Origin of the sequence: Tepidiforma sp. (genome assembly GCF_026419595.1) — a bacterium.
In the GTDB taxonomy this organism is placed as follows: domain Bacteria; phylum Chloroflexota; class Dehalococcoidia; order Tepidiformales; family Tepidiformaceae; genus Tepidiforma.
In genome coordinates, this window is sequence record NZ_JANZZD010000001.1 from 167528 (window position 1) to 223337 (window position 55810).

General features: G+C 70.4%; 56 protein-coding genes and 1 tRNA gene (2 of these 57 cut by a window edge). 11 read left to right on the forward strand and 46 right to left on the reverse strand.

Translation table 11 applies throughout. The features are described 5' to 3' along the window. The 10 genes from N2041_RS00820 to N2041_RS00865 all read right to left on the reverse strand — a co-directional run. Window positions 1–484, reverse strand: the 5' portion of a protein-coding gene (locus N2041_RS00820; protein WP_297674865.1) for an ATP-dependent Clp protease proteolytic subunit. The gene continues 149 nt to the left of window position 1, outside the view; 484 of the gene's 633 nt are visible here — the first part of the coding sequence; its start codon is at window positions 482–484; the stop codon falls past the left edge of the window. Continuing rightward, a complete protein-coding gene (tig, locus tag N2041_RS00825; protein WP_297674866.1) occupies window positions 481–1773 on the reverse strand; it encodes a trigger factor in 1293 nt (430 codons plus the stop codon). Before tig ends, N2041_RS00820 begins: the two co-directional genes overlap by 4 nt. A 72-nt stretch (window positions 1774–1845) precedes the next feature. Next, window positions 1846–2826: an ABC transporter permease gene (locus tag N2041_RS00830; RefSeq protein WP_297674867.1), complete on the reverse strand. Its 981-nt coding sequence runs from the start codon at window positions 2824–2826 to the stop codon at window positions 1846–1848. Further along, on the reverse strand, window positions 2823–3773 hold the full coding sequence (locus N2041_RS00835; RefSeq protein WP_297674868.1) for an ABC transporter permease: 951 nt from the start codon (window positions 3771–3773) through the stop codon (window positions 2823–2825). Before N2041_RS00835 ends, N2041_RS00830 begins: the two co-directional genes overlap by 4 nt. Window positions 3774–3776: 3 nt before the next feature. Beyond that, complete coding sequence (locus N2041_RS00840; RefSeq protein WP_297674869.1) at window positions 3777–5444, reverse strand: ABC transporter substrate-binding protein; 1668 nt, start codon at window positions 5442–5444, stop codon at window positions 3777–3779. Window positions 5445–5585: 141 nt separating this feature from the next. Continuing rightward, entirely contained in the window at window positions 5586–7349 is a 1764-nt protein-coding gene (aspS, locus tag N2041_RS00845; protein WP_297674870.1) for an aspartate--tRNA ligase, read from the reverse strand. Between the two features lie 26 nt (window positions 7350–7375). Then, window positions 7376–7744, reverse strand: coding sequence for a LysR family transcriptional regulator (locus N2041_RS00850; protein WP_297674871.1), 369 nt, complete (start codon window positions 7742–7744; stop codon window positions 7376–7378). 9 nt (window positions 7745–7753) lie between these two features. After that, window positions 7754–8494, reverse strand: coding sequence for a hypothetical protein (locus N2041_RS00855; RefSeq protein ID WP_297674872.1), 741 nt, complete (start codon window positions 8492–8494; stop codon window positions 7754–7756). Next, a complete protein-coding gene (locus tag N2041_RS00860) occupies window positions 8491–9201 on the reverse strand; it encodes a histidine phosphatase family protein (protein WP_297674873.1) in 711 nt (236 codons plus the stop codon). Before N2041_RS00860 ends, N2041_RS00855 begins: the two co-directional genes overlap by 4 nt. Next, window positions 9198–9698 carry a MarR family winged helix-turn-helix transcriptional regulator gene (locus N2041_RS00865; protein ID WP_297674874.1) on the reverse strand — a complete coding sequence of 167 codons (501 nt, stop codon included), beginning with the start codon at window positions 9696–9698 and terminating at the stop codon, window positions 9198–9200. The genes N2041_RS00860 and N2041_RS00865 overlap by 4 nt, the downstream gene beginning before the upstream one ends. A gap of 93 nt (window positions 9699–9791) precedes the next feature. On the opposite strand from N2041_RS00865, the gene N2041_RS00870 reads away from it, so the two are divergent. Together N2041_RS00870 and N2041_RS00875 are read left to right on the forward strand one after the other, a co-directional pair. Beyond that, window positions 9792–10868, forward strand: a complete 1077-nt coding sequence (locus N2041_RS00870; RefSeq protein ID WP_297674875.1) for an SAM-dependent methyltransferase — start codon at window positions 9792–9794, stop codon at window positions 10866–10868. Then, complete coding sequence (locus N2041_RS00875; protein WP_297674876.1) at window positions 10865–11377, forward strand: redoxin domain-containing protein; 513 nt, start codon at window positions 10865–10867, stop codon at window positions 11375–11377. The genes N2041_RS00870 and N2041_RS00875 overlap by 4 nt, the downstream gene beginning before the upstream one ends. Here the strand turns inward: N2041_RS00875 and N2041_RS00880 are convergent, their stop codons facing one another. From N2041_RS00880 to N2041_RS00900, 5 genes are all read right to left on the reverse strand, one after another. After that, window positions 11378–11761, reverse strand: a complete 384-nt coding sequence (locus N2041_RS00880) for a DUF4157 domain-containing protein (RefSeq protein ID WP_297674877.1) — start codon at window positions 11759–11761, stop codon at window positions 11378–11380. Then, entirely contained in the window at window positions 11751–16295 is a 4545-nt protein-coding gene (locus N2041_RS00885; RefSeq protein WP_297674879.1) for a DUF2298 domain-containing protein, read from the reverse strand. The genes N2041_RS00880 and N2041_RS00885 overlap by 11 nt, the downstream gene beginning before the upstream one ends. Before the next feature lie 60 nt (window positions 16296–16355). After that, window positions 16356–17648 carry a CaiB/BaiF CoA-transferase family protein gene (locus N2041_RS00890; protein ID WP_297674881.1) on the reverse strand — a complete coding sequence of 431 codons (1293 nt, stop codon included), beginning with the start codon at window positions 17646–17648 and terminating at the stop codon, window positions 16356–16358. A gap of 108 nt (window positions 17649–17756) precedes the next feature. Further along, window positions 17757–18773, reverse strand: a complete 1017-nt coding sequence (gene gap / locus N2041_RS00895; RefSeq protein WP_297674882.1) for a type I glyceraldehyde-3-phosphate dehydrogenase — start codon at window positions 18771–18773, stop codon at window positions 17757–17759. A 79-nt stretch (window positions 18774–18852) separates the two neighbouring features. Then, entirely contained in the window at window positions 18853–19167 is a 315-nt protein-coding gene (locus N2041_RS00900; RefSeq protein ID WP_297675057.1) for a YbjQ family protein, read from the reverse strand. A gap of 200 nt (window positions 19168–19367) precedes the next feature. Here N2041_RS00900 and N2041_RS00905 point away from each other — a divergent pair, with 200 nt between their 5' ends. After that, window positions 19368–19493 (forward strand): hypothetical protein, encoded by a 126-nt coding sequence (locus N2041_RS00905; protein ID WP_297674884.1) that lies wholly within the window; start codon window positions 19368–19370, stop codon window positions 19491–19493. On the opposite strand, the gene N2041_RS00910 is transcribed toward N2041_RS00905, so the two are convergent. The 12 genes from N2041_RS00910 to sodN all read right to left on the reverse strand — a co-directional run bounded on the left by N2041_RS00910 (window position 19490) and on the right by sodN (window position 26019). Next, window positions 19490–20164 (reverse strand): HAD family hydrolase, encoded by a 675-nt coding sequence (locus tag N2041_RS00910; RefSeq protein WP_297674886.1) that lies wholly within the window; start codon window positions 20162–20164, stop codon window positions 19490–19492. The two genes, N2041_RS00905 and N2041_RS00910, sit on opposite strands and share 4 nt — an antisense overlap. Beyond that, window positions 20164–20757 carry a nucleotidyltransferase family protein gene (locus N2041_RS00915; protein ID WP_297674887.1) on the reverse strand — a complete coding sequence of 198 codons (594 nt, stop codon included), beginning with the start codon at window positions 20755–20757 and terminating at the stop codon, window positions 20164–20166. Before N2041_RS00915 ends, N2041_RS00910 begins: the two co-directional genes overlap by 1 nt. A 42-nt stretch (window positions 20758–20799) precedes the next feature. Beyond that, a complete protein-coding gene (locus tag N2041_RS00920) occupies window positions 20800–21726 on the reverse strand; it encodes a LysR family transcriptional regulator (protein WP_297674889.1) in 927 nt (308 codons plus the stop codon). 44 nt (window positions 21727–21770) lie between these two features. Beyond that, a complete protein-coding gene (locus N2041_RS00925; RefSeq protein WP_158067588.1) occupies window positions 21771–22013 on the reverse strand; it encodes a ferredoxin family protein in 243 nt (80 codons plus the stop codon). A 3-nt stretch (window positions 22014–22016) separates the two neighbouring features. Then, a complete protein-coding gene (locus N2041_RS00930) occupies window positions 22017–22352 on the reverse strand; it encodes a 2Fe-2S iron-sulfur cluster binding domain-containing protein (RefSeq protein ID WP_297674891.1) in 336 nt (111 codons plus the stop codon). Window positions 22353–22399: 47 nt separating this feature from the next. Next, window positions 22400–22475, reverse strand: a tRNA-Ala gene (locus N2041_RS00935). Window positions 22476–22539: 64 nt separating this feature from the next. Then, complete coding sequence (locus N2041_RS00940) at window positions 22540–22710, reverse strand: hypothetical protein (RefSeq protein ID WP_270057026.1); 171 nt, start codon at window positions 22708–22710, stop codon at window positions 22540–22542. A 105-nt stretch (window positions 22711–22815) separates the two neighbouring features. Further along, window positions 22816–23394, reverse strand: a complete 579-nt coding sequence (gene rimM / locus N2041_RS00945; protein ID WP_308445338.1) for a ribosome maturation factor RimM — start codon at window positions 23392–23394, stop codon at window positions 22816–22818. Continuing rightward, window positions 23391–23636, reverse strand: coding sequence for a KH domain-containing protein (locus N2041_RS00950; protein ID WP_270057027.1), 246 nt, complete (start codon window positions 23634–23636; stop codon window positions 23391–23393). The genes rimM and N2041_RS00950 overlap by 4 nt, the downstream gene beginning before the upstream one ends. 3 nt (window positions 23637–23639) lie before the next feature. After that, the gene (gene rpsP / locus N2041_RS00955; protein WP_297674896.1) at window positions 23640–24044 is read right to left on the reverse strand and encodes a 30S ribosomal protein S16; all 405 of its coding nucleotides are present in this window, start codon (window positions 24042–24044) and stop codon (window positions 23640–23642) included. Between the two features lie 112 nt (window positions 24045–24156). Beyond that, window positions 24157–25473, reverse strand: coding sequence for a signal recognition particle protein (ffh, locus tag N2041_RS00960; protein ID WP_297674898.1), 1317 nt, complete (start codon window positions 25471–25473; stop codon window positions 24157–24159). Window positions 25474–25572: 99 nt separating this feature from the next. Then, on the reverse strand, window positions 25573–26019 hold the full coding sequence (sodN, locus tag N2041_RS00965) for a superoxide dismutase, Ni (RefSeq protein ID WP_297674899.1): 447 nt from the start codon (window positions 26017–26019) through the stop codon (window positions 25573–25575). A gap of 151 nt (window positions 26020–26170) precedes the next feature. Here sodN and N2041_RS00970 point away from each other — a divergent pair, with 151 nt between their 5' ends. Further along, the gene (locus N2041_RS00970; RefSeq protein ID WP_297674901.1) at window positions 26171–26644 is read left to right on the forward strand and encodes a redoxin domain-containing protein; all 474 of its coding nucleotides are present in this window, start codon (window positions 26171–26173) and stop codon (window positions 26642–26644) included. An 86-nt stretch (window positions 26645–26730) separates the two neighbouring features. Here the strand turns inward: N2041_RS00970 and N2041_RS00975 are convergent, their stop codons facing one another. The 5 genes from N2041_RS00975 to N2041_RS00995 form a co-directional block, all read right to left on the reverse strand. Continuing rightward, window positions 26731–27822: a Zn-dependent alcohol dehydrogenase gene (locus tag N2041_RS00975; RefSeq protein ID WP_297674902.1), complete on the reverse strand. Its 1092-nt coding sequence runs from the start codon at window positions 27820–27822 to the stop codon at window positions 26731–26733. Window positions 27823–27906: 84 nt separating this feature from the next. Further along, window positions 27907–29013 (reverse strand): ABC transporter ATP-binding protein, encoded by a 1107-nt coding sequence (locus N2041_RS00980; RefSeq protein ID WP_297674904.1) that lies wholly within the window; start codon window positions 29011–29013, stop codon window positions 27907–27909. Window positions 29014–29087: 74 nt separating this feature from the next. After that, the gene (locus tag N2041_RS00985; RefSeq protein ID WP_297674906.1) at window positions 29088–30464 is read right to left on the reverse strand and encodes an ABC transporter substrate-binding protein; all 1377 of its coding nucleotides are present in this window, start codon (window positions 30462–30464) and stop codon (window positions 29088–29090) included. Window positions 30465–30549: 85 nt separating this feature from the next. Further along, a complete protein-coding gene (locus N2041_RS00990) occupies window positions 30550–31431 on the reverse strand; it encodes a carbohydrate ABC transporter permease (protein WP_297674908.1) in 882 nt (293 codons plus the stop codon). A 7-nt stretch (window positions 31432–31438) separates the two neighbouring features. After that, window positions 31439–32353 (reverse strand): carbohydrate ABC transporter permease, encoded by a 915-nt coding sequence (locus N2041_RS00995; RefSeq protein WP_297674910.1) that lies wholly within the window; start codon window positions 32351–32353, stop codon window positions 31439–31441. 139 nt (window positions 32354–32492) lie between these two features. On the opposite strand from N2041_RS00995, the gene N2041_RS01000 reads away from it, so the two are divergent. Beyond that, a complete protein-coding gene (locus N2041_RS01000; protein WP_297674912.1) occupies window positions 32493–34397 on the forward strand; it encodes a hypothetical protein in 1905 nt (634 codons plus the stop codon). After that, complete coding sequence (locus N2041_RS01005) at window positions 34394–35335, forward strand: hypothetical protein (RefSeq protein ID WP_297674915.1); 942 nt, start codon at window positions 34394–34396, stop codon at window positions 35333–35335. The genes N2041_RS01000 and N2041_RS01005 overlap by 4 nt, the downstream gene beginning before the upstream one ends. On the opposite strand, the gene N2041_RS01010 is transcribed toward N2041_RS01005, so the two are convergent. Then, window positions 35260–36321, reverse strand: coding sequence for a glycosyltransferase family 4 protein (locus tag N2041_RS01010; RefSeq protein ID WP_297674917.1), 1062 nt, complete (start codon window positions 36319–36321; stop codon window positions 35260–35262). The genes N2041_RS01005 and N2041_RS01010 overlap by 76 nt on opposite strands. A 131-nt stretch (window positions 36322–36452) precedes the next feature. On the opposite strand from N2041_RS01010, the gene N2041_RS01015 reads away from it, so the two are divergent. Both N2041_RS01015 and N2041_RS01020 read left to right on the forward strand, forming a co-directional pair. After that, on the forward strand, window positions 36453–37763 hold the full coding sequence (locus N2041_RS01015) for a nucleotide sugar dehydrogenase (protein ID WP_297674918.1): 1311 nt from the start codon (window positions 36453–36455) through the stop codon (window positions 37761–37763). Next, entirely contained in the window at window positions 37760–38899 is a 1140-nt protein-coding gene (locus tag N2041_RS01020) for a glycosyltransferase family 1 protein (RefSeq protein ID WP_297674920.1), read from the forward strand. Before N2041_RS01015 ends, N2041_RS01020 begins: the two co-directional genes overlap by 4 nt. A 131-nt stretch (window positions 38900–39030) precedes the next feature. Here the strand turns inward: N2041_RS01020 and N2041_RS01025 are convergent, their stop codons facing one another. Together N2041_RS01025 and N2041_RS01030 are read right to left on the reverse strand one after the other, a co-directional pair. Beyond that, window positions 39031–40524 carry a pyruvate kinase gene (locus N2041_RS01025; RefSeq protein ID WP_297674923.1) on the reverse strand — a complete coding sequence of 498 codons (1494 nt, stop codon included), beginning with the start codon at window positions 40522–40524 and terminating at the stop codon, window positions 39031–39033. Between the two features lie 53 nt (window positions 40525–40577). Further along, on the reverse strand, window positions 40578–41567 hold the full coding sequence (locus N2041_RS01030; RefSeq protein WP_297674925.1) for an acryloyl-CoA reductase: 990 nt from the start codon (window positions 41565–41567) through the stop codon (window positions 40578–40580). A 320-nt stretch (window positions 41568–41887) separates the two neighbouring features. Between N2041_RS01030 and N2041_RS01035 the strand changes: the two genes are divergently transcribed. Further along, on the forward strand, window positions 41888–42817 hold the full coding sequence (locus N2041_RS01035) for an alpha/beta fold hydrolase (RefSeq protein ID WP_297674927.1): 930 nt from the start codon (window positions 41888–41890) through the stop codon (window positions 42815–42817). Here N2041_RS01035 and N2041_RS01040 read toward each other — a convergent pair. From N2041_RS01040 to uvrA, 5 genes are all read right to left on the reverse strand, one after another. Further along, window positions 42811–43464, reverse strand: coding sequence for a hypothetical protein (locus N2041_RS01040; protein WP_270057048.1), 654 nt, complete (start codon window positions 43462–43464; stop codon window positions 42811–42813). The genes N2041_RS01035 and N2041_RS01040 overlap by 7 nt on opposite strands. Continuing rightward, complete coding sequence (locus N2041_RS01045) at window positions 43461–44267, reverse strand: hypothetical protein (protein WP_297674932.1); 807 nt, start codon at window positions 44265–44267, stop codon at window positions 43461–43463. Before N2041_RS01045 ends, N2041_RS01040 begins: the two co-directional genes overlap by 4 nt. A 195-nt stretch (window positions 44268–44462) precedes the next feature. After that, the gene (locus N2041_RS01050) at window positions 44463–45146 is read right to left on the reverse strand and encodes a hypothetical protein (protein WP_297674934.1); all 684 of its coding nucleotides are present in this window, start codon (window positions 45144–45146) and stop codon (window positions 44463–44465) included. Continuing rightward, window positions 45143–45961 (reverse strand): hypothetical protein, encoded by an 819-nt coding sequence (locus N2041_RS01055; protein ID WP_297674936.1) that lies wholly within the window; start codon window positions 45959–45961, stop codon window positions 45143–45145. Before N2041_RS01055 ends, N2041_RS01050 begins: the two co-directional genes overlap by 4 nt. Before the next feature lie 70 nt (window positions 45962–46031). Beyond that, window positions 46032–49172 carry an excinuclease ABC subunit UvrA gene (gene uvrA / locus N2041_RS01060; RefSeq protein ID WP_297674938.1) on the reverse strand — a complete coding sequence of 1047 codons (3141 nt, stop codon included), beginning with the start codon at window positions 49170–49172 and terminating at the stop codon, window positions 46032–46034. 142 nt (window positions 49173–49314) lie between these two features. Between uvrA and N2041_RS01065 the strand changes: the two genes are divergently transcribed. Beyond that, on the forward strand, window positions 49315–50577 hold the full coding sequence (locus tag N2041_RS01065; protein ID WP_297674940.1) for an SLC13 family permease: 1263 nt from the start codon (window positions 49315–49317) through the stop codon (window positions 50575–50577). Here N2041_RS01065 and N2041_RS01070 read toward each other — a convergent pair. The 6 genes from N2041_RS01070 to hisH form a co-directional block, all read right to left on the reverse strand. Beyond that, window positions 50574–51305, reverse strand: coding sequence for a dihydrofolate reductase family protein (locus N2041_RS01070; RefSeq protein WP_297674942.1), 732 nt, complete (start codon window positions 51303–51305; stop codon window positions 50574–50576). The genes N2041_RS01065 and N2041_RS01070 overlap by 4 nt on opposite strands. A gap of 9 nt (window positions 51306–51314) precedes the next feature. Continuing rightward, window positions 51315–51536: a DUF2905 domain-containing protein gene (locus N2041_RS01075; protein ID WP_297674944.1), complete on the reverse strand. Its 222-nt coding sequence runs from the start codon at window positions 51534–51536 to the stop codon at window positions 51315–51317. An 11-nt stretch (window positions 51537–51547) separates the two neighbouring features. After that, window positions 51548–51895, reverse strand: coding sequence for a phosphoribosyl-AMP cyclohydrolase (gene hisI, locus N2041_RS01080; protein WP_297674946.1), 348 nt, complete (start codon window positions 51893–51895; stop codon window positions 51548–51550). Further along, complete coding sequence (hisF, locus tag N2041_RS01085) at window positions 51892–52680, reverse strand: imidazole glycerol phosphate synthase subunit HisF (RefSeq protein WP_297674948.1); 789 nt, start codon at window positions 52678–52680, stop codon at window positions 51892–51894. The genes hisI and hisF overlap by 4 nt, the downstream gene beginning before the upstream one ends. Before the next feature lie 62 nt (window positions 52681–52742). Next, window positions 52743–53468: a 1-(5-phosphoribosyl)-5-[(5-phosphoribosylamino)methylideneamino]imidazole-4-carboxamide isomerase gene (gene hisA / locus N2041_RS01090; RefSeq protein WP_297674950.1), complete on the reverse strand. Its 726-nt coding sequence runs from the start codon at window positions 53466–53468 to the stop codon at window positions 52743–52745. Continuing rightward, entirely contained in the window at window positions 53465–54118 is a 654-nt protein-coding gene (gene hisH, locus N2041_RS01095) for an imidazole glycerol phosphate synthase subunit HisH (protein ID WP_297674952.1), read from the reverse strand. Before hisH ends, hisA begins: the two co-directional genes overlap by 4 nt. 52 nt (window positions 54119–54170) lie before the next feature. Between hisH and ligA the strand changes: the two genes are divergently transcribed. Then, a protein-coding gene (gene ligA / locus N2041_RS01100) for an NAD-dependent DNA ligase LigA (RefSeq protein WP_297674954.1) crosses the window boundary here: on the forward strand, window positions 54171–55810 show its 5' portion. It continues 430 nt past the right edge of the window; the window shows 1640 of its 2070 coding nt (coding positions 1–1640); it begins with the start codon at window positions 54171–54173; the stop codon falls past the right edge of the window.

Consider the following 55810-nt stretch of genomic DNA (forward strand, 5'->3'; position numbering starts at 1 on the left):
TTTCGTTGTTGCGGAGGATTTCCTTCGCAGCGATTTCGATATCGGCCGCCTGGCCGCGCGCACCGCCGAGCGCCTGGTGCATGTGGACGGTGGCGTTGGGGAGGGCGTAGCGCTTCCCCTTCGCGCCCGCGCAGAGGAGGACGGTGGCCATGGAGGCCGTCTGGCCGACGGCGATGGTGGAAACGTCGGGCTCGATGAGCTGCATCGTGTCGTAGATGGCGAGGCCGGCGGTGATGACGCCGCCGGGAGAGTGGATGTAGAGCGAGATGTCGCGCTCGGGATCTTCGCGCTGGAGGTAGAGGAGCTGGGCGACGATGAGGTTGGCGATCTGATCGTCGATGGGGGTGCCGAGGAAGACGATCCGCTCTTTGAGGAGGAGCGAGAAGATATCGAAGGCGCGCTCGGAGCGGGGGCCGGATTCGATGACGGTGGGGATGACGTCGTAGATGAGCGGGTGGACGCGCGGGGGCTGCTGCTGGCTCATGCCTGTTCCTCCTGGAGTTCGCCCCGGGCAAGGGCGCTGAGGCGTTCGAGGGTCTTCCGCGAAAGCAAGTTCCGGCGGATGGTGGCGACCCCCTCTTCGGTGGCGAACATCTGGCGGAACCGTTCGGCATCGTCGCCCATGGGCGCGACCAGCGAATCGAGCTCCTGTTCTATCTCTTCGGCCGAAACGTCGATGCCTTCAGCCTCTGCGAGCGCTTCGAGCACGAGCGAGCGCTTGACGCGGGTCTCGGCGGCCTCCCGCCAGGTCTCGCGGAACTCCTGCTCGGTGCGGCCGATGGTCTGGAGGTAGGCGAGGTACTGCTGGCGGTCGTTGCCCATCGCATCGCGGATGAGGTGGTCGATTTCGTGCTCGACGAGGATGCGCGGGTATTCGATGGTGGCGGTTTCGACGAGCTTATCGACGGCAGCGGCGCGGAAGCGGTTCTCGGCGGCTTCCTCGAGGCTGCGGCGGAGGTCGGCCTCGATGCGGTCGCGGAGCGCCTGCAGCGTCGGGAACTCGTCGGCGTTGATGGACTGGGCGAACTCGTCATCGAGCGGGGGGACCTGCTCTTCCTTCACCTCGTGGACGGTGATGGTGAAGGTCGCGGTCTTGCCCTGGAAGCGCTCGATGCGGAAGTCGGCCGGGAATTCGATGTCGAAGGTGCGGGACTTCCCTTTTTCGAGGCCGAGGAACGCCTCGGCGAGGCCTTCGACGAAGAGGGTTTCGCCTTCGCGCAGCTGGAATTCGGCGCGGTCGTCGCGGAGGACTTCTTCGCCGTCGATGGTGGCGGAGACATCGGCGATGAGGATGTCGTTCCACTGGACGGGCCGGTCGACGGGGACGTGGGTGGCGTGCCGCTTGCGGAGCGTCTCGAGCTGCTCGTCGACCATTTCGGGGGTGACTTCGACGGTCTCGCGCTCGACGCGGATGCTGCGGTAGTCGTTCAGTTCGACCGAGGGACGGACGGGGACGATAGCCTTGAAGCGGAGCGGCTCGAGGGAGTCGATCTCGAGCTCGGGCTGGCCGATGGCGGGGACGTCCTCGGCTTCGATGGCTTCGTTGTAGACGTCGGGGACGAGGGTATCGAGGGCTTCGCGGATGAGGCCCTGGCGGCCGTAGGCGCGCTCGACGATGGCGCGGGGGGCTTTGCCCGGGCGGAAGCCGGGGAAGCGGTTGCGCCGGGCGATGCGGCGGTAGGCGGCATCGAGCGACCGTTCGAGTCGCTCGTCATCGACTTCGATTTCGAGTTTGACGCGGCTTTCGGGCAGCCGCTCGAGCGTTACCTTCACGGGCTGAAACGTTCCTCCGGGTTCGAGTATAGCAAACGGGTCCGCTGGGGCTTTCGGGCGGGCCGCCGGCCTTCAGCGGAGGGCCTGGGTGCGCGGCTCGAGGAGGTCGACGAGGGCGTCGCCGAGGAGGTTCCAGGCGAAGAAGAAGAGGGTGACGGGGATGGCGGGCGCGAGGAGCAGGTGGGGGTAGCGCTCGAACGTCTGGGGACCGGCGCCGGCGGCGATGAGCGAGCCGAAGCTGGCAGTGGGCGGGTCGATGCCGAGGCCGAGGAAGCTCAGCGTGACCTCGGCGCCGGCGGTGCCGGCCATGCCGGCGGAGACGCCGACGACGAAGAGCGGGAGCACGCCGGGGAGGATGTGGCGGAAGATGATGCGCCACGACGATGCGCCCATGGCTTCGGCGGCGAGGACGTAGGTCTCTTCGCGGATGGCGAGGGCCTGGCTGCGGACGATGCGGCTCGTGCCGATCCAGGCGAAGGGGACGGTGGCGAAGACGATGATGCTGAACTTCACGAAGGTGCGGGCGTCGTTGCCGAGGAAGGTGTTGTCCTGGAGCCAGAAGGCGACGTCGTTGATGCGGGTGCGGAAAGCGGCGGTGATGGCGAGCATCAGGAGGAGCGTCGGGAGCCCGGCGAGCACTTCGCCGACGCGCATGATGAGGGTATCGACCCAGCCGCCGCGGTAGCCGGCGAGGAGGCCGAGCCCGAGCCCGAGGACGAGGCTGCCGCTGATGAGGACGACGACGGTGAAGACGACCGTGGTGCGGGCGGCGTAGATGACGCGGCTGGCGAGGTCGCGGCCGAGGGCGTCGGTGCCGAGCCAGTGCTCCGCGGAAGGCCCCTGCCGGGTCGCGCCGGGCGTGAGGTTCTGCTGGTAGGGGTCGTGGGGAGCGATGAGGGGGGCGAAGATGCCGCAAGCGTAGAAGATGGCGAGGTAGACGATCGCGAGCACGGCGAGCTTCTTCCGCAGGAGCTGGCGGATGAAGCGGCGCCGGGGCGCGGCCGCGGCGGTTTCGAAGGCGAGCGGGTCGGAGGCGGCGACGGCGGTGCTCATCCGCGCTGGGCCCCGAGGCGGATTCGCGGGTCGATGACCGCGTAGAGGATGTCGATCAGGATGTTGGCGAGGACGAAGAGGATGGAGCCGAAGAGGACGAGGGCGAGGATGACATCGAAATCGGGCGCGAGGACGGCCTCGAAGCTCTCGGCGCCGATGCCGGGGATGCCGAAGAGCTGCTCGACGATGAGGGAGCCGCCGGCGACGCCGGGGAGGGAGAGGCCGATGATGGTGATGAGCGGGAGGAGCGCGTTCCGGGCGATGTGGCGGACCACGACGATGCGCTCGGGGAGGCCCTTGGCGCGGGCGGTGCGGATATAGTCCTCGCGGAGGACGCCGAGGACGGAGGCGCGGACGAAGCGGGCGATGCCGGCCGTGCCGGGCAGGGCGAGGATGAGGATGGGGAGGATGATGTTGGGGCTGGTGAAGCCCTGCCAGCTCAGGCCGACGAGGTCGAGCTTGACGGCGAAGAGCCACTGCAGGAATGGGACGGCGACGAAGATCGGGACGGCATCGATGGCGAGCCAGAACGAGATGGTGAGGGGGTCGAGGAAGGTGCCGCGGGCGAGGGCGGCGTAGATGCCGGCGGAGATGCCGAGGAAGAAGCTGATGGCGAGGGCGAGGAGGCCGAGCCGGGTGGAGACCCAGATCTTCGGGATGATGATCTCGGAGACGGTGAAGGACTGGTGGCGGGTGGAGACGCCGAGGTCGCCCTGCAGGAGGTGCTGCATGTACTTCACGTACTGGACGTGGATCGGCTGGTCGTAGCCGTACTTCTTGCGGATGAGGGCGGCCTCCTCCTCGCGGTAGCGCTGGCCGAGGAGAGAATCGACCGGGTCGCCGGGGGCGAGGCGGAGCATGTAGAAGACGATGACGGAGATGGCGAAGAGGACCGGTATCGCCCAGAGCAGCCGACGAACGATGTAGCCGGCGAGGCCCGGTGCCACGGTCTACGGCTCCTTGATTTCGACGTACCGGAACTTCGGGATGGTCATCGGGGCATCGGGCAGGCCTTTGACGCAGGGTTTGACGAGCATGTGTTCGACGGACCAGAAGGTCGGGATGATGGAGGCGTCGTCGATGATCTTCTGCTCGGCCTGTCCGTAGAGCTGGTAGCGGCGCTCGCGGTTGGTTTCGACGCGGGCCTGCTTGAGGAGGGCATCGACCTCGGGGTTGCTGTACTTGGTGTAGTTGAGCGGGCTATCGCTGGCGAAGAGCTTGCCGAGGAAGTTTTCGGGATCCGGGTAGTCGGCGGACCAGCCTTCGCTCTGGATCTGGAAGTTGCCCTGGCGCTGTTCGCGGAGGAAGGCGGCGGTATCGATGGCCTGCAGTTCGACGGTGACGCCGAGGACCTGCTGCCAGTTCTCCTGGATGGCGACGAGGAGGTCGCCGGGGGCGGCACCCGTGCCGGCGTAGGTGAGGACGATGCGGGGCATGCTGTTCGCGTACTTCGATTCGGCGATGAGCTGCTTCGCGCGCTGGGGGTCGTAGGCGTAGGTCTTGACGCTGCTGGAGCGGCCGGGCATGGCGCCGGGCACGATGCCGCCGGCGACTTCGTAGTAGTCGAAGAGCAGGACGGTGTTGATGGTCTCGCGGTCGATGGACATGGCGAAGGCCTGGCGGACCTTCGGGTCATCGAACGGGGCTTTGTTGGGGTTGAGGGTGAAGTAGAAGGTCGCGAGCCCGGGGTAGGAGCGGTAGTCCTTCGAGAGCGGGTTGGAGCCGTCGACGATGGAGTCGAGGAGCGAGGCCGGGAGCGGCGTCATGTGGATTTCATCGTTCTGGTACTGGGTGAGAAGGGAGCCGCCGCCGAGCTGGAAGATGACCTCATCGACCTTGGGGGCGCCGAGGTGGTAGCGGGGGTTCTTGACGAGGCGGATGCGCTCGGCGGGCTTGAATTCAGCGAGCCGGAAGGGGCCGGTGCCGTTCGGGTTGCGGGTCCAGTTGCGCGGGTCGGATTCGATTTGCTGGCGGTCGACGACGAAGGAGACGGGGTAGGTGAGTTCGAAGATGAAGTAGTCGGAGGGTTCGATGAGGTCGATCTGGAGCGTGCGCTCATCGATGACTTTGACGCCTGAGACGGAGGGGGCGCGGCCCTGGAAGCGGTCTTTGAGGCCGACGATGTTGCCGAGGTAGGCGACGACGGTGGGGGAGGCGTTGGCAGGGTCGGCGGCGCGCTCGATGGAATACTTCACGTCTTCTGCGGTGACGCGGCGCTGGTTGCCGGTATGGAAGACGACGTTGTCGCGGAGGCGGAAGGTGTAGGTGCGGCCGCCGTTGGTGACCTCCCAGTTCTCGGCGATGTCACCGACGACCTCGAGGTCGGGGTCGAGGGTGACGAGGCCGCCGAAGATTTCGACGACGTATTCGCTGGTGGAGACATCGACGACCTGGATGGGGTCGAGGACGGTGTTGGGCTGGGAACCCGGGATGATGAGGGAGTTGCCCTTGCAGATGCCGCCGGCGGATGCGCCGGGGCGGTTTTCGGAGCCGCCGCTGGGCGGTGCGGTGCCGTCATCGCCGCCGCCGCCGGCGAGGGCGATGACGAAGACGACGCCGACGGCGAGGATGAGGAAAGCGACGACGCCCATCATGAGGGCGAGCATGCGGTTCGACATCGGGCAGACTCCCAGCGTCAGCGGTTTGCGCAGGCGGGCACCCGGGGAGGCGGCGGTCGCGGGCCCCGGATGGCCTACAAGCGTACACGCCGCGGCGGGCTCAGGGGATGCATCCGCTCACCACGGCGGGAAAAGAACGCTTTACGCCGGGGCGATGACCCGGATGCCGAGCTCTTCGAGCTGTTTGGGGTCGACGGGCGAGGGCGCGCCCATGAGCGGGTCGGTGCCGGAGGAGGCCTTGGGGAAGGCGATAACGTCGCGGATGTTGTCGGTGCCGACGAGGGACATCATGAGGCGGTCGATGCCCATGCCGACGCCGCCTTCGGGCGGGACGCCGTAATCGAGGGCATCGAGGATGACGCCGAAGCGCTCCTGCTGCTCCTCGGGGGTGTAGCCCATGAGGCTGAAGACTTTCTCCTGGTGGCGGCGGTTGTTGATGCGGATGGAGCCGCCGCCGATCTCGGCGCCGTTGAGGATGAGGTCGTACTGGCGGGCGATGACCGCGCCGGGGTCGGTATCGAGCAGGGGTTCGTGCTCGGGGAGGAAGCCGCTGAAGGGGTTATGGGTGGCATCCCAGCGCTGGTCTTCGGGCCGCCATTCGAGGAGCGGGAAGCCGGTGACCCAGGCCATCCGGTAGATGGACGGGTCTTTGAGGCCGAGGCGGGTGCCGAGCTCGTCGCGGACCTCGTGGAGGGAGCGGGCGACGACGGCGGGCTGGTCGGCGACGATGAAGAGCATGTCGCCGTCGCGGGCGCCGGTGCGGGCGCGGATGGCGGCGAGCTCGTCTGCGGTGAGGAACTTGGCGATGGGGGAGCGGAGTTCGCCGGGGATGAAGCCGATGTAGGCGAGGCCTTTCGCGCCGCCGCCGCGGGCGATGGCGGTCAATTCGTCGATGTCGCGGCGGGTCATGCCGGCCTGGCCTTCGACGCGGATGGCTTTGACCTGGCCGCCGGCGGCGAGGGCGCCGGCGAAGACCTGGAAGGCGGTGCCGCGGAGCGGTTCGGAGATGTCGACGAACTCGAGGCCGTAGCGAAGATCCGGCCGGTCGATGCCGTACTTCTCGATGCACTCGGCGTAGGAGAGGCGTGGGATGGTGCGGGAGGGAAGTTTCGCGGCGCCGAAGCGGGAGAGGATTTCGACGTAGAGGTCTTCGACGAGGCCCATGACGTCGTTTTCGTCGACGAAGGCCATTTCGAGGTCGAGCTGGGTGTGCTCGGCGACGCGGTTGGCGCGGAAGTCTTCGTCGCGGTAGCAGCGGGCGAGCTGGAAGTATTTTTCGAAGCCGGCCGCCATGAGGAGCTGCTTGAGGATTTGCGGCGACTGGGGGAGGGCGAAGAAGGTGCCGGGCCGGATGCGGGCGGGGACAAGGAAGTCGCGGGCGCCCTCGGGGGTGCTCTTGATGAGGGTGGGGGTTTCGATTTCGCAGAAGCCGCGGCTGCTGAGGTAGTCGCGGATGAAGCGGACGACCTCGTGGCGCAGCTTGATGACGCGGGCGACTTCGGGCCGGCGGAGGTCGAGGTAGCGGTACTTCAGGCGGAGGTGCTCGTCGACGTCGGCGGGTTCGTTGATGTAGAACGGCGGCGTCTGAGCCTCGGCGAGAACGGTGCAGGCGGAGGGGATGACTTCGACTTCGCCAGTCGGGAGGTTGGGGTTGACGGTCGCGGGGCTGCGCAGCGCGACGGTGCCCTCGACCTGGAGAACCCATTCGGTGCGGGCGCGGTGGGCGACGGCGTGGGCTTCGGGGGTATCGGGATTGAAGACGACCTGGACGATGCCGGAGGTATCGCGGAGGTCGATGAAGATGAGGCCGCCGTGGTCGCGGCGGCGGTGGACCCAGCCCGCGAGGGTGACGCGGCGGCCTTCGTCGGCGCGGCGGAGTTCGCCGCAGTAGGCATCCTTGAGCATGGGCTACAGGGTAGCCGAGGGCGTGCTTACGCGGTGGGACGGGGTTCGCCGGCGAGCGGGCCGAGCTCCTCGGCGAAGGCGGCCTGGACGGCGGCCTCGACGCGGCGGCGGAAGCGGTCGTAGGCCTCGACGAGGCGGGCGCCCTCCGGGGTGAGGGCGGTGTGGCCGCCGCCGGCACCGCCGACTTCGGAGCGGACGAGCGGGTGGCCGAGGTTCGCCTCGAGCTCTTTGACTTTGCCCCAGGCGCGACGGTAGGAGAGGCCCATGGCTGCGGCGGCCGCGGCGAGGGAGCCGGTCTCGGCGATGAGGGCGAGCAGGCGGAGCCGGTAATCGGACATGACGAGGCCGTCGGCCGACTCGAGCCAGAGCTTGTAACGGGGGACGAACTCGCCCATGGCCCCAGCCTACTGCGGGGCGGGGGCGTCAGCTACCGGCTGCGGGTGGAAGGCGAGGGATGCCGTGACGATCATGGCGGAGGGGACGCGGAAGCGCTGCTCCCAGCTGAGGCCGGGGAGGCGGTCGATGTCGGTTCGATACCGCTCGGAGCCAGCGATCTCTTCGAAGGCGTCGAGGGCGAAGCCGGCATCGGCGAGGGCGGTGAGGAGGTCGGCGAGGGTCCACGGGTTGTCGCCGTCGCGGAAGCGGAAGTAGGCGCGCGAGATGACGAGGAGGCCTTTGTGGAGGCCGACGACGCGGGCGAAAGGGTGACGGTCGTAGAGGGAGAGCCGGCCGCCGGGGCGGAGGAGGGCGGCGGCATGGCCGGCCCAGGCATCGAAGTCGTCGACGGCATCGAGGCCGCCCCAGGCGTGGTAGAGGAGGTCGAACGCGGCCGGGGCGCGGGCCGCGATGGCCTCGAGGGTGCCGAATTCCCAGGCGAGGTCGATGCCAGCCTCGGCGGCGAGGCGCTGGCCGGGCGCGGCGGCCGCTTCATCGGGAGCCCAGGCGGTCACGCGGGCGCCGAGGTTGGCGAGCGAGAGCGCCTCTTCGGCGCGGTTCTCCGGGGTGACCGGGCCGACGAGGACGCGGAGACCGTCGACCTCGCCGAGGTACTCCGCTTCGAGGTCGGAGAAACAGGAGCCGCCGTGGGCGTAGAAGGCCGGGTCGATCTCGAACCAGGAGGGGGACGGTTCGAGCGTGCGGCTCATGCGTTGAGGTCGCCGCGGGACGACTGGATCGGCATGACGTGGGAGTAGTCGTTGATAGTGAGGATGACGCGCCGGGTATCGGCGGCGCGCATGACGGAGATGGAGGTGTGGTGGACCGGCACGAGGTGGTCGAAGGGGGAGCCGAAGACCTGGCTGAGGATGGCGTTGATGACGCCGCCATGGCAGACGACGGCGACGCGCATGCCGATGGACTCCTCGATGATGCGGTCCATGGCGCGGAAGACGCGGGTGCGGAAAGCATCGACGTCTTCGCAGAAGGGGTAGGCGCTGTGCTTGCGGGTGCGGGTAACCTCGCGGTAGACGTCCGCGAGCTGTTCGCGGGTGTAGATATCGAGAAGGCCCTTGTCCTGCGGGGCGCGCTGCCAGAGGTCGATTTCGCGGAGGTCGGGGATGACGACGGGTTCGAGGCCATGGTGGACGGCGATCGCCTTCGCGGTGTCGTAGGCGCGGCGCATGTCGGAGGAGTAGACGCGGCCGAGGCGGGCGGGCGCGAGGCGCTGGCCGACGGCTTCGGCCTGCTTCTGGCCGAGTTCGGAAAGCGGCGCGTCGTAGGCCTGCCCGAGGGGGATGTTTTCGAAGAACTTCTGCTCGCCGTGGCGGATGAGCAGGATTTCGACCATGCCTTCGAACGAATCGACGAACGGGTTTTCGAGGTCAATGGTGCGGACGCGGCGGACGGAGGTCATGCGAGGTTCACCCCGGGCATGGCGACGGCGGCGAGGTTGGGCTCGACCTTTTGCACGTATTCGCTGGCGGCGACGAAGGCGGCGAGGCCGCGGACGAGGGCTTCGAGGTCTTCGTGGTGCATTTCGATGAGGATGCGGCGGGTGTAGACCTCGCTGCCGGTTTCGAGGCGGGAGCAGGTAGCTTCGCCCTGTTCGGTGAGAAAGTTGCGGACGAGGCGGCGGTCGGATTCGTCGTCTTCGCGGCGGATGAGGCCGGATTTGACGAGGCGGTCGACGATGCCGGAGATGGTCGGCGGGGTGACGCCGAGGCGGGTGGCGAGTTCGCCGGCGGTGACCCCGGGGGCTTCGCGGACGAGGAAGAGGACGCGGAGCTGGGCGGTGGTGAGGCCCATCTCGGCCCACGCGCGGAAGCGGAGGGGGTCGAAGAGGTTGACGGTTTCGCCGAAGAGCCGGATGGCCGCGTCGACGGCGCTTTCGGAGGTGGGCGGAGACTGCACGGCACGCCTCGAATGTGGTTCGTCGTACGAAGGGGACTTTAGCACCGATTGCGGCTTGCCTCCTCCCCGTTGGCGGCGCGCATACTGGAAGCGATGACGCTCGACCTCGACCCGGGCACGGCGGCGCTGGGGAACCCGCGGCTGATCGCGGCGATCATCGCCGAGATGGATGGCGGGGCGATCCCGTTCCAGCGGTTCATGGAGCTGGCGCTCTACCACCCGGAGCACGGCTACTACCGGAAGCGGGGGCGCATCGGCCGGCAGGGCGACTTCCTGACGAGCCCGGCGGTGCACCCGATGTTCGGCTGGGCAGTGGCCGGCTGGGCGCGGGAGGTGTGGCAGCGGCTGGGCGAGCCGGCGGAGTTCACCATCTTCGAGCCGGGCGCGGGCGAAGGGCTCCTCGCGAGGGCGGTGCTCGACTGGGCGGAGGGGCGCGACCCGGCGTTCGCCCACGCACTTCGTTATGTCGCTATCGAACCGAACAGCCCGGGCGACGACCCGCGGGTCGACTGGCGGGTGCCGCCGGTGGCGCCAGCGGAGGCAGGGGTCGTCGTGGCGAACGAGCTGTTCGACGCCTTCCCGGTGCGGGTGTTCGAAGGCTCGCCGCGGGGGCCGGTGGAGGTGTACGTGCGCTGGGACGGCGAGCAGTTCGTCGAGGAGCGCGGGCCGATTGCGACGATCGACGATGCGCCGGCCGAGGGGCGGTTCGAAGTGAACCCGGCGGCCTACCCGGCGATGGTCAGCCTCTGCGGGCTGGTCGAGCGCGGGGCGGTGCTGGTGTTCGACTACGGCTATCCGCAGGAGGACCTGTGGGCGCCGTGGCGGCGGCAGGGGACGCTGCTCTGCTTCTACCGGCATACGGCGCACGAGAATCCGTACATCCACGTCGGCGAGCAGGACCTGACGTCGCACGTGAACCTGTCGGAGCTGCTGACGGCGCTGGAGGACGCGGGGATGCAGCCGTGGGGGCCGGTCTCGCAGCAGGAGTTCCTGTACAGCGTCGGGCTGGGCGGGCTGGTGGAAGCGGCGCGGGGCGACCTGCAGGAGTACTTCACGCGGCGGCGCGCGCTCGAGCAGCTGACGGACGGGGCGGGGCTCGGGCGGATCCGGGTCATCGCCGGGACGCGCGGCATCGAGGGCACGCCGCCGGGGTTCGAGCCGCTGCCGTGAGCGGGCACGCGAACGGGCAGGAGCCGCCGCTGCGGGGGCCGGTGCAGCCGGGCGAGCCGGCGCCGGATTTCGAGCTGCCGGCGGTGCCGGACGGCGGCGAGCCGTTCACGGTCCGGCTCCGGGAGCTGCTGCCAAAGGGGCGGGTGCTGCTGATCTTCTACCAGGACGACGGGATGCCGATCTGCACGAGCGAGCTGAAGGCCTTCGCGCAGGAGTACGAGACGCTGCGGCAGGCCGGCGTGCAGGTGTTCGGCATCAACACGAACGGGATCGGCTCGCACGCGAAGTTCCACGAGCGCGACCATTTCCCGTTTCCGCTCATCAGCGACTTCTACGGGGAGGCGGTGAAGGCGTACGGCTTCTGGGACCCGGAGGAGCGGAAGTCGCGCCGCGGCGTGGTCGTGATCGGGCAGGACGGGCGGGTGGCGTACGTGCTGCCGCACTTCAACCCGGGCAGCCTGTCGGCCTTCGAAGGGGTGTTCCGGGCGCTGGGGCTGTTCGACGGCTGATCAGCCGGGGAGGCCGCGGGCGCGGAGCGCGGCGCGGATGTCCCGCTGGCGTTCGATGCAGGGAACTTCGAGCGGGTGGCGGCTGTGGCGGAAGCCAGACTGGAGCTGGCCGAGCAGGTAGCGGGCGTAGAACCGGGGCCGGCCCATCTCGCGGACCTGGGTGAGGTGGAGCGCTTCGTGGGCGATGAGGGCGAGGCCGGCGGCCGTATCCGGCCGGTAGCCGCCAGCGCGGAAGAAGACGAACGGCGCGAAGGTGATGGCCGTCTTGCCGAGCAGGGCGGGAATCCAGCGCCAGGGCCAGCCGGTGACGATGCGCATCGCCTCGAGGTCGCGGCGAGGCACCCACTCGGCCAGGAGGTCGATGGCCGGGGCCTCAAGGCGCACGGCCGAGGTCCCGGGCGAGGATGTCGGCGGCGAGGCGGTCCTGGTCGACGCGGTAGATGACGTTCGGGCCGTCGCGGAAGACCTCGGTGAGGGCCGGCATGGCGGCGAACTTCGCGAGGCCCGCTTCGGTGCCGTGGACGCGCTCTTCGGTGCCGACGACGACGTAGCGGACGCCGTGCTTGCGGAGGAAGCGCTCGGCGCGGTCGGTCGAGGGGTCGGTGTAGAAGAGATGGACGTCGGTGCGGCGCTCCTGGACGAGGTGGGCGTAGTCGGTCCGCTGCTGGACCTGGTGCCAGTCCCAACCGATGACGGCCGGGAGGCCGGTGTACTCAGAAATGCGGCCGGTCCAGCGGTAGAGGGGACCGACGGCTTCGACGATGACCGGGGAGCCTTCGACGTTCTGGCGGAGCCACTCGATGAGCGGGAGGTCTTCGTCGAGGCGGAAGGTGACGTCGTCAGCAGGGGTCGCGTCGCTGCGGGGTTCGGTGAAGACGCCGTGTTCGAAGAAGGCGAAGCCGTTGAGGGTGAGCGGCGTCTCGCCGAAACGGGCTTCCTGGCGGGCCCGGGTGCCGGAGACGAGGAAGAGGCTGGAGGCGAGGACGACGGCGGCGAGCGAGGCGAGGGCGAGCCCGGCGGCCGCGCGCCCCGGCATCGCCGCGCCGCGCGCGCGTTCGAGGACGCCGCGGACGACGTACCAGGCGGCGTACCCGCCGCCGAGCGCGAAGAGGTGCCACGCCTGGAGGCTGAATTTGAAGACGGTGTTCATGCGGACGATGTCGTTCTTCAGGGTGACGACATCGACACCGGCGGCGATGGCGACCGCGAGGGCGAAGAAGAGGGTGGCGACGAGGCGCGGGACGTTGCGCCCGGGGTCGCGCAGCTCGAGCCAGGCGAGATTCAGCAGGAAGGCGAGCGCGACGAGGGCCGTGGCGACGGTCGCCAGGCCGAAGGGCCAGGTGAAGGCGATGAGGCCGGCGAGGAAGACGGCGAGGGAGGCGAGCTCGAGGCGGCCGGCGACGATGGCGAGCACCGGATTGCGCCCGGGGTCGAAGCCGCGAGGTTCGAGCTCTTCGCGGCAGCGCAGGGCGATGAAGGCCGCGGCGAGGGCGAGGAACACGCCGTACTGGACGACGAACTGGTGGAGCGGCGTCGTGGCCGGAGCGCGGGTGATGCCGGGGTCGAAGGTTTCGAAGCGGGCGTTGTAGGGGGCGAAGGCGACGACAGCAACGAGGCCGGCGAGGGCGAGCTGGCCAAGGGCGGTCCAGGCGCGGCGTTCGGCAGAACCCGGCGCGAGCAACCCGCCGAGGGCGATGGCGCCCGCGGCGATGAGCGCGGCGGTCGGGAAGTCCCAGGTGTGGACGGTGCGGATGAGGCCGACGAAAAGGCCGGCGAGGGCGGCGAGCACCCACGGGCGAAGCCGCTCGCCGCGGGCGGCGGAGAGCGCGAGCGCCGCGCCGGTGCCGGCGAGACTGACGAAGAAGGGGATGCCCATCAGGTGGGGATGGAGGTCGGCGAAGAGGAAGGACCAGTAGGGGAACTCGGTGATATCGAAGCTGCCGAAGTGGACGCGCGAGCTGCGCCACCAGTCGAAGGGCGGGAGCTGAGCGCCGCCGAAGAGCCAGCGCCAGAGCCCGCCGGCGATGCCGACCGCACCGCCGACGACCGGCGTGCCGGAGGCGAACGACCACTGGTTGAGCGCCTGGAGGCGTTCGATCCACTGGTGGGCGGCGTCGAGGTTGCCGATGGCGACGAGGAGGAAGGCGGCGAACGCGCCGGCGAGGAGCGGTTCGGCGGCGCGCCGGCGGACGGCGGCGACGGACGGGGCCGCGGCGCCGACGAGGCCGCTGACGATCGCGAAGGCCGCGGCGGCGGCCGTGGCAGCGAACGTCGGCACGCCCAGGTTGAAGGCGTATTCGGGGAGGATGCCGAAGGCGCGCACCGGCACGGCGAGGTAGAACCAGCCCATGTAGTAGTAGTTGAGGCTGCCGCCGGCGAACCACGGGTCGTAGGGCGGGAGGATGGTAGAGCGGACGACGGCGGTCAGGTAGGCGATCTCCATCGGCTTCTCGCCGCCCTGGGGGTGGTGCCAGAGGTCGGGGTTGGCGGCGCGGAGGAGCAGGAACGCGAAGAACGCGGCGAGGAAGACGGCCTCGGCAGCGAGCCAGTTCCGCCACTGGCTGCGGAGGTCGTCGCGCAGGGCCTGGCGGCGGAGGATGCCGACGGCGAGCCCGGCCCCGATGGTGACGGCGAAGGCGCCCCAGGCGAGGCCTTTCGAGAAATGGAGCGGCCCCCAGGCGACGGCCATCCAGGTGAGGAGAACGACGGCGAGCGGGCCGAAGAGCTTCGCGAGGCCATAGCCGCGGCCGCCGAAGGGGCGGAAGAGCCAGGTGACCCACGGCACGGCGGCGAGGCTGGCAGCCTGGAGCCAGAGCAGCCACCAGAGCCACGCGGTCCGGTTCAGCCAGCCGGGGGCATCGAAGACGTCGGTGAAGGTGCCGCCAGACTGCTGGATTTCGGCCTCGGCGGAGGTGAACTGGAGGCCGTTGGAGCGGCCCTGCCGCGGGAGCAGGTTCACAGCGGCCTCGGGACGCGCCTCGCTGAGGAGGGTGTAGGCGCGGTCGGGGTCGAAGGCGGCCGTCTTCCGGTAGATGCGGACCTCGGGGTGGTCGTAGACGGTGAACGACTCCTCGGCGCCGGAATCGTCGACGGAGATGCCGAGGAAGGATGGGCGAACCGTGAACGTGGCGACCCGTTCGAAGCCGAGGTCGCCCGATTCGAGGAGCTGGTAGTAGCGGATGGTGGCCGGGTATTCGCGCTCGAGCTTCGTCACCGAGTCGCGGATGCGGTTGGAGGTGACGGCGACGTAGTCGGCGCCGGCGAGGCCGGCCTTTGCGGGGTCGCCGGGGACGCCGAAGACGAGGTCGCGGATCTTTTCCGGCGAGTCCGTGCGGTACATATCGAGCTCGACGAGGCGGTACTCGCGGGCGCGGCCGGGGAGGTCCCACGGCACGGGGTCGTCCCAGATTTCGGTGGTGATGGCGCGGCCGGGCGGGACGTTGGCGTAGACCCAGCGGGTGGCGGCGATGCGCGGGTGCTCTTCGACGTAGACGCGCTGGAAGGCGAGCGCCCACCAGGCCGAGGCCGCGAGGACGATGCCGAGCACGGCGAACGCGAGGGCGCGGGCGCGCGGCGGGGGCAGGGCCGCGCGGACGCGGCCGGGGGCGAGCCGGAAGCCGGCGCGGCTGCGTTCGAGGAGCCGGAGGAGGCCCCACGCTGCGAAGAGGCAGAGCACCGGGTACATCGGGAGGAAGTAGCGCATGAAGGCGACGAAGCGCGGCCCCCAGAAGCCGAGGACGAGCAGGGCGAAGGCGAGCGGCAGCAGGAGAGCGAGGTCGCGGGTGCGGGCCGTTCGGATAGCTGCGGAGAGAAGGCCGGCGAACGCGGCGGCGGCGAGGACGGGCCCGAGGCCCCAGAGCGTGATGTTGCGGAGAGCGGTGAGGAAGGGGGTCGTGCCGGCGAACTGGACGAAGGGGGGATAGTCGACGTTGCCCTGCTGGAAGTCGCGCTCGCGCTGGATGTCGTCCCACCACCGCTGGTTGAGGGCGAAATCCCACACGTTTGGGCCGGCGAAGGCGTACGGCTGCGCGATGCGGAAGACGAGGAGCGAGACGGCGCCGGCGAGGCAGAGCATGGAGAGGTCGGTGAGCCAGGCCGAGCCGTGCCGGGGCGGGGCCTCGCCGCCGCTCCAGCGGGCGCCGAGCCGGCGGATGTCGTGGAGGGCGATGCGGACGGCGAAGGCGAGGACCGGGATGGCGGCGAAGATGGCGCCGTTCACCTTGCAGGCCGTGGCGAGGCCGATGCTGGCGCCGATGCCGACGGCGAGGAGCCATGCTCGTCCGCCGTCAGCACGCACCCAGTGGACGGAGAGGAGCAAGGTGAGGAGGGCGAAGACATTGAGGAAGGGGTCCATCGCCCAGAAGTGCGCGAGCTGGGTGGGGAGGACGGCGAGCGCGTAGAGGAGCGCAGCGAGCAGGCCGAGCCGCCGGCTGCCGAGCGCGCTGCCGAGGAGGAAGACGAGGAGGATGGCGAGGGCATCGAAGGCGGCGGTGACCTGCCGGCCGGAGACGACGGTGGCGGCGTACGAGTTGCCCGGCCCGGGCGGGTCGTCGCCGCGGAGGGTGGCGACGGCTTTGACGAGGAAGAGCGGGAAAGTGCCGTAGACGTAGGAGTTGGTTTCGCCGTCGTTGTAGGGGTTGAGGGGCGAGCGGGCGGTATCGAAGTAGCCGGCGAGGCTGCCGGGCCAGTCGATGCGGTTCGCGACGAGGGAGAGGAACCGCTCATCGGGGTGCATCTGGAGGGGATAAGCGGCCTCCGCCGGCCGGTCCCAGCCGAGGCCGTGGAAGCGGAGGACAGCCCCAAGGAGCAGGACGGCCGCGAGCCCTGCCTGCCACGTGAGGAGGCGCGCGATGGGGCCGGACCGCAGGGCGGCGAGGCGGCCGCGGGCGGGCGTGACGGCGGGGGAGGTCTCGGCCACGCGCTCCTCCAGTGGTGGGCTACAGGATACGGCCGGCGGACGTTCGGGACAGGAAACGGGTCAGGCGCCGGGCGGGGCGGCGCCGGCGACCCCGGCGGCGCGGAGCCGGGCGACCTCGGCCCCGTCGAAACCCAGCTCAGCGAGCACCTCGTCGGTGTGCTCGTCGAGGAGAGGCGGATGGCGCCCGGCGGGCGCGGCGCTGCCCTCGACGCGGACGGCAGGGCCGAACGTGCGGTAGGCGCCGAAGAGCGGGTGTTCGAGCTCGACGACGAAGCCGTTGTCCACGAGCTGGGGGTGGAACATCGCCTCTGGCGGGAAGTTGAGCGGGCCGCAGGGGACGCCGCCGGCGCGGAGGCGCTCGAGCCAGCTTGCGGTCGTATCGGCGGCGAAGCGAGCTTCGGCGTCGGCGACGAGCGCGGCGAGGCGGTCAGCGGCGCCGGGGGCGTCGAAATCCCAGCCGGGCTCGGTCCGCGGGTCGTGGAGGCCGGTGACGGCGCGGAAGCGGGCGTTGAGGGCGGGGCTCAGGCAGCCGACGGCGACGAAGCCGTCGCTCGTGCGGTAGACGCGGAAGTAGATGTTGGCGGCGCTGCCGCGGAGGTAGGTCTGCTCGTAGATGCGGCGCTGGGCTTCGAAATCAGCGCCGGCTGCGCGGGCGGCGGCGAGCGCAGCGCGGAAGGCCTCGTCGCGGGGCGGGTCGGTGGCGGCGAACCAGCTGAGGAGCTGGTTGCCGAGGGCCATGGCGGTGCCGAGCAGCGAAGTTTCGAGGCGGAGCGGCTCGCCGGTGCGCTCGCGGTGGAGGAGGGCGGCAACGACGCCGAGGGCGCTGAAGGCGCCGGTCGCCATGTCGTTGAATGCCGGGCGGATGTTCATCGGCACGCCGCCGCGTTCGCGGGCCGTGGTGACGGAGAGGCCGGAGATGGCCTGGACGACCACGTCGTAGCCGGGGTCGCCGCCGAAGGGGCCGGCATGGCCGAGGGGCACGTGTTCGAGGACGACGATGCGGGGGTTCCAGGCGCGGAGGTCGTCGCAGGTGAGGCCGTAGCGGGGGAGGTCGGCCGGCTTGAGCGAGACGAGGACGGCATCGGCCCAGGCGACGAGGCGCTGGAGGACCGGGCGCGCGTCTTCGCGGGTGATATCGAGGCAGACGGCGCGCTTGCCGCGGTTGACGAGGGTGTAGCCCTTGCTTTCGCCGGGGAGGATCGGCTCCATCGTGTGGCGGATGCCGTCGCCCTCCGGGGGCTCGACTTTGATGACGTCGGCGCCGAGGTCGGCGAGGAGGAGGCCGGCGAACGGGACAGCGAGCGCCTGGGCGATTTCGAGGATGCGGTAGCCGGCGAGCGGTCCCCCGGGCATGGCGCGGGATGATACGGGAGCCGGCGGCACCCCGCGAGGGCGGGGAAACGGCCGCGCCCCCGGGGGTGCGGGGGCGCGACGTGCCGTCCGGGAGCGCGGCGTGCCGGTTTAGAGGCCTTTTTCGGCGACGAAGGCGGCGAGGTCGCTGAGGCGGCAGGCGTAGCCCCATTCGTTGTCGTACCAGGCGGCGACCTTCACGAGATTGCCGCCGACGACGTTGGTCGAGAGCCCGTCGACGATGGAGGAGCGCTCGTCGCCCTTCATGTCCATGGAGACGACGGGGTCCATGGTGATGCCGAGGATGCCCTTCATCTTCTCGGCGGCGGTTTCGCGGATGAGGTCGTTGAGGGCGTCCTTCGTGATGTCCTTTTCGGTGAGGGCGACGACTTCGACGATGGAGACGGTCGGGGTCGGGACGCGGTAGGCGAGGCCATCGAGCTTGCCTTCGACTTCGGGGATGACGAGCTTGAGGGCGCGGGCCGCGCCGGTCGAGGTGGGGACGATGTTGAGGGCGCCGGCGCGCATTTCGCGGAGGTCGCTGCCGGCGGCCTTGTCGAGGATCTGCTGGGAGTTGGTGTAGGAATGGATGGTGGTCATCTGGCCTTTGACGAGGCCGAGGTTGTCGACGATGACCTTGACGACGGGCGCGAGGCCGTTGGTGGTGCAGGAGGCGTTGGAGATGACGTGGTGCTTCGCCGGGTCGTAGGCCTCGGGGTTGACGCCGAGGACGATGGTGACGTCCTCGTTCTTGGCGGGGGCGGAGATGATGACCTTCTTCACCGAATCGCGGCGGTGGGCGGCGGCCTTCGTGGCGTCGGTGAAGAGGCCGGTGGACTCGATGACGATGTCGGCGCCGACGGAGCCCCACGGGATGGCGCCGGGGTCGCGCTCCGCGAAGACGCGGACGGCGCGGCCGTCGACGACGAGGGCGTCTTGCTCGGCGCGGACGTCGCGGTTCCAGCGGCCGTAGTTCGAGTCGTACTTCAGCAGGTTGGCATTGACGTCGGTGGCGACGAGGTCGTTGATGGCGACGACTTCGAGGGTGCCGGCGTAGCGGTCGGTGATGGCTTTGAAGACCTGGCGGCCGATGCGGCCGAAGCCGTTGATGCCGATCCTGGTGACCAAGGGAGTCCCTCCGGGTGGGTGGTTCGTGTTCGTAGCCTAGCGGGCAGGCACTAACGTTCCACCCGCCGAACGACCGGGTTCAGGAGAGCTTCACGGCCGTGCCGGAGGCGGTGATCATGAGCATCTGGCCGCCGACGGTTTCGTAATCGATTTTCACGCCGACGACGGCATCGGCGCCGAGCTGCTGAGCGTACTGGAGCATCTCGGCGACGGCGTGGTCGCGGCCTTTGCGGAGCTCTTCTTCGTACTTGCCGGAGCGGCCGCCGACGATGTTGCGGAAGCCGGCAGCGATGTCTTTGAAGACGTTGACGCCGAGGATGACTTCACCGGCGACGAGGCCGAGGTACTGCTGGATGGGGCGGCCTTCGACGGTGTTGGTGGTGGTGAGGATGATGGCCATGCGGAACCTCCGGGCGGGGATTGGGGCAGGGCGTATCCCCAGTCTAGCGGAGCGCGGCGTTTCCCGGGTGTTCACCTGACCTATCGATCGATAGTCCCGGCGTATGGATTTTCGGGAATCGATGCCGAATTGCGCCTACCTCGCGCAGCGCGGCCGGCCGATGCTGGGGGTGAACCCCGCGAAGGAGAACGACGATGAAGCGGAAGCTGGTGACCTGCCCGAAGTGCGAGCTGGAATTCACCTCGAGCCGGGAGCAGACCTACTGCCCGGGCTGCCACGCGCTGGTGGAGCCGCGGGCGCGGGCGGCGGCCGGGCGCTAACCGGCCGGGGCGCGGCCTTCCCAGCGGCGGAGGATTGCCTCGCGCAGCGCGGCTGGCGAGGCGACTTCGATGCCGCCGGGGTCGGGTTCGACGGACCAGGCGGCGGTGAAGGCGATGGCGCCGGCGCGCTCGGCCGCCGATCGTTCGAAGCGGCCGGGGGCCACGACGGCGGTTTCGGTGGCATGCGTTTCGAGCAGGGCGAGGCACTGCTCGAGCTGACCGGCCGGGTCGAAACGGCCCTCCGGCGGCGGGACGATGAGGGAGAGGAAGCGGTCGAGGCCGGTGGACTCGGCGTGTTTCCGGGCGAGGCCGTAGGTCAGCCGGGTGAACGCCGCCATGTCGATCAGTTCGCCGCGGAGTTCATCGAGCGCCATGCCGATGCCGTCGAAGACGAGGAGGCGCTTGAGGGCGCTGCGGGCTGCGTACTGTTCGCAGAGCGCTTCGGCGGCGTCGCGCTCGCGCGGGTCATCGAGGAGGATCCGGAGCGCCTCGCGCCAGGGCCGCGTGTGGTAGGCGTCGGCGAGGTCGCGGGCAGAGAGCCGGCGGCCGGTGACGGCGGCGACGGCTTCTTCGATGGCGTAGGCGAAGGCGGGGCGGCTATCGACGAGGGCGCGGTCCAGGTCGAAGACGACGAGGCGCGGGCGCGGGCGGCCGCTGCCGACGAGGGGCATCAGCGGACGGCGGCGAAGAAGCGGTCGCGCGCGGCCTGGTACTCCTCGGGGGTGTTGAAGGTGAGGTCGAGGAGGTCGCTGGCGTCGACTTCGGCGTGGCGGCTTTCGTGGGCGCGGAGGATGCCGCGGAGGCCTTCCGTGGCGTCGTCGGCGTGCATGAGCTCTTCGCGGAGGCGGCCGGCGACGACGACAGGGTGGCCGTGTTTGCCGGCGTGGACGGGGACGGTGTAGTCGGCCTCGGCGGGATGGCCTTCGTAGAGCGCGCGGAGGAATGCAGCGGGCCGGGGCTGGTCGACGTCCTCGATGAGGATGCGGTCGGCGTCGCGGTTGGCGGCCTTGGCGCCGATGCGGAGCGAGCCGGCGCGGCCGAGCTGGAAGCGGGGGTTGAACATGATGCGGCAGGGGATGCCGCGGAGCTGGCGGGAGACGTCGTCGGCGCGGTAGCCGAGGACGACGATGACCTCATCGGCGCCGGCTTCCCAGAGCTGTTCGAGTTCGTAGCGGATGAGGGGCTGGCCGCCCCAATCGAGGAGGGGCTTGAGGGTGCCCATGCGCTGGGAGATGCCGGCGGCGAGGATGATGGCGGAGTTCATGGCGACTCCTAGTGTAGGAAGGGCTGCGGATTGGGGCGATGGTCAGGCGCGCGCGGGCGCGGCGGCCTGGAAGGTGTTCTCGACGCCGAATTCCTGCGTGAGGATGCGGAGGAACTCGTGAATGGGGGGCGCGAGGATGCGGTTGCGGAGGATGTGGACGCCGACTTCGCGCTGGGCGGGCTGCTCCATTTCGCGGATTTCGACGCGCGCGAGGGTGCCGCGCTCGCGCTCGCGTTCGAAGGAGACGACCGGGAGGATGGCGACGCCGAGGCCGGCTTCGACCATGTGCTTGGTGGTCTCCATATCGTCGAGCTCCATGACGGATTCGGGGACGACGCCCGCGCGGAGGAACATGGAGTAGACGAGGCTGTGGTAGCTGGAGCCGCGTTCGAAGAAGAGGAACGGCTGGCGGCCGGCCTCAGCGATGGAGACGCGGCCCTTCTGGGCGAAGGGGTGGTCCGGCGGGACGACGAGGGCGAGGTCGTCGTTGTAGAGGTGGAGGGACTGGATTTCGGGGTGCTGGGCGAGGCGGGTGACGGCGACGTGGAAGTCGCCGGCGAGGAGGGAATCGATGATGTCCTCGGTCTGCCCGGTCGCGAGGTGGATGTGGACGCGGGGACGGAGCTCGCGGAATTTCTTCAGGATGCGCGGGAGGACGTAGGTGGCGATGGAGGTGGAGGCGCCGATGCGGATGGTGCCGACTTCGCCGTGGCGGACGGCTTCGATGGCGTCGGTGCCCTCCTGGACGGCGGTGAGGGCGCGCTGGGCGTGGGGCATGAAGGCGCGGCCGGCATCGGTGAGGGTGACGCTGCGGCCGGTGCGTTCGAAGAGGCGCTCGCCGAGTTCGCGCTCGAGCGACTGGATGCGGGCGGTGACGGAAGGCTGGGTGAGGAAGAGGGCCTCGGCTGCACGGCTGAAGGAGCGGTGGTGAGCGACCTGGATGAAGGCTTCGAGCTGTGCCAGTTCCACGGGGTTCCTCCGCGGCGGGGTGCCGTCGGCTTTTAGGGTAGCGCTTAGGAACGGTAGAAGTTGGCGTTGATCTCGATGTAACGACGCATGTCGCCTTCGAGGGAGGCGTCGTGGGCGATGGCGCTGACGGGGCAGGCGAGTTCGCAGGCGGCGCAGTCGATGCACTGGTCGGGGTTGATGTAGTACTGCGGCGCGTCGTCGGTGGTATGGATGCAATCGACGGGGCAGACGTCGACGCAGGAGGCGTCTTTGACGCCGATGCAGGGTTCGGTGATGACGTAGGGCATGGGTCAGCGGGCCTCCTGGCGTGCGAATGGGTCGGGGAAGACGCCGGTCTTTTCGACGACGATGTCGCCGAGGACGCGGGCCTGGCAGGCGAGGCGGAGGCGGGGGTCTTCGATGGCGCGGGGGCCGCGCTGGCGGATGAGGTTGGCGCGTTCGAAGCGGCCCATGACGCTGACGCGGCCGAGGCCGGAGATGACGGTCATGGCGCAGTTGGTGCATTCGCCGTTGCGGCTGCAGCCGACGGGCCAGTAGTAGCCGGCGGCGTTGGCGGCATCGAGGACGGTGTCGTTGTGGGGTGCGGGGAATTCGAAGCCCCCGGGCTCGACGCGGACGCGGTGCACGGCCGGTATTGTGCGGCGAGGCGCGGGGGCTGTCGATGGTGTGGGGGTGGTGGAGACGAGGGGACTCGAACCCCTTACCTCAGCAATGCGAATGCTGCGCTCTCCCAGATGAGCTACGTCCCCACATGTGAACGAGCCGCCTCCATCGTAGGAAGCGGCTCGCTGGTGGGTCAACTGGGGAGCGGGGCTAGGAGCGGTGGGAGGAGCCCCGGCCGATGCGGTAGGAGGTTTCGCCGGTGAACTCGCGCTCTTTGCCGCACTTCTTACACCGCCCGGGCGTCAGCTCTCCACGCGGAGGTTCGAGGATCCAGTGATGCACGCATTCCGCGACTACCTGGAGCGCTTCGGCCTTGGACATGCAACTTCCCCCTGGGTCGTTCGGGTTGTGGTGTTTGGCCAGAGGCTAAGCACCCCGCCACCGGCCGGGGTCAGTGTAGTCGGGGCTATAGACGGTTTCAATCGTTTATGGCGATTCGTCCAGCATGCCGGGCAAAGGTGTAATGACCATGCGGCCGGCGGCGAGGTCGATGGACTGGACGACCTGCCCGATGGCGGGGACGAGGATTTCGCCCCGCGCGCCGTGGACGACGTAGACGTCGTTGGCGCCGGGCTGGAGGACTTCGACGAGCGTGCCGAGGGCTTCGCCGGCAGCGGTCACCACGGCGAGGCCGATGAGTTCGTGGATGAAGTAGGACTCGGCGTCGTCGCGGAGGACGTCGCTGTCGAGCGCTTCGAGGAGTTCGCCGTGGAGGTCTTCGACCTCGGTGCGGGTTTCGAGGCCCGAGAGCTTGATGATCCAGTCATCGCCGGCCTGGCGGGCGCGCTGGACGATGCGGCGGATGCCGCGGACGTAGACGGGGCGGCCGCGCTGGATGTTGCGGGCGGTCGGCGAGAAGACCTCGACGCGGAGTTCGCCGCGGAGGGCGTGGGGCCGGAGGACCCGGGCGACAGCGGTAAAGCCCGGCCGGGGTTCGGCGGGCAGCGTGACGGGATTGCGCGGGCGCGGGGGACGGGAGGGACCGGGCGAGGGCGTCTCGCTCAGTGGCCAATCTCCAGGTTGACGCGGACGTCTTCGCGGACTGCGGCGACCTTGGCGAGGGCGCGGAGGGAGGTGGCGATGCGGCCGCCCTTGCCGATGACCTTGCCGTAGTCGTCCTCGTGGACGTTGAGGTAGACGGTGACGCGGTCGCCCTGGATGGACTCGCTGACCTGGACGTCGTCGGGGTGGTCGACGAGGGCCTTCGCGAGGTATTCGATGAGCTCGCCGGTCATGGTCTCGGGCATCGGTTACTCGGCGGATTCGCTGGATTCGGCCTCAGCGGGGGCTTCGGCGGCGGCTGCAGCGGCAGCTTCAGCTTCGGCCTTCGCGCGGGCGGCGGCGCGCTCGGCGGCGGCCTTCGCCTGCTCGGCGCGTTTCGCTTCGAGCTTCGCCTTCACGATCGGGGGCTTCTTTTCGATGACGCCGGCGCGGACGAGGATCTTTTCGGCGGCCTCGGAGGGCTGGGCGCCCTTGCTGATCCACTCGCGGGTGCGGTCCGCATCGAGGGTGATGCGGGGCGGATCCTGGTGCGGGTCGTACGACCCGAGGGTTTCGATGAAGCGGCCGTCGCGACGGTCGGGCTGGTTGGCGACGACGACGCGGTAGAGGGGGTAGCCCTTCTTGCCGGTGCGCCGGAGGCGGATGCGAATCATGGGAGCTCCTGCGAAACGCCCGCGCGGGGCGGACGTGATTGGCGGTGGTACTGAGGATACGACATGACGGCGTTAGCGCCACGCGGCAGGCGGCGCGCCGGGTGCTGCTGCCTCAGCGGAAGAGCGGCATCTTGCCGGTGCTGAGCGTCTTGGCGATTTTGCGGGCTTCGAAGAACTGCTTGAGCAGCTGATTGACCTGGGAGGGGTCGGTGCCGCTGCCGCGGGCGATGCGCTTGCGCCGCTTGCCGTCGATTTTCTCCGGGTGGCGGCGCTCCCACGGGGTCATGGAGAGGACGATCGCCTCGGCCTGGGCGAAGAAGCGGTCGTCGATGTCGTCGACCTGGAGCTGCATTTTGATGCGGTTGAAGCCGGGGAGCATGGAGACGAGCTGGCCGAGGGGACCCATCTTGCGGACTTTGCGGAGCTGGTCGACGAAGTCCTGGAGGTCGAAGGTGCCGCGCTTCAGCTTGTCCTTGAAGGCGTCGGTGTCCTCTTCGCCCATCGTCTCCTTGGCTTTTTCGATGAGCGTGAGGAGGTCGCCCATGCCGAGGATGCGGCTCGCGAGGCGGTCGGGGTAGAAGGGCTCGAGGGCATCGGCTTTTTCGCCGACGCCGATGAACTTAACGGGGACGCCGGTGACGGCGCGGATGCTGAGGGCAGCGCCGCCGCGGGCGTCGCCGTCCATCTTGGTGAGGATGAGGCCGGTCGTCCCGACGCGCTCGTGGAACTCCTTCGCGGCGTTCACGGCGTCCTGGCCGGCCATGGCATCGGCGACGAAGAGGACTTCCGCGGGGTCGAGGAGGCGCCGGAGCTCGGCGACCTCGTTCATCATGTCGTCGTCGATGTGGAGGCGGCCGGCGGTGTCGACGATGAGGTGGGTGGCGCCCATCCGCTTCGCTTTTTCGAGGGCGTTCTGGGCGATGACGGCGGGTTTGACGCTCGTGCCTTCTTCGTGGATGGGCACGTCGAGGGTGCGCGCGAGCGTGACGAGCTGGTCGACGGCTGCCGGGCGGTAGATGTCGCAGGCCGCGAGGAGTGGGCGGAGCCGCTGCTTCTTGAGGAGGTTGGCGAGCTTGGCGGCGCTGGTGGTCTTCCCGGAGCCCTGGAGGCCGACGAGCATGATGACGGTCGGCGGCCGGCTGGAGGTCGCGAGCTTGGGGGCATCGCCGCCGAGGATATCGACCAGCTCCTGGTGGACGATGTCGATGACCTGCTGCGCGGGGGTGAGGCTGCGCAGGACCTCGGCGCCGAGGGCTTTTTCGCGGACGCGGGCGGTGAATTCGCGGACGACGCGGAAGTTGACGTCGGCCTCGAGCATGGCCATGCGGACTTCGCGGAGGGCCTGGTCGAGGTCTTCTTCGGTGACGATGCCGCGGGAGCCGAATTTGCGGAAGGCGCCCTGGAGCCGGTCGGTAAGCGTTTCGAACATCGATATTCAGTGTACCGGGGTTGGGATGAACGGGGCAGATGCGGCGAGGGGGTCTGCAGCTGCAGACCCCCTCGGAGCGGGTTCGCCGGCGCGCCGGGCTCAGGGGTTGGCGCGGTAGAAGGGGACGTCGGTGCGGTTCTTGGTGGCCCAGAAGATGTTGTGGATCTCTTCGACGGCCTTGAGGAGCGCTTCGCCGTTGGCGGGGTTGGATTCGTGCTTGCACTTCGAGGCGGCCTTCGCGGCCTTCCAGAAGACGTCGTGGAGGTTGGGGTACTTCTCGAGGTGCTCCGGCTTGAAGTAGTCGTGCCAGAGGATGTCGAGCTCCTTCTTGACGATGTCGGCCTGCTGCTCCTTGATGACGATGAAGCGGGTGCGGGTGTTGACGGTGGCGAGATCCTGGGCATCGCCGAGGGCGGCGATCTTCTTCTCCATGGAGAGGACGGCTTCGGCGGCGATGCGGGCCGCGGCCGGGTCGTAGACGCCGCAGGGGCCATCGCAGTGGGCGCTGGCGATGGTCGACGGGCGGAGGAAGCGGAGAAGGTTCATGGCCTGTGGTTACTCCTGGTGGGATGGTGCGAGTGCCGTTAGCGATTATAGGCGGGCCCGTGAACGGCCTGCACCCGGGGCGGAGGGCAGACGCGGCGCGCGGGAAGCCTGTACGATCGCTCGGTAATCTTTCGAGGAATGGGGGTTACCCGTGGCTGAAACAGCAACGCTGAAGGTGGGCGACGAGGCGCCGGATTTCGAGCTGCCGATGAGCCCGACGGGCGAGAAGTTCAAGCTTTCGGACTACCGGGGCAAGAACGCGGTCATCATCAACTTCGTGCCGGCGGCGTTTTCGCCGGTGTGCAGCAACCAGCTGCCGCTCATCGAGCAGAAGCGGAAAGAGTTCGAATCGCAGGGCGCGATCCCGGTCGTCATTTCGAGCGATGGCCCGTGGGCGCAGGCGGCGTGGAAGAAGGAGCTGGGGGTGGACTTCCCGATCCTGAGCGACTTCAACCCGCTGGGTGAGACGGCGCGGAAGTACGGGGTGCTGATCGAGGCGCGGGGGATTGCGAACCGCGTGGTCATCGTGGTGGACAAGAACGGCAAGGTGGCCTGGATTCAGCCGACGGAGAAGATCACGGACATCCCGGATTACGACCCGGTGGTGGCCTGCGCGAAGGGCTGACGCCCGGCGTTCTCGCATGAGACGCGGAAGCGCCCCGCCGAATCGGCGGGGCGCTTCGTTCGTGCCCGGGAGGGCCGGGCGGCGGCTCAGTTGTCCTGGAAGACGATGACGGAGCGGTTGACTTCGCCCTTCTTGAGCGCGTCGTAAGCCTCGTTGATCTGGTCGAGGGTGTAGCGGCGGGAGATGAGCTCGTCGATCTTGAGGCGCTTCTGGCGGTAGAGCTCCATGAGCCAGGGCATGTCGTAGGTCTGGCGGGTGGAGCCGTAGAAGCTGCCGACGATGCCTTTTTCGCCGAGGAAGGCCATGCCGGCGTTGGGGATGGTGAGCTGCTCGGTGAGGGGCAGCATGCCGACGATGACGGCCTGGCCGCCGCGGCGGGCCATTTCGAAGCACTGCTGCGCCGTCTTCATGAGGCCGATGGCTTCGAAGGCGTAGTCGACGCCGCCGCCGGTCATGGCGATGACCTGCTGGACAGCATCGCCCTTGGAGGCATCGACGACGTCGGTAGCGCCGAACTCTTTCGCGGCGGCGAGCTTCGACTCCATGAGGTCGACGGCGATGATGCGGGAGGCGCCGGCGATCTTGGCGCCCTGGATGATGTTGAGGCCGACGCCGCCGCAGCCGACGACGGCGACGGTCTGGCCGGCCTGGAGCTTGACGGTGTTGGTGACGGCGCCGACGCCGGTCATGACGCTGCAACCGACGAGGGCCGCGGCCTGCATGGGGACGCCTTCGGGCACGTGAACGCAGGCGTGGGCGCTGACGAGCTGGTACTCGGCGAAGGCAGACATGCCGGCGAACTGCATGATCGGCTGGCCCTTGAGCTTGACGCGGCCCATGCGGTTGAGGGCCTGGGTGTTTTCGCAGAGGTTGGGCCGGCCGGTGACGCACCGGTTGCAGGTGCCGCAGGACTGGACGAAGGCGACGACGACGCGGTCGCCGACTTTGACGTTGGTGACGCCGGGGCCGACTTTTTCGACGATGCCGGCGGACTCATGGCCGAGGACGACGGGCATGGGGTAGAGCCACTTGCCCTCCATGAAGTGGAGGTCGGAGTGGCAGACGCCGGTGACGGCAGTCTTGATGAGGACCTCGCCGGCCTGGGGCTCGTCGAGCTCGATCTCCTCGATGCTGAGGGGCTGGTTGGGGGCGTACAGGACCGCTGCTTTGACGTTCATGGGGTGTAGGGCTCCTCCTTCTCGAAGCATGGGGATTCTTCCGCCCGGTAGGTTCGGCGTCAAGCGGCCCCGCGCCCGGCAGATTCAGGCGCGGATAAGCTCGGCGGGGACGGGCTCCGCATCGAGCCGCCGGCCGGTTTCGGCGTCGAACCAGTGGAAGGCGTCGCCGGCGGGGACGAGGCCGAGCACCTCGCCGGGGCGGACGTCGACGGCCGGGTCGAGGCGCGCCGTGACCTGCTGGCCGGCAGCATCGACGGTGACGTAGAGGTCTGGGCCGTGGGGTTCGACGAGCACGACGGGGCCGGCGATGGGGGCCGGGGCGGCCTGCGGCCAGCGGTGGAAGGCTTCCGGCCGGATGCCGAGCACGGCGGGGGCGGGAAGGCTGCCGAGGGGCGGGCGAGCGACCGGGATATCGATGGCAGCCGCAGCGAAACGGGCGCCGCCGGGGCCGGGGACGAGGTCGCCGCGGAGCAGGTTCATGGCCGGGCTGCCGATGAACGAGGCGACGAACGTGTTCGCCGGCCGGTCGTAGATGTGCTGCGGGGTGTCGACCTGCTGGAGGACGCCGTCCTTCATCACGGCGATGCGGGTGCCCATGGTCATCGCTTCGACCTGGTCGTGGGTGACGTAGATGAGGGTGGTGCCGAGGCGGCGGTGGAGGTCGCTCAGTTCGGCGCGGGTGCGGAGCCGGAGCTGGGCATCGAGGTTGCTGAGCGGCTCGTCCATGAGGAAGACGCGGGGCCGGCGGGCGATGGCGCGGCCGAGGGCGACGCGCTGGCGCTGGCCGCCGGAGAGTTCGCGCGGCCGGCGACTAAGGAGGTGGCCGATCTCGAGCATCTCGGCGACTTCGCGGATGCGCTGGTCGATCTCGGCCTTCGGCGTCTTCCGCTGGCGCATGCCGAAGGCGAGGTTGTCGTAGACGCTCATGTGGGGGTAGAGCGCGTAGGACTGGAAGACCATCGCGATGTCGCGGTCGCGCGGTTCGACGCCGAGGACGGAGCGGCCGTCGATGCGGATGTCGCCGGACGTCGGTTCTTCGAGGCCGGCGACCATGCGGAGGGCAGTGGTCTTCCCGCAGCCCGAGGGGCCGACGAGGACGAGGAATTCGCCTTCGCGGACCTCGAGGGTGAGATCGGAGACGGCGCGGACGTGGCCGAAGGTCTTGTGGACGCGGTCGAACTCGACGCCCATGGAAGCCTCCCGTGGGGAATGGGGCAGCCCGGGGACGCGCCCCGGGCTGCCGGAGGGGGATGGCGGCCGGGGGCTCAGATCTTGAGCTTGGGCCGGATTTCGGTGTCGACGATCTTCTGGAGCTCCTTCTTGACGTCGGGCCAGACGTTCTTCGCGTCCTCGTTGTTGAGGATCATCCGTTCGAGGCCCTTACCGAGGATGGCGTCGCCGCCGGGGACGTAGACGCGGGCGGAGTCCTGCGGGCGGGTCTTGGGGAGCTGGTCGACGGCCGTCTTGAACTGCGGGTACTTGGCGAAGAACTCGGCCATGAGGGGGCCGTTGACGGCGCTCTTGCGGACGGGCATGTAGCCGACGTTCTGGGAGTAGTAGGCGGTGTTCTCAGGGTTGGTAATGAAGGCGATGAAGAGCATGGCGGCGAGCTTCTTCTCGTCGGAGATCGCCTTCGGGATGCAGAGGCCGGCGCCGCCGGTGGGGCAGCCGAACTGCTTCTTTTCGGGGTAGAAGGCGGTGCCGACGGGGAACTTGGCGTCCTTCAGGACGCCGGCGAGGCCGCCCGTGGAGGAGAGCATGGAGTAGGTGGTGCCGGCGAGGAAGTCGGCCTTCTCGTCCTTGGCGGTGACGTTGGCGTATTTCTTCGTGAAGACCTGGGAGCGGATGTAGTTGCCGGCCTCGATGCCCTCCGGGGAGTCCATCAGCATGTTGAACTTCTCATCGGAGTAGCGGCCGCCGAACTGCCAGATGATGCCCTGGAAGGTCCAGGCGATGTAGCTGTCGCCTTTGACGTGGGTGAAGGCGAATTCGCCGGGCTTGGCCATGGCCTGGAGCTTGGCGGCCCACTCATCGAATTCGTCCCAGGTCTTGGGGCCGCGGTCGGGGAGACCGGCGGCGGCCCACTTCTCCTTGTTGTAGTAGAAGAGCGGGGTGCTGCGGGCGAACGGCATGCCCCACTGCTTGCCGTCGAACTGGTAGTCCTTGATCAGGGTGTCCTGGTAGTCGGAGCGGTCGACCTTGACCTCATCGAGGAGGGCGTCGAGGGGCTCGATGGTCCCGGCGAGGAAGTACTTGAACCACCAGACATCGGAGAGCATGACGACGTCGGGGATCTGCTTCGCGGCGAGGCCGGCGTTGAACTTCTGGGAGACCTCGGCGTAGTTGGCGCCGGCGGTTTCGAGCTTGACCTTGATATCGGGGTAGGCGGCCTGGAAGCGCTTGATCAGCTCTTCCTCGGCGGCCTTGGAGTTGGCGGGGTGGACGCTCCAGTAGGTGATTTCGGCCGCGGGCTTGATACCGCGCGGCGTGGGGGTGGCGGCGGCGGAGGTGCCGCCCGAGGCCTGCGTCGCGGTCGCGACGGGCTGCTCGGCGTCGTCGTCATCGCCGCCGCAGCCAACGAGGCCGAGGGCGGCCGCGCCGCCGGCCATGCCGAGGAGGTGGCGCCGGGAGATGTGCGTCATGGTTCGTGGAACTCCTTTTGGATGGTGCCTGTGAGGTGGTGTGCGAACTGCCCCGGCACGGGCAGGAATCGCCGGGTGGAGCGGCTCAGCCCTTGACCGAGCCGGCGGTGAGCCCTTCGACGATGTGACGCTGGGCCCAGAGGAAGATGAGCAGGACGGGGGTGATGACCATCACAGCGCCGGCCATGACGACGCCCCACTCGCTCGAACCTTCGGAGTGCTGCAGCTGGGTGAGGCCGACGGGGAGCGTCATGTGCTGGTCGTTATTGGTGACGAGGAGCGGCCAGAGGTAATCGTTCCACTTGGCGACGATGGAGATGAGCGCGAAGGTCACGAGGGCGGGACGCGACATGGGGAGGATGATGCTCCAGAGCATGCGGAGGTGGCCGGCGCCGTCGATGCGGGCGGCTTCGATGACTTCCCGCGGGAGGCTGAGGAACTGCTGGCGCATGAGGAAGGCGCCGAACGCGACGGCGGCGCCGGGGATGACGATGCCCTGGTAGGTGTTGACCCAGCCGAGGTCGGCGACGAGGACGTAGTTGGGGATGATGGTGACCTGGAACGGGACCATGAGGGCAGCGATGACGAAGAGGAAGATGAGGTTCTTCTTCGGGAAGGGGAGGAAGACGAGGGCGTAGGCGGTGAGGACACCGTTGACGAGCTCGAGGCCGCTGCCGGCGACGGTGGTGACGACGCTGTTGATGAAAAAGCGCTCGAACGGGACGGCGGTCCACGCCTGGCGGTAGTTTTCCCAGCGGAAGGTCTCCGGAAACCAGGAGACGGGGAGGGTGTAGATCTCCTGGCGGGTCTTGAGCGAGGCGGTGAGCATCCACACCAGCGGGAGCACGATGACGATGACGGCAAGCGCGAGCACGGCGTAGGCGGCCAGCGTGCGGAAGGGGAGCGCGGCGCGGATGCCGGCGAGGCGGCGCGGGCGGGCGGGGAGGGAGAGTTCGCTCGTGGTCATCGGAGGGTCACCCGTAGTTGACGCGACGCTCGAGGAAGCGGACCTGGAGGAGCGTCACGCCGAGGAGGATGAAGAAGAGCACGGTCGCGACGGTGGAGGCGTCGCCGACGCGGAAGCGGACGAAGGCTTCTTCGTAGACCTGGTAGACCATGGTCTTGGTGGCATCGAGCGGGCCGCCGGCCGTCATGACGCTGATGATGTCGAAGGCCTGCATGGAGCTGAGCATCGTGGTGACGAGGAGGAAGAAGGTCATGGGCGAGAGCTGGGGGAGCGTGACGTGCCAGAAGCGGGGCCATGGGCCGGCACCGTCGACGCGGGCGGCTTCGTAGAGTTCGCGGGGGATGGTCTGGAGGCCGGCGAGGTAGATGACGGTGGCGTAGCCGAGGTTCTTCCACGTGTAAACGATGATGACCATCGGCATGGCCCAGTTCGGGTCGTTGTACCAGTTGGGCGAGGGGAGGCCGAGGCGGCCGAGGAGGGCGGAGACGAGGCCGAAGCGGGGGTCGAAGATGAAGAGCCAGATGATGCCGATGGCGGCGCCGCCCAGCACGTAGGGCGCGAAGAGGACGGTGCGGGCAGCGTTGCGGCCGCGGAGGCGGAGATTGAGGAGGAGGGCGAGGCCGAGACCGATCGCCATCGTCGAACCGACGGTTGCGGCGGTGAAGACGAGGGTATTACGGATGATGTAGCGCGACGTCGGGTCGGCAAAATAGTCCGTGTAGTTTTCGAAGCCGACCCACGTCTTCTGCGGCGAGATGAGATCCCAGTCGTAGAACGAAAGGCGGATGCTTTCGACGAGCGGACGGTAGGTGAAGAGAACCAGAAGCGCGATGTTCGGCGCGATGAAGAGGATGAAGAGGAGGTACGGAAACAGGCGCTGAATCCGCCCCGAAGCGCGGGGGTGTGCCGCTGCGTGAGCCATGAGCGGGATGGTCTTCCGGCGGGTTTAACCGTGATGGAACGGCCGGTAAACGAATCGCGATCAGTTTCGAGGGACGCCTTTACGTCCTGTTCATCGTTCGACAATCGAATGCAAACGGGCGGGTCGGACGCTGGCGGGCATGGCATTCGAACGCAGCGAACGGAGCAGCGGGCGCGAGCCGGGCGTCATCGTCCCGGCCTACTACTGGGCGGGCAACGGCAGCATGGTCATCCACCGGCTGAAGGGGTTCGGGCGGCCAGTGGACGGCGAGGCCTACCTGCGGGCGTACGAGCCGGAGCGGCTGCGCTGGCTGCGTGACCGGGCGGGCGTGACGTGCGTGTTCCTCAGCTACAACTGGGGGCTGCCGCCCGAGCTCGAGGCGGAGGACTGGCGAGCGTTCGAGCGGGCGGCGCGCACCTGCCACGACCTCGGGATGCAGGCGGCGGCGTACATCCAGCCGTCGAATGCGGCGGCTTCGGGGTCGTTCGCGCTGAAGGCATGGTATGCGGTGACGCCGAAGGGGAAGCGCATCCCGTACTACAACGGGCGGTTCTTCACCTGCCTGAACGACCCCGAGTGGCGGGAATGGGTGTTCGAGCGGTGCATGGACGCCTGCCGGCGTGGCGCTGACGTGCTGTTCTTCGACAACTGCGCGTTCGGGGGGATGCCGATTCCGCTCTCGCGCGACTACACGGCGTTCGCCGGGTGCGCGTGCGGGCGGTGCCGGGAGCGGTTCGCGGCGTGGCAGGAGCGGCAGGGGCTGGCGCCGCTGGAACTGCCGCGGCTGTTCCGGCCGGCGCGGGACGAGGCGGCGCGGCGGTTCGCGCGCTGGCGGGCGGAGACGCTGACGCGGTTCCTGCGGGGCATCGTAGAGGAGGTGCGGCTTGCCTACCCGGGGACGAAGTTCGTGACGAACACGGTGGGCGGGGTAAACGTGAACACGTTCAACGTGTTCGGCGCGGACCTGCCGGCGATCGCGTCGTTCATGGACTGGCTGTTCGTCGAGAACCTGCAATCGCCGCGGTGCGACGGCTCCCGGCTGGTGCAGAACGCGGGGACCTACGGGCTGCTGCGTGCGCTGCGGCCCGGCGCGCCGGCCCTGAGCATCGCCTACGAGCGCGGCATCGGGGTGGACGGGCCGCCGGCGGCGGCGGTGTTCGCGCGGGTCGCGGCGGAGGGCTTCGCGGCCGGGGGAACGCCGGTGCTGCGGGCAGCGGAATACATCCGCGACGGGAAGTGGTCGCTGCTGCAGCCCGGCACCGACGACCGGCGGCTGGAGGCGTTCGGCCGGGTCGTTGCGGCGTACGCGGCGCTGCTGCGCGGCGGCGAACGGCGGGAGGCGGCGCGGGTGGGGGTCTACGTGCCGGACGCCGTCGGCTGGGGCGGCGACCTCTACCCGGGGAGCGGCGACGATTACCTCGCAGTCATCCAGGCGCTCGTCGGGGCGGGCATCCCGTTCCGGGTGATCGGGGAGCGGAACGAGCCGTGCGACCTCGGCTGCCTGCTGGTGCCGGCGAGCGCGGACCCGCCGGCGTGGTTCGGCGGCCGGGTGATGCGGTTCGGCGAACTGGGGCTGCGGATGCCGCGGGCGCGGCCGTTCCGCTGGTTCGGCGGGCCGCTGGAGCCGGTGGTCCGGGTGCTCGGGCCGCGCGTGGTCGATGGGTACTACAGCCGGGTGCACGTGCGGCGCTTCGTGGACCGGCTGGACCTGCTGTTCCGGCTGGTGTTCGGCGGGCGTTTCGAGCGGGTGCCGATGCGGGAAGACGCGGCCCGGCTGCTCGCAGCGATGAACCCGGTGCAGGTGGAGCTTTCCGGGCCGGGCTACGTCCACCTGTGGGAGAGCGAACGCGGGCTGGAGGTGCACCTCGTGAACTACGGGGACGCCCCGCTGCGGGCGGAGGTGCGGGGCGGGCGAGGGAGCCGGCCGCGGGTGGAGGGCGACGGCCGCGAAGCGCCTGGCGGACGGGTGGAGGTGGGGGTCTTCGCGGTGGCGGTGCTCGAGCGCGCGGCGGAGCGGGAGCGGCTGGCGGCGGCGGCGCGGTGACGCTGCGGACGGCGGCGCTGCTGCTGCGGGCTGCGGCGGTCGGGGCGCTGGGATTCGCGGCCGTCGTGGCGGCGCGGGAGATCGCGCAGAGCCACCGGGGCTGGGCGCTGGATGCGCTCGGGTGGGCGGCGCTGCTGATGGTGGCGCAGGTGGCGCTGCTTGCGGCAGGGTGGCGGGCGATCGGGCGCGGCCACTGGCCGGCGGGCGAGCGGTGGACGTGGCTGCGGTCGTTCGCGCACGGCTGGGCGGCGCGGTACGTGCCGGGGCCGCCGACGGGACCGGCGGGCAAATACCTCGCGCTGCGGGACGCGGGGATGGCAGTACCTGCCGCGGCCGCGCTCCTGTGGGTCGACCAGGTGCTCTCGCTGGCGGCCGGCATCGCGGTGCCGGCGGCGCTGGCAGTACCGGCCTACGGCGCGGAGTGGCTGTGGGCGGCGGCGCCGGCAGCCGGCTGCGCGCTGGCGCTCGCCGCGGCGGGAGCGCGGCCCGGCCTGGTGCGGCGGGTGAGCGGGCGGTTCGGGCCGCGGGGCGAGCGGGAAGGGGCGGCGGTCGCGCCGCGCCATGTCGCCGCGGGGTTCGCCGCGTATACGGCTGCGGCGTTCCTCGCCGGGCTGGCGTTCCACGTCACCGCCGTCGTGGTGAGCCCGTGGCCGCTGGGGCGGTGGGAGGAAGGCGTGCTCGTCTTTTCGCTGGCGAGCCTGGCGGGCTACGTGACGCCGTTCGCGCCTTCGGGAGCGGGCGTCCGGGAGAGCCTCATCGTGGCGCTGCTCGGCGGGACGCTCGGTGCGCCGGCCGCGCTGACGGTCGCCGTGGTCGCGCGGGCAACGGCGGTGCTGGTCGATGCCGTCCTGCTGGCGGGCGCCTACGGGGCGGGCTGGCTGGCGCGGGGAGCTTCGCGGCGCCACTCGGCCGCGACGGCATCGAACAGGCGGGCGTAATCGGCGGCGACGTCGGCCCACGAGCGGACGCGGGGCCGGGGCCGGGGCGGCGCAGCGAGCTCTTCGGCGACGGCGCGCGCCCAGGCTGCTGGGTCGGCGGGCGGCACCAGCCGCGCACCGCAGAGGCGGGCCATATCGACGAGCCCTTCGAGGGCGGCGACGAGGACCGGCAGGCCCGCGGCCGCGGCCTCCGCGGGGGCGATGCCGAACCCTTCCGGACGGCCGGGGACGGGGACGTTCGGCGCGACGAAGAGGTCGGCGCAGGCGTAGAGCGCATCGAGGCGGCCGGGCGGGAGCGGGCCGAGGAGGCGGAGCCTGGGCTCGCGGCTGGCGATGGCCCGGAGGCGCGGCGCTTCGGGGCCTTCGCCGACGACGGCGAAGGTGACGGCGGGCGGCAGGAGGGGCAGCACCTCTGCCGCGAACCAGGCGGCGCCCTTCCGTTCGACGAGCCGGCCGGTGGTGACGAGCAGCGGCCCGGCTGGCGGGAGGCCGAGGGCGGCGCGCGCCGCGGCCGGGTCGGGGGCGCGGCGGATGCGGGCGAAGCGGCCCGCATCGACACCGTTCAGGATGACGCGGGGGCGGAACCCGCAGCGGGCTTCCACTTCGTCGGCGGTGTACCTGCTGACGGCGACGACGCGGCGGGGGCCGAGCCAGCGGAGCGCCGAGCGGACGAGCGCGCCGTAGCCCGGGAAGGGGCGGGTGACGTCCTGGCCGTGGACCGTGACGACGGCGGGCGCGGCGGCGAGCACCTCGAAGAGCGGCGCGGCGAGCGCGAGCAGGCCGTCGCCGAGGTGAATGGCATCGGCGCGGCCGCGGAGGCTGAAGGCGCGCCACGCGGCGGCGGCGGTGAAGAGCGGGAGCCAGCGCTGGCCGCGGCGGAGCGCGCACACCTCGGCCGGGCGGGGGAAGTGGCCCGTGAGCTGGCGGGAAAACTCCTCCATGCCGCCGATGGCGGGCGGGTACTTGCGGGTGATGAACAGGATCACGGCGCGAGTGAAGCGGGCGAACGTGAACGGATGGATCCGGGGCGTCGATTCCTTAACGGTCCGTTCGCGGGGCGTGAATGGCGCGACAACCGGCGCGAGGTACTCCTGAAGGAACCGAAACAGGAGCACCCATGGTGACTGGCGAACGGGTCCTGGTGATTGGGGTGGGGCGGATTGGGGCGGTGACAGCGATCGGACTGGCGCATCTGCTGCACGACGTCACGGGCGTCGATACGAACGCGGAGCGGGTGGAGGAGCTGCGGGCGGGCCGGCTGCGCGAAGCGGAGCCGGGGCTGCGGGCGGCGCTGAAGAGCGCCTTGCGGCTGCGGCGGCTGCGGTTCGAGCGGGCGGTGGCGCCGGGCGACTACGACGTTACGTTCCTCTGCGTCGATACGCCGCCCCTGCCGGGCGGCGAGCCGGACCTGCGCCAGCTGTTCGCGGCCGCCGAGTTCGCGGCACGGGTGACGGCGCGGGGCGGGGTGGTGGTGACGCGGTCGACGGTGCCACCGGGGACGGGCGACCGGCTGGAGGCGGCGCTGCGGGCGGCAGGGCGGCGGGACCTCGCGGTGGTGCACGTGCCCGAGTTCCTGCGCGAGGGCCGGGCGTGGGAGGACTTCCGCGAGCCGGACCGGGTGGCGATCGGCGCGAACGACGCAGCGGCCGGCGAGCGGGTGGCGCGCCTGTTCGCGGACATATCGGCGCCGGTGTACCGGATGGACCGGGTGACGGCAGAGCTGGCGAAGTACGCGGCGAACGCGTACCTCGCGACGGCAGTGAGCTTCGCCAACGAGATGGCGGACCTCGCGGCCTGCTTCGGGGCCGATACCGACCGGCTGTTCGAGGTGCTGAAGGCAGACCGGCGCATCGGGCGGGACGCGTACCTCGGGCCGGGGCTCGGGTTCGGCGGCCACTGCCTGCCGAAGGACACGGCGGCGCTGGAGTACGTCGCGGCGTCGCGGGGCATCGAGCTGCACCAGCTGCGGGCGACCATCCGGGTGAACGCGCAGCGGGTGGAGCGCGCGGCGGACTGGCTCGCGCAGGCGCTCGGCGGGCTCGAAGGACGCAGGGTCGCGCTGCTCGGGCTGGCGTTCAAGCCGGGGACGGACGACCTGCGCGCCTCGCCTTCGCTGGAGCTGGCGCGGGCGCTCCGGGCGCGGGACGCGGAGGTGCGGGGGTTCGACCCGCTGGTACGGACGGCGGAAGGGCTGGAGTGCCCCGGGACGCTGCCGGCCGCGCTGGACGGGGCGGACGCCGTCGTGGCGGCGCACCGGGCCGACTGGGTGCGGGCGATCGACCCGGCGGCAGCCGCGGGGCTCATGCGGCGGCTGGTCGCGTTCGATGCGCCGGGGGCGCTCGACCACGCGGCGTGGTCGGCGGCCGGCTTCGCGACGAACCGCTGCCCGCGGGTGGCGGCGCGGGCGGGCGAAGGGGCCGAGCGGTGAGGGTGCTCCTCGCGACGGATTCGTTCCCGCCGAAAATCGACGGGGTTTCGGACACGGCAGCGACGATCGCGCGGGTGCTCGGCCAGCTCGGGCACACGGCGCGGGTGGTGGCGCCGGCGCCGGGGCCGGCATGCGTCGAGGGCGCGCGGACCGCACGGATCCGGTCGCTGCCGGCGCCGCTCTACCCCGAGCTGCGGCTCGGGTGGGAGTTCGACCGGGTGGTACGCATCGCACGGGCGCGCTGGGACGGGGCGATCGTGCTGACGCCGGGACCGATCGGGGCGACCGCAGCGCTGGCGCTGCGCCGGGGCACGCCCCTCCTGAACATCTACACGACGGACATTCCGCGGTACCTGCGGACGTACGGCATGCACCGGTTCGTCGGGCCGGCGACGTGGCTGCTGCGGCGGATGGCGGAACGGTCGGTGCGGACGCTCTGTCCGACGCGGTTCGTGCAGGACGAGCTGGCGGCGCTCGGGTTCCCGCGGCTCGAAGTGTGGGGGCGCGGCGTGGACACGGCGCTGTTCCACCCGGGACGGCGGAGCGCAGCGGTGCGGGAGCGGCTGACCGGCGGGGAACCCGGGAAGCCGCTGGTGCTGTACGTGGGCCGGCTGGCGAAGGAGAAGCGGATCGAGCAGCTGGCGGAGGTGCTCGACGGGAACCCCGGCGCGCGCCTGGCGCTCGTCGGCGACGGGCCGGAGCGGGGGCGGCTCGAAGCGCTGTTCGCGGGCCGGCCGGCCGTCTTCACGGGCTACTTGCGGGGCATCGACCTGGCGGAAGCGTTCGCCTCAGCGGACGTGTTCGTCTTCCCGAGCGCGACAGATACGTTCGGGCAGGTCGTGCTGCAGGCGATGGCGAGCGGGGTGCCGCCGGTAGTCGTGACGGGTTCGGCGACGGCGGAGCTGGTGCCGGCCGGGGTGTGCGGCCTGCACGTCGCGCCAGGGCGCCCGGGAGCGCTGGCCGCGGCCGTGCGGCGGCTCATCGAGGACGAGCCGATGCGGCGTTCGATGGGGCTGGCGGCCTCGGAGTATGCGCGGCGGTTTTCGTGGGAGGCGCTGGTGCTGCGGCTTGTCGAACTGCTCGCGCCGGGGAACGCACCGGGGCCGGTCGACGTGCCCCGTTCGTTCGCGAAGTGAGGGGCGTCAGTCGGGCGAGGCGGGCGCGAGGAGCTCGGAGGCGTCGCTGAGGAGCGCGACGAGCCAGGCGAACCCGGAGGCCACGAGCAGCGCGGCGATGACCTTCATGCCCGGATCATCGGGTGTCGAAATTAACACCCGTGGAAGACGGGCGGGGGTGCCGGTTCGGCGGCGCCGTCGTCTTCGAGCGCGATGAAGTCGCGGAAGAGTTCGCGCTTCTTCTCGCGGTTCCGGTGCTCGGCCGTGAGGAGGCGGTCGAGGAAGCTGACGGCGGCGGCGACATGGGGGCCCTTGTTGAGCATGACGCAATCGGCGCGGGTCGCCGCCGCCGCGTCGGTGATCTCGGGGCGGGCCGGCATGCCGTGGCGGGCGAGCGTTTCGAGCACCTGGGTGGCCCAGATGACGGGCAGGTGGGCGGCTTCGGCGAGGCAGAGGATGGCGTCCTGGTAGAGCGCGAGGTCGTCCCAGCCGACTTCGATGGCGAGGTCGCCGCGGGCGATCATGACGCCGAAGGCGGGATGGCGGAGCCCCTCGAGGAGAATCGGCGTGAGGCGGTGGGCAGCGGCGCGGGTCTCGATCTTGGCGACGATGCCGCGGCCGTGGAGGCCGCGGGCGTCGAGTTCCGCGGCGAGGCGGGCAACATCGGCCGGGCCGTGGACGAACGACAGGCCGAACATGTCGGCGAATGGCGCGGCGACATCGAGGCTGGCGACGTCGGCGGGGGTGAGCGCCGGGAGCGGGAGCGCGAGGCCGGGGAAGTTGAGGCCCTTCTCCGGGCGGAGGCGGCGCGGCCGGCCGGCGGGCGCTTCGAGGAGGATCTCGACGGCATCGGACCCGACGGCGACGACCCGGCCGGCGAACTTGCCGTCGTCGATGGCGACGGGCTGACCGGGCGCGACCGCTTCGAGGGCGGCGGGGTGGCTGCAGGGTACGGCGGGGACGCCGGCGGCGAACCCGCCGGGGGCCGGCGTTTCAGAGCGCAGGAGCCGAAGCCGGTCGCCTGCGCCGAGGCGGAGCTCGCCTTCGAACGGGGCGATGCGGAGCCGCGGCCCGGAGAGGTCGAAAAGGATGTGGCAGCGGCGCGGCGGGGGCGTGCCCTGCCGCTCGAGTTCGAGTTCGGCGTGGCGGACGGATTCGGCGAGGGCGTGCCAGTCGGCCGCGCGGCCGTGGGCGGCGTTGATGCGGGCGACGTCCATGCCGGCGCGGAGGAGGTGCATCGCCTCGAGGACGGGGTCGGCGACGGTGTGGTCGAGCGTGACCATGATGCGGGTCGCGCGGCCCGGGCGGGGGCGGCCGAAGAGGCGCGCCGCGCGCTGCTCCTGGAGGCGAAGGGCCTGTTCGCGGGAGGGCGCGACGCAGCGGGGTTCGGTGCCGCTCAGCCACGCCCGGACGTGCTCGAGGGAATCGAGGACGTTCGGTTCGAGGCGGCCGAGCGAGCTGAGGCCGATATCGGCAAGCGCGACCTGCACGGCGGCGATGTCGCGTGTGCGGAGGGCGCGGTAGGCGAGCAGGTTCGACGCGCTGAGGGCGGCGTCGCCGGAGAGCGCCGGCGGAACGCGGGATGCCGCGCGGGCGGCTTCGTCCTGCAGCTCGCGGATGCGCCGGAGGAGTTCGTCGCGCTCCATCCGGTCGATCGTGCCGCAGGCGCGGCAAACGCCCCGTTAACGCGGGATGTAATTCAGGCGAGTCGAACGAGGGTTCGGCCGCGGACCTTGCCCTGGAGGATATCGGCGCAGACGGCGGGCACGCCCTCGAGGTCGGTTTCGACGGCGATGGAATCGAGCAGGCCGCGGGGTTTGAGGTCGGTGGCGAGCCGCTGCCAGGTGCGCTGCCGCTTCTCCATCGGCGTGAACACCGAGTCGATGCCGAGGAGGTTCACGTTGCGCAGGATGAAGGGGTAGACGGTGGTGGCGATGGCATTGCCGCCGGTGAGGCCGGAGAGGGCGATGCTGGCGCCGTACTTCATCGTGCGGATGAGGTAGGCGGTGGTGCTGCCGCCGACGGGGTCGACGGCGCCGGCCCAGCGCTCGGATTCGAGCGGACGGGAGCTCTCGGCGCTGACTTCTTCTCGGGAGAGGATTTCGGAGGCGCCGAGGTCGCGGAGGTAGGCATGTTCGGAGGCTTTGCCGGTGCTGGCGGCGACGGTGTAGCCAGCCTGGGCGAGCATCGCAACGGCGGTGGAGCCGACGCCGCCGGTGGCGCCGGTGACGATGACCGTGCCGTTCGCGGGGCGGAGGCCGTTGTGCTCGAGCGCTTCGAGGGAGAGCGCGGCGGTGAGGCCGGCGGTGCCGATGGCCATCGCCTCTTTCAGGGTGAGGCCGGCGGGCAGCGGCATGACCCAGTCGCCGGGGACACGGGCGAGTTCGGCGAAGCCGCCGGGGTGGCTGACGCCGACGTCGTAGCCGGTGACGATGACCTCCTGCCCCGGCGCGAAGCGGATGTCCTTCGATTCGAGGACGACGCCGGCGAGGTCGACGCCAGGAACCATGGGGTAGGAGCGGATGACGCGGCCGCCGGGCGAGAGGGCGAGGCCGTCCTTGTAGTTGATGGAGCTCCAGTGGACGCGGATGGTGACGTCGCCGGGCGGGAGGTCGGCCTCGGAGAGGTCGCGGACGGCGACAGAGAAGGCGTCGCCCTGCTTATCGACGACGAGCGCGCGGTAGGCCATGGGGTGCACCTCGGGCGGGTGGTGTGAGGGGAAGGGTGGGGGAGCGGGGCGGGAGGGGCAAGGGGGAGAGGAGTTCGGAGTTGGGAGTTGGGAGTTGGGAGTTGGCAGCTGGGAGTTGGGAGCTGGGGCGGGAGGCGGGAACCGGGAGGCGGGAGGCGGGAACCGGGAGGCGGGAGGCGGGAACCGGGAGGCGGGAGCCGGGAACCGGGAGGCGGGGAGGGAGAATAACCTCCAACCTCCAACCTCCAACCTCCAACCTCCAACCTCCAACCTCCAACCGGTAGACTGCGCGGGAGCTGCGGTGACTGGAGGAACCTTCGATGACGGATGAGCTGCGGGCGGACCGGTTCCGGGTGGAGCGGGCATCGCCGCGGGGGTTCGAGCAGGCATACGTGCGGGAGGGGGCGGGCGGCGTGCCGCTTCTGCTGGTCCACGGCTGGCCGGAGACGAAGCGGATCTGGTGGCGAAACATCGCGCCGCTGGCGGCGGCCGGCTTCGAGGTGATCGCGCCGGACCTGCGCGGGTTCGGCGATTCGGACGTGGGGCCGGACGGATTCCACGATGTGCCCTCGCACGCGCGGGACCTGTACGCGCTGGTGCGCGAACATCTCGGGCACGAGCGGGTGGTGGCGGTGGGCGGCGACCTCGGCGGGCCGGTCATCCAGGACCTTTCGCTCCGGTTCCCGGGGTTCGTCGAGCGGATGGTGCTGTTCAATTCGCCGCTGCCGTACGACCGCGAGCGGATGGCGGGGCTGCGGACGCGGCCGCCGCGGGAGGCCTCGGATTACTTCGTGCGGCAGGGGACGGACGCGGACGGGCTGGCCGCGGAGCTGGCGACGCCGGAGATGCGGCGGCGGTACATCGCGACGTTCTACACGTCGCGGTTCTGGGCACACCCGGGGGCGTTCACGCCGGAGGCGGTGGAGTTCATGACGGAGCCGTTCGCAGACGGGGCCAAACTGCGGGCGAGCTTCGGGGCGTACGAGTCGGCCTTCAGCGAGGAGGCGCGGAGCGAGCCGCCGGCGATGGCGTGCCCGAACCCCACGCCGACACTGGTGCTGTTCGGGCCGAGCGACCACGTCATCTACCCGGATTTCGACCGGATGGCGGCGGCGGTGTTCCCGAACCACGCCGGGCCGTTCCTGCTGCGGGACTGCGGGCACTTCGTACAGTGGGAAGCGGCGCACGCACTCAACTCGGCGGTGACGGCGTGGTGCGGCGACCTGCTGGCGGGACGGCGGCGTCAGTAGTTCCAGGTCCAGGATTGCTGGTACTGCCAGTTTGCCGTGTTCTCGATGTCGTAGGTGCCGAGGCTCCCGAAGTTCGTCCAGTTGGCGGACCAGAACGATGGTTCCGCCCCTTGATGCAGGTGCTGGCCGGCCCAGGGACAGGACGCGCTCTTCTCTTGCGCGACGGAGAAGCCGACTTCCGCCTTGCTGAAGGACCAGGACGGGCTCCCGCTGGCGTACACCCACCACTCCGGCGTCCACGTCCGGCTGTGGACGTAATGGATATCGCCCTTCGGAAAGTCGAAGGCGTCGAAGACGCGAAGCGTGACGCGAGAGCAGTGCCCCGTGTCGTTCTGCAGGATCTGCGCCCTGGCGATGGTGCCGGTTCCGCCGGAGCGGTAGCCGTACGAGCGCCAGAAGATGGGACGGTTGGGCGCCCACGACTGGTGTCCGTTCGCCCAGTCGAGTGCGTTGCCAGGCGTCGGCGGGTTCAAACACGTTTCGTGCCAGCTGCAGTTGAGGGCGGCGAACCGGGCCTCCGGACCGGGGTGAACCCGGAGTGTGAGGTATTCGGTGACGGCCGCGGCCTGGCGGGGGCCAGGCAGTGAGGTGGCGAATCCTGCGATGAACCCGGCGGTGAAGGTGAGCAGGGCGAGTAAGCGGGTCACGGCCGGGTCTCCCCGAAGATCGCCTCGGCGAACTGGAGCAAGAGCGGCAGCGGCATGTTGCCCTGCATCCACGTGAGCACGCCATCGCGATAGGTGACCAGCGCGGTGATGCCGACGCCGAGGTCCGGCAGGATGGGGACCGCTACCGCCGCAGGGGCACCCGCCACCTCCATCTCGCGCACCCGGGGCGCGGGCAGGTGCAGCGACACCGCAGGCGGCTCCCGGTCGACCACCACCCGGTTGACCGACAACGCTCCACCAAACGGGGCCAACCCGGGGATGACCGGCAGGGAGTACGACGCACTCGCGCCGACCGGGCCGCGGCCGCTGCAGGAGAGCACGTAGATGGCGTGGGGAGGCAACCCGCCCGGGATCGGATGGACCAGCGGGAGCTCGACCCGGCTCCCGCGCGTGACGGAGAGCTCGGAGTACCAGGCGGGGTCGTCGCACCACGCCGTCGGGTCGTAGAAGTCCCCTGCACCGGGGCCGATGTGGACCCCGGCGATCACTCCATCGAACCGCGGCAGCCGGAGGTCCGCCTCGTGGTAAGGAATCGCCCACCATGGCTTGCTCGTGTCCGGGTCGAGCGAGAGCCCGGTATGCGGGTCAACGGCAGCCGTTGGGGTCGCGGTTGGGGCGGCGGCTGTCGGGGTCGAGGTTGGGGCGGCAGGCGTCCCCGCAGCGGCCGCGGGCGGTGAGCCCTCCTCCCCGCCAATTTGGCGGCCAAGCGCGAAGCCCGCCGCTCCCAACACGAGGGCGACGAGCGCCGCTCCGATGACGACGCGTGCACGCAACATCGTCATGCCACTCCTCCTCTTCGGGATATCGAGAAGCGTAGCAGGCGGGGGGGGCGTCAACACCGGCGGGCCGCCAGCGCGCTTCGCGAAGGCGCCGCACCCGCTGGGGGGCTGCGGGCACTTCGTGCAGCGGGAGGCGGTGCACGCGCTCAACTCGGCGGCGACGGCGTGGTGCGGCGACCTGCTGGCAGGACGGCGGGGTTAGTAGCTCCAGGTCCACGATTGCTGGTACTGCCAGTTTTCTGGGGATGAGATGGCGTAACTCACACCGGCGCTAGTGAAACTTGCCCAGTTCACCGCCCACCAGCCGGTCACGTCCCTGTCCTGGTGGAGGTGTTGCCCGGTCCAGTACCCGCCAGCGACGCACGAGGGAAACTCGGTCGACCAGCTAAACCCGATCTGTTCAATCGACCATTGCCAGGAAGACGACCCGTTGATCGAGAACTGCCAGCCGGGCGTCCACGTTCGAGAATGGACGTAGCTGATGTAGCCTTTCGAGAATCCGAATACGTCGACAACCGCAACGCGAAGCGCGGCACAAACCCCGTCGGCCTGGATGATTTGTCCGGTGGCGATGGCTCCAAACTGATCAGGGTTTGACCTGAACCCGCGTGACCGCCAAAGGATCGGGCGGTCGGGCGCCCAGCTGTCGTGTCCGTTGGCCCAGTCGAGCGCCGAGCCCGCGGATGGGGGGTTCGTGCAGGCGGCATGCCACGAGCAGGTCAACGCAGCGAACGACTGCTCTGGGCCCGGATGGATTCGCAGGGTGACTGATTCCGATGCGGCTGCAGCCGGGGCCGGCGGCCGGTCCAGGACGAGCGGGAGATGGCCGAGCCAGAACCCGCCAGCGAGGGCGACCGCGTACACGAGCACCCGCGGGTTCATTTCAGGAGCTCCTCGGCGGCGGCGAGGAGGGCCTCCTCAGTCAAACCCTGGCTGGTGATGACCGTCACGACACCATCCGGGACGGCGACCACGGCACCGGGGCCGAATCCGATACGGGGAAGCGGCGGCACCGCCAGAACTGCGGGGCCGCCGCCAACCCGGGCTTCGCGGACGCGGGGAGCGCGGAGCTGGACGTGGGCGACGGGCTTCGACGGGTCGCCTGCAAGGTAGCGAAAGACCCAGAGGTCCCCACCGCGCGGAGCGCCACCGGGGTGGGGCAGCAAGGAGAAGGTGGCCTCGGCCGCGACCGCTCGCCCGTCAGCGCACGCCACGACGCGAACCTCGCCCGGCTGCGCGACGACGCCCGGAATCCCGGGCGTGCGGATAGCGACCGGCGAATCCGCGATATCAGCCAGCGAGCGCGAACCGGGCGGGAGATACGATGCGCACGGCGCGATGCGGGAGCTGGCGCCATCGACTCCGTCGGCCGGGGACGGCTCGATACGGACCCCGGCGAGCGTTCCTTCGAAGAGCGGCAGCCGGGACTCCGCTTCGGAGTACGGCACGTACCACAGCGGTTTGGTCGTGTCCGGCTCGAGCGGCAGGCCGGTGTACGGGTCGACACCGCCGGCCGGGGTCGCGGTTGGGGCGGCGGCTGCCGGGGTCGCGGCTGGGGCGGAAGGCGTCCCCGCTGCGGCAGCGGGCGGCGAGCCCTCCTCCCCGCCGACCTGGCGGCCAAGCGCGAAGCCCGCCGCTCCGAGCACGAGGGCGACGAGCGCCGCTCCCATGACGACGCGTGCACGCGACATCGTCATGCCACTCCTCCTCTTCGGGATATCGAGAAGCGTAGCAGGCGGGGGGGGGGCGTCAACACCGGAGCGGCGGTCAGCCGGCGGGGTCAGCAGCGCGCTTCTCGCGGAGCTCCCGCTCGGATGCGGTCTCCTCGCGCGGCCGAGCACGCCGTTTCGGCGCAGCCGAGGGCGCGGCTTCGGAAGCCGCCTCCCGTGAGGCGCGGGCGTCGATGCGGGCGGCGGCGGCAGCGGCCCGGCGGGCGACAGCGTCGGCGCCGGCATGGCTGCCGGCCAGCGGCTCTGCTGCGTGGGCACGGCCGTCGAGGGCGTGCGCCGGGCCGAGTGTGCCGGCGGCTTCGAGGATCGGCCGGAGGTAGCGCCCGGTGAAGCTCGCTTCGCAGCGGGCGACTTCCTCCGGGGTGCCGGTGACGACGACCTGGCCGCCGCGGTCCCCGCCGAGGGGGCCGAGGTCGATGATGTGGTCGGCGGACTTGATGACATCGAGGTGGTGTTCAATGACGACGACGGTGTTGCCAGCATCGACCAGGCGGTGGAGGACATCGAGGAGGTGGGCGACGTCCTGGAAGCTGAGGCCGGTCGTCGGTTCGTCGAGGACGTAAAGGGTGCGGCCGGTGGAGCGGCGGGAGAGCTCGCTGGCGAGTTTGATGCGCTGGGCTTCGCCGCCGGAGAGGGTGGTGGCGGGCTGGCCGATCTTGATGTAGCCGAGGCCAGTGGCTTCGAGGGTGTCGAGGATGCGCTTGATGCGGGGGAACCGTTCGAAGAATTCGACCGCCTCGGAGACGGTCATGTCGAGGACCTCGGCGATGTTCTTGCCGCGGAAGGTGATTTCGAGCGCCTCGCGGTTGTAGCGCCTGCCGTGGCAGGCCTCGCAGGGGACGGTGACATCGGGGAGGAACTGCATTTCGACGATTTTGTAGCCGTCTCCGGCGCACTCTTCGCAGCGGCCGCCTTTGACGTTGAAGGAGAAGCGGCCGGCCTTGTAGCCGCGGGCGCGGGCTTCGGGGACGGAGGCGAGGAGCTCGCGGATGAGGGTGAAGGCGCCGGTGTAGGTGGCGGGGTTGGAGCGGGGAGTGCGGCCGATGGGGGACTGGTCGATATCGACGACCTTGTCGATGTGCTCGAGGCCCTCGATGGTGTCGTGGGCGCCGGGGCGCTGGCGTGCTCCGTGGAGGACCTGGAGGGCGCGGGGCACGAGGATGTCGGTGATGAGAGAGGATTTGCCGGAGCCGGAGACGCCGGTGACGGCGACGAGCCTGCCGAGGGGGATGTCGACGGTGATGTTGCGGAGGTTGTTTTCGCGGGCGCCGACGATGCGAATCGTTTTGCCATTGCCAGGGCGGCGCTGCGGCGGGACGGGGATTTGGCGGCGACCGGAGAGGTAGGCGCCGGTGATGCTCTCAGGGTGGTCGAGGATGGCTGGGAGCGGCCCCTCGGCCACGACGCGGCCGCCGTGGATGCCGGCACCGGGGCCCATGTCGATGATCCAGTCGGCGGCACGCATCATCGCTTCGTCGTGTTCGACGACGAGGACCGTGTTGCCGAGGTCGCGGAGGCGTTCGAGCGTGCGGATGAGGCGGTCTCCATCGACGGGGTGGAGGCCGATGGAGGGCTCGTCGCAGATGTAAAGGACGCCCATGAGGGCGGAGCCGATCTGGGTGGCGAGGCGGATGCGCTGGGATTCGCCGCCGGAGAGGGTGCCGGAGACGCGGTCGAGGGTGAGGTAATCGAGGCCGACGTCGACGAGGAATTCGAGCCGGGAGCGGATTTCCTTGAGGACCTGGACGGCGATGGCCTGTTCGCGCGGCGAGAGCGGGGTTTCGGGGCCGGCGAGGCGGTCGAACCAGGCGCGCGCCTCGGCGATGCTCATCGCGCTGACGTCGGCGATGGGGCGGCCGTCGATGAGCACAGCCAGCGCCTCGGGGCGGAGCCGGCGGCCGCGGCACTCGGGGCAGGGAATGGCCGCCATGTACTTCTCGATGTCCTGCCGGACGTAGTCGGAGTCGGTTTCTTTGTAGCGGCGCTGGAGGTTGGGGATGACGCCTTCGTAGCGGGTGTCGTAGACCTGCGTGCGGCCGTACTGGTTGGTGAAGCGGAGGCGGAGGAGGCGGTCGCCGGTGCCGTAGAGGAGGGCGTGGAGCTGGGATTCGGTGAGCTCGCTGATGGGAGTGTGGATGGTGAAGCCCTGGTCTTCGGCGACGGCTTCGAGCTGGCGGAGGTACCAGCCGGCGATGCTGGGGGATTTCGACCACGGCTCGACGGCGCCCTCGGCGATGGACTTCGTGCGGTCGGGGATGACGAGCGCGGGGTCGATCTGCATTTCGACGCCAAGGCCGGTGCAGCGGGGGCAGGCGCCGTGGGGACTGTTGAAGGAGAAGGTGCGGGGCTCGATTTCGCCGATGGAGGTGCCGTCGTAGGGGCAGGCGAAATGCTCGGAGAAGATGCGCTCAGCGGGCGGTTCGGGTGCGCCGGCGGGAGTGCCGCGGGCGGAGGCGACGATCATGACGCCCTGCCCGACCTTGAGCGCCTGTTCGACGGAATCGGCGATGCGGCTGGCGGCGGCCGGGTCGCTGCCGGGCTCGGGGACGACGAGGCGGTCGACGACGACGTCGATGTCGTGGCGCTTCTTCTTGTCGAGGGCGGGGACTTCTTCGATGTCGTAGACCTGTCCATCGACGCGGACGCGGACGAAGCCGGCGCGGCGGGCTTCATCGAAGATGCCGGTGTGCTCGCCTTTCTTCGCGCGGGCGACGGGTGCGAGGAGGAGGAGGCGGGCGCCGGGCGGGTAGGCGAGGGTGGCATCGACGATCTGCTGGACGGTCTGGCGCTCGATGGGGCGGCCGCAGGCGGGGCAGTGGGGCCGGCCGGCGCGGGCCCAGAGGAGACGCATGTAGTCGTAGATTTCGGTGACCGTGCCGACGGTGGAGCGGGGGTTGTTGGAGGTGGATTTCTGGTCGATGGAGATGGCGGGCGAGAGGCCGTCGATGTGGTCGACATCGGGCTTCTCCATGAGGCCGAGGAACTGGCGGGCGTAGGCGGAGAGGGATTCGACGTAGCGGCGCTGGCCTTCGGCGTAGATGGTGTCGAAGGCGAGGGAGGATTTGCCGGAGCCGGAGAGGCCGGTGATGACGACGAGTTTGTCGCGGGGGATGCGGACGTCGATGTTCTTGAGGTTATGTTCGCGAGCGCCGCGGACGACGATGTGGTCGAGTGGCACGGTCGGCCTTTCGGGGGAGAGGGCTCGGGTGGCGCGGGGCGCCCGGGATCGAGTGTAGCGCCCGCGGGGACTTCGGGATGGTAGCGGAGAGGCGAACGTTTGTTCAAGTGCCGGGCTGGTGCGCGGAAGCGTTGGCGGGGCGATGCTACGCGGCGTGCAGGCGCTGCTGCTGGGGGCCGTGCTCTTGGCGACGGTGGCGGCGCTCTACCTGCGGCCGTTCGGCGCGCGGGACTGGCAGGTGGCGGCGGCTGGAGGACTGGCCGCGTGGGCGCTGGGGCCGCTCGGGCTCCGGGGCGGTGCCGAGGTGGTGGCGGATGCGGCGAACATTCTCGCGTTCTTCCTCGGGCTGATGCTCATCGCGGCGGGGGCGGAGGCGGCTGGCCTGTACGCGCGGGTCGCGGCGCTGCTGGCGGCGCGCGGGACGGCCCGGGGCCGGGTGGGCATCGTGCTGCTCACGGGCGCGGCGGTCACGGCGGTGCTTTCGAACGACGCGACGCCGCTGGTGCTGACGCCGGCGATCTTCGCGGCCGGCGCGGCCGGGGCGCGGTCGACCACGGATGCGGCCTTCGCGGCGACGTTCATCGCGGACGGGGCGAGCCTCCTGCTGCCGGTGAGCAACCCGGTGAACCTGCTGTTCTTCGAGCGGTTCGAGCTGGAGTTCGGGGGGTACCTGCGGCTGGTGACGCCGGCGGCGCTGGCCGGGACGGCCGCGATGGCGCTCGTCACGTGGCGGCGGTCCGGGACGGGCCGGGCCGACGACGCGGGCGCGCCGCGGCGGCTGGCGGTGGCGCGGCCGGCGGGGCCTGCGCTGGCAGTCGTGGCGGGGCTGGCGGCGGCCTACGTGACGGCGGGCGTGTTGGATTTCCCGCTCGGGGCGGTGACGCTGGCGGGCGGGGCAGCGATGGCGCTGGCAGCGGGGCTCGGCGGGCCGATCGACGGGAACCAGTACCGGCGGCACGTCGCGCCGGGGGTGCTGGTGTTCGTGGCCGGGCTCCTGCTGCTGGTCGAAAGCGTGGTCGCGGCCGGCGCGCTGGACTGGCTGGCGGGGCTGCTCGGCTGGCTGGAGGCGCGGCCGGCGCTCGTGACGGTCGCCGGGGGCGCGCTGGCCGCGGCGGTGCTCGCGAACCTGATGAACAACTGGCCGGCCGCGCTGCTGCTGGCGGCGACCATCGGCTCGCGGCCGGGCGACCACGAGGCGCTCGTCGTCGGCACGCTCATCGGGGCGACGATCGGGGCGAACTTCACCGTCGTGGGGTCGCTCAGCACGGTGTTCTGGCTGAGCCTGGCGCGGCAGCACGGGGCGGACTACGGGCCGGGGCGGTACGCGCGGCGGGCCTTCTGGCCGACGCTGGCGGCAGTCGCGGCGGCGGTGGCGGCGGGGACGGCCGCGCTCAGCGCAGGCTAGCGGCGAACCCGGTAGCGGCAGTAGAGCTCGCCGGTCTCTTCGTTGGGCACGGCAGAGACGAGTTCGAGCTGCTTCATGGTGCGGCGGGTGAACGGCCGTTCGCCTTCGACCGGGGTGAGCGTGTCGCGGCCGGCGACGATGCGGGGGCCGATGGTGATGAACAGCTCATCGACCGCGCCGATGGCGAAGAGGCCGGCGTTGACCGTGGGGCCGCCTTCGCAGAGGAGGAGCGCAGCGCCGAGGTCGTGGCGCATGTGGCGGAGCATCGCGGCGAGATCGTTCCGCTTCGGGAGGATGACGACCTGGCGGCCGGTGGCGCGGATGGCCGCGACCTTCGCAGCGGGGGCGCCGCGAGCGACGTAGACGACGGCGTCGAAATCGCTGGCAGTGAAAAAGACTCGGTCGAGGGGGAGGTCGCCCGAGGCGGTGATGGTCGCGGCGACGGGCAGGCCCTCCCGGCCCCGGGCGGCACGGACCTGTTCGAGCAGCGGGTCGCCGAGGCGGGAGGACGAGCCGCTGATGCGGAGGGTGTTCGCGCCGTTGAGGACGACGTCGGCGTGGACGCGGAGTTCGCGCATGAGGCGCTGGTCGACCTTCGAACCGAGGCCCTGTTCGGTGCCGTCGACGACGATTTTGCCGTCGACGGACATGACCATATTGATGATGACGTAGGGGCGGCCTTCCGGCGGCGGCGGGAATTCGAGGACGGTGTAATCGGGCTTGGGCATGCGTCGATGCTACTGGAAGCGGCGGAAGATGGCGGCGAGGAGCGAGAGGCCGAGCGAGAGGAGGAGCATGGTGGTGATGGGGATGTAGATGCGCGTGGAGCCGGTTTCGATGCGGATGTCGCCGGGGAGGCGGCCGAACCAGCCGAAGGCGCCGACGGCGACGAGGCCGCCGATGACGATGAGCAGCACACCGAGGATGACGATGACGAGGCCGAGGCTGCGCGGGTCCATCGGGGAGTCGCTCAGGGCGCGGGGTCGAGGTCGGCGGCGGGGTCGAGCGGGCGGTAGTAGCAGGAAGTGTGGCCGGTGTGGCAGGCGGGGCCGGCGGGCCGGGCTTTGACGAGGAGCGAGTTCGCCTCGCAGTTCTTGGCGATGGAGACGAGGGCGAGGGTGTTGCCGCTGGTTTCGCCCTTCTGCCAGAGCTGGCCGCGGGAGCGGCTCCAGAAGGTGACGAGGCCGGTCTCGAGGGTGCGGCGGAGCGCTTCGGCGTTCATGTAGGCGAGGATGAGGACCTCGCCGGTATCGGCGTCCTGGACGACGGCGGGCACGAGGCCGTCGGGGCCGAAGGTGAGGCGGCCGGCCTCGCTCACGGCGCGTCCCCCACGGGCGGGACCGGGCGGACGGGGATGCCGCGCGCGGCGAGGTGCTCCTTCACCTGGCGGATGGAGTAGGTGCCGAAGTGAAAGATGCTCGCGGCGAGGACGGCATCGGCGCGGCCGTCGGTGAGGGCGGCGGCCATGTGTTCGGGGCCGCCAGCGCCGCCCGAGGCGATGACCGGGACGGGGACGGCGTCGGAGATGGCGCGGAGGAGCTCGACGTCGTAGCCCTGCTGGTGGCCATCGGTGTCCATGCTGGTGACGAGGAGTTCGCCCGCGCCGCGGCGGGCGGCTTCGACGGCCCACTCGACGGCATCGAGGCCGGTGGGCATGCGGCCACCGTGGGAGTAGACCTCCCACGTGCCCGGGACGCCTTCGACCCGGCGGGCGTCGATGGCGACGACGATGCACTGGCTGCCGAAGCGGTCGGCGCCGCTGTTGATGAGGTCGGGGTCCTGGATGGCGGCGGTGTTGATGCTGACCTTCTCAGCGCCGAGCTCGAGCATGATCTTCATGTCGGCCGTGGTGCGGATGCCGCCGCCGACGGTGAAGGGGATGAACACCTGCTCCGCGGTCGCGGCGACCATGTCGTAGGTGGTGGCGCGGTCTTCGGCCGAGGCGGTGATGTCGAGAAAGACGAGCTCATCGGCGCCGGCCTCTTCGTAGCGGCGGGCGAGTTCGACGGGATCGCCGGCGTCGCGGAGCTGGACGAAGGAGACGCCTTTGACGACGCGGCCGCGGTCGACGTCGAAGCAGGGGATGATGCGCCGGGTGAGCATGGTTCGATTGTCGGGTTTGGCGGCGGGCGCTGTCGACCGGGCGTCAGTCTCCCGGGATGTAGCTACACCGCAGCCACCGCGGCGAGCGCCTCGGCGAGAGTGAAGCGGCGCTCGTAGAGCGACGTGCCGACGATGGCGCCTTCGCAGCCGATGGCGGCGAGCTCGCGGAGGTGGTCGAGGGCGGAGATGCCACCGGAGGCGATGACGGGGCAGCGGACCGCGGCGACGAGGTCGCGGTAGGCCTGGAAGTTGGGTTCTGAGAGGGTGCCATCGCGCGAGATGTCGGTGAACATGATGCGGGCGACGCCGGCGGCGTCGAGGTCGCGGGCCAGGTCGAGCGCGCGGATGTTGCTACCGTGTAGCCACCCATCGGTGCGGACCTCGCCGTCGCGGGCGTCGATGCTGATGACGATGGCGGGGCCGAATCGGCGGATGGCTTCGCGGGCGAGGGCCGGGTCTTTGACGGCGATGGAGCCGAGCTGGACACGGTCGGCGCCGCGGGCGAGGGCGGCCTCGATCGCCTCGAGCGTGCGGATGCCGCCGGAGACCTCGACGGGGATGGACACGGCGCGGCAGATGGCCTCGATGACCGCGGTATTGACCGGGCGGCCTTCGCGGGCACCGTCGAGGTCGACCACGTGGAGGCGGGGCGCGCCTTCGGCCTCCCACTGGCGTGCGACGGCCGCCGGGTCGTCGCTGTAGGCGGTTTCGCGGGCGTAGTCGCCCTGGCGGAGGCGGACGCAGCGGCCGCCGCGGAGGTCGATGGCGGGGATGACTTCGAAGGTCACGGCGCGGCAGCGGCGGCGGGCATGGGCGCCCCTTCGCGCGCCCAGCGGACGAAGTTGGCGTAGAAGCGGAGCCCATCGCGGCCGCTCTTCTCGGGGTGGCACTGCGTGGCCACGAGGTAGCCACGAGCGAGAACAGAGGGGAAGCGGACCTCGTACTCGGTCTCGCCGAGGACGAGCGCGGGGTCGGGCGTGGTGGGGTGGTAGGAGTGGACGAAGTAGAAGTAGCTGCCGGAGGGGATGCCCTCGGTCACCGGGTGGTCGAACCGCCATTCGACGGTGTTCCAGCCCATGTGGGGGACTTTGAGGCCGGGCGCGGCCGGGAAGCGGCGGACCTCGCCGGGGAGGACGCCGAGGCACTCCTGGTCGCCTTCTTCGGAGCGTTCGAGGAGCGCCTGGAGCCCCATGCAGACGCCGAGGAACGGGCGGCCGGCGGCGATGTACTCACGGATCGGTTCGATGAGGCCCCGCTCGCGGAGGTTGCGCATCGTATCGGCGGCGGCGCCGACGCCCGGCAGGACGAGCGCGCCGGCGGCCGCGATATCGGCCGGCTCGGCCGAGACGTACGGGTCGGCGCCGACGTGGGCGAGGGCGCGGGCGACGCTCCGGAGGTTGCCGGCGTCGTAATCGATGACGACCACACGGTCTCGCATGGGGCGAGTGTATCACGGAGGGTGCGGCCGCCCGGGGCTATACTCAGGGGCCATGCAAGAGGTGCCGAAGACCCAGTACGAGGCGCGGCTGCGGAGCGAGGAACTCCGGTCGCTCATCAACTACCACAACCGCCTGTATTACGAACTGAACCAGCCCGAGATCCCGGACGAGGTCTACGACGACCTGATGAACGAGCTCCGGGCGATCGAGGCGGCGTACCCGGAGCTGATCACGCCCGATTCGCCGACGCAGCGAGTGGGCGGCGCGCCGCTGCCGACGTTCGAGGTGGTGGAGCACCGGCTGCCGCTGCTCAGCCTTTCGAACTGCTTCAGCGAGGAGGAGCTGCGGGCGTGGCACCGGCGGGCGGCGGACCGGCTGGGCTCGGACGAGTTCGCGCTGGTGACGGAGCCGAAGATCGACGGGCTGGCGATTGCGCTGGTGTACGACCGCGGGCGGTTCGTGCAGGGCGCGACCCGGGGCGACGGCTACCACGGCGAGAACGTGACGGAGAACCTGCGGACGATCCCGACGATTCCGAAGCAGCTGCGGGGGAGCTACCCGGAGCGGTTCGAGGTGCGCGGCGAAATTTACATGCCGCGGGCCGGGTTCGAGGCGCTGAACGAGGCGATCGGGGAGGAGAACCTGCGCCGGGAGAAGGAGGGGAAGCGGCCGCTGCCGCTGTACGCGAACCCGCGGAATGCGGCGGCGGGCGCCGTGCGGCAGAAGGATCCTTCGGTGACGGCTTCGCGGCCGCTGGCGATGTTCACCTACCAGCTCGGCTGGTGCGAGGGGAGCCACCCGGAGAGCCACTACGAAATCCTCGGCTGGCTGCGGGAGATGGGGTTCAACGTGAACCCCGAGATTCGGCTCCACCCGGGGCTCGAGGACGCGCTCCCGCGGATCGCCTGGTGGGGGCCGCAGCGGGAGCGACTCGATTACGACATCGACGGCGTCGTCATCAAGATCGATGACACGCGGACGTGGGACCGGCTCGGCGCCGTGGGCCGGGAGCCGCGCTGGGCGACGGCCTACAAGTTCCCGCCGCAGCAGCGGACGACGAAGCTGCTCGACATCCAGGTGAACGTGGGCCGGACCGGGGTGCTGACACCGTTCGCCGTGCTGGAGCCCGTCGTGGTGGGCGGCGCGCGGGTGTCGCTGGCGACGCTCCACAACGAGGGGGACATCCGGCGGAAGGACATCCGGATCGGCGACACCGTGATCGTGCAGCGGGCGGGCGAGGTCATCCCGCAGGTCGTGGGTCCGGTGGTCCAGCTGCGGACGGGCGAAGAGCGGGAGTTCACGATGCCGGAGACGTGCCCGGTCTGCGGGACGCCGGTCTCGCGAGACCCGGAGCAGGCCGCCGTCTACTGCCCGAACGCGAGCTGCCCGGCGCAGCAGATTCGGCTCATCGAGCATTTCGGGAGCCGGGCGGCGATGGACATCGAGGGGCTCGGCGAGAAGATGGCGATTCAGCTCTACCAGCAGGGCCTGGTGCGCAACGTGGCCGACCTCTACGACCTGACGGTGGAGCACCTGCGGCCGCTCTGGAAATCAGGGACGAAGACTGCCGAGATGCTGGTCCGGAACATCCAGGCGAGCAAGACGCGGCCGCTGCCGAACGTGCTCTTCGCGCTGGGCATCCGGCACGTCGGGTTCGAAACCGCGCGGCTGCTCGCCGAGCACATCGGCAG

Coding starts and splice junctions, on each gene's coding strand:
- N2041_RS00830 (WP_297674867.1), bottom strand. CDS start 2,826: ATGAGCACCGCCGTCGCCGCCTCCGACCCGCTCGCCTTCGAAACCGCC.
- N2041_RS00840 (WP_297674869.1), bottom strand. CDS start 5,444: ATGTCGAACCGCATGCTCGCCCTCATGATGGGCGTCGTCGCTTTCCTC.
- aspS (WP_297674870.1), bottom strand. CDS start 7,349: ATGCTCAAGGATGCCTACTGCGGCGAACTCCGCCGCGCCGACGAAGGC.
- N2041_RS00850 (WP_297674871.1), bottom strand. CDS start 7,744: ATGGGCGAGTTCGTCCCCCGTTACAAGCTCTGGCTCGAGTCGGCCGAC.
- N2041_RS00855 (WP_297674872.1), bottom strand. CDS start 8,494: ATGAGCCGCACGCTCGAACCGTCCCCCTCCTGGTTCGAGATCGACCCG.
- N2041_RS00860 (WP_297674873.1), bottom strand. CDS start 9,201: ATGACCTCCGTCCGCCGCGTCCGCACCATTGACCTCGAAAACCCGTTC.
- N2041_RS00870 (WP_297674875.1), top strand. CDS start 9,792: ATGACGCTCGACCTCGACCCGGGCACGGCGGCGCTGGGGAACCCGCGG.
- N2041_RS00890 (WP_297674881.1), bottom strand. CDS start 17,648: ATGCCCGGGGGACCGCTCGCCGGCTACCGCATCCTCGAAATCGCCCAG.
- N2041_RS00905 (WP_297674884.1), top strand. CDS start 19,368: ATGAAGCGGAAGCTGGTGACCTGCCCGAAGTGCGAGCTGGAATTCACC.
- N2041_RS00910 (WP_297674886.1), bottom strand. CDS start 20,164: ATGCCCCTCGTCGGCAGCGGCCGCCCGCGCCCGCGCCTCGTCGTCTTC.
- N2041_RS00915 (WP_297674887.1), bottom strand. CDS start 20,757: ATGAACTCCGCCATCATCCTCGCCGCCGGCATCTCCCAGCGCATGGGC.
- N2041_RS00925 (WP_158067588.1), bottom strand. CDS start 22,013: ATGCCCTACGTCATCACCGAACCCTGCATCGGCGTCAAAGACGCCTCC.
- N2041_RS00940 (WP_270057026.1), bottom strand. CDS start 22,710: ATGTCCAAGGCCGAAGCGCTCCAGGTAGTCGCGGAATGCGTGCATCAC.
- N2041_RS00950 (WP_270057027.1), bottom strand. CDS start 23,636: ATGCCCGAGACCATGACCGGCGAGCTCATCGAATACCTCGCGAAGGCC.
- rpsP (WP_297674896.1), bottom strand. CDS start 24,044: ATGATTCGCATCCGCCTCCGGCGCACCGGCAAGAAGGGCTACCCCCTC.
- ffh (WP_297674898.1), bottom strand. CDS start 25,473: ATGTTCGAAACGCTTACCGACCGGCTCCAGGGCGCCTTCCGCAAATTC.
- sodN (WP_297674899.1), bottom strand. CDS start 26,019: ATGAACCTTCTCCGCTTCCTCCGCCCGTCGACCATCGCCAGCGCCCAC.
- N2041_RS00975 (WP_297674902.1), bottom strand. CDS start 27,822: ATGAACGTCAAAGCAGCGGTCCTGTACGCCCCCAACCAGCCCCTCAGC.
- N2041_RS00980 (WP_297674904.1), bottom strand. CDS start 29,013: ATGGGCGTCGAGTTCGACCGCGTCCACAAGACCTTCGGCCACGTCCGC.
- N2041_RS00985 (WP_297674906.1), bottom strand. CDS start 30,464: ATGACGCACATCTCCCGGCGCCACCTCCTCGGCATGGCCGGCGGCGCG.
- N2041_RS00990 (WP_297674908.1), bottom strand. CDS start 31,431: ATGACCACGAGCGAACTCTCCCTCCCCGCCCGCCCGCGCCGCCTCGCC.
- N2041_RS00995 (WP_297674910.1), bottom strand. CDS start 32,353: ATGGCTCACGCAGCGGCACACCCCCGCGCTTCGGGGCGGATTCAGCGC.
- N2041_RS01000 (WP_297674912.1), top strand. CDS start 32,493: ATGGCATTCGAACGCAGCGAACGGAGCAGCGGGCGCGAGCCGGGCGTC.
- N2041_RS01015 (WP_297674918.1), top strand. CDS start 36,453: ATGGTGACTGGCGAACGGGTCCTGGTGATTGGGGTGGGGCGGATTGGG.
- N2041_RS01025 (WP_297674923.1), bottom strand. CDS start 40,524: ATGGAGCGCGACGAACTCCTCCGGCGCATCCGCGAGCTGCAGGACGAA.
- N2041_RS01030 (WP_297674925.1), bottom strand. CDS start 41,567: ATGGCCTACCGCGCGCTCGTCGTCGATAAGCAGGGCGACGCCTTCTCT.
- N2041_RS01035 (WP_297674927.1), top strand. CDS start 41,888: ATGACGGATGAGCTGCGGGCGGACCGGTTCCGGGTGGAGCGGGCATCG.
- N2041_RS01045 (WP_297674932.1), bottom strand. CDS start 44,267: ATGACGATGTTGCGTGCACGCGTCGTCATCGGAGCGGCGCTCGTCGCC.
- N2041_RS01050 (WP_297674934.1), bottom strand. CDS start 45,146: ATGAACCCGCGGGTGCTCGTGTACGCGGTCGCCCTCGCTGGCGGGTTC.
- N2041_RS01055 (WP_297674936.1), bottom strand. CDS start 45,961: ATGACGATGTCGCGTGCACGCGTCGTCATGGGAGCGGCGCTCGTCGCC.
- N2041_RS01065 (WP_297674940.1), top strand. CDS start 49,315: ATGCTACGCGGCGTGCAGGCGCTGCTGCTGGGGGCCGTGCTCTTGGCG.
- N2041_RS01070 (WP_297674942.1), bottom strand. CDS start 51,305: ATGCCCAAGCCCGATTACACCGTCCTCGAATTCCCGCCGCCGCCGGAA.
- N2041_RS01075 (WP_297674944.1), bottom strand. CDS start 51,536: ATGGACCCGCGCAGCCTCGGCCTCGTCATCGTCATCCTCGGTGTGCTG.
- hisF (WP_297674948.1), bottom strand. CDS start 52,680: ATGCTCACCCGGCGCATCATCCCCTGCTTCGACGTCGACCGCGGCCGC.
- hisH (WP_297674952.1), bottom strand. CDS start 54,118: ATGCGAGACCGTGTGGTCGTCATCGATTACGACGCCGGCAACCTCCGG.